This is a genomic window from Bifidobacterium sp. 2450 (genome assembly GCF_041900695.1).
GTDB lineage: Bacteria > Actinomycetota > Actinomycetes > Actinomycetales > Bifidobacteriaceae > Bifidobacterium > Bifidobacterium longum.
On the sequence record NZ_JBHEEA010000005.1, the window covers coordinates 1 to 57,671 of the forward strand.

General features: G+C 60.4%; 45 protein-coding genes, 3 tRNA genes, 1 pseudogene and 1 riboswitch (1 of these 50 running past the window's edge). Of the genes and pseudogenes, 16 read left to right on the top strand and 33 right to left on the bottom strand.

The genetic code is table 11. The features are described from left to right. Positions 1–114 precede the first annotated feature (114 nt). Positions 115–1,299: an IS256 family transposase gene (locus ACEUKI_RS03320; RefSeq protein WP_131218582.1), complete on the top strand. Its 1,185-nt coding sequence runs from the start codon at positions 115–117 to the stop codon at positions 1,297–1,299. 54 nt (positions 1,300–1,353) lie between these two features. Beyond that, positions 1,354–1,593, top strand: coding sequence for a hypothetical protein (locus tag ACEUKI_RS03325; protein WP_374156488.1), 240 nt, complete (start codon positions 1,354–1,356; stop codon positions 1,591–1,593). Positions 1,594–1,622: 29 nt separating this feature from the next. Here the strand turns inward: ACEUKI_RS03325 and ACEUKI_RS03330 are convergent, their stop codons facing one another. Beyond that, the gene (locus tag ACEUKI_RS03330) at positions 1,623–2,228 is read right to left on the bottom strand and encodes a low molecular weight phosphatase family protein (RefSeq protein ID WP_374156489.1); all 606 of its coding nucleotides are present in this window, start codon (positions 2,226–2,228) and stop codon (positions 1,623–1,625) included. A gap of 327 nt (positions 2,229–2,555) precedes the next feature. Here ACEUKI_RS03330 and ACEUKI_RS03335 point away from each other — a divergent pair, with 327 nt between their 5' ends. Continuing rightward, positions 2,556–4,232, top strand: coding sequence for a sugar transferase (locus tag ACEUKI_RS03335; protein WP_374156490.1), 1,677 nt, complete (start codon positions 2,556–2,558; stop codon positions 4,230–4,232). A 140-nt stretch (positions 4,233–4,372) separates the two neighbouring features. On the opposite strand, the gene ACEUKI_RS03340 is transcribed toward ACEUKI_RS03335, so the two are convergent. Beyond that, positions 4,373–4,531 carry an LPXTG cell wall anchor domain-containing protein gene (locus ACEUKI_RS03340; RefSeq protein WP_374156491.1) on the bottom strand — a complete coding sequence of 53 codons (159 nt, stop codon included), beginning with the start codon at positions 4,529–4,531 and terminating at the stop codon, positions 4,373–4,375. A gap of 21 nt (positions 4,532–4,552) precedes the next feature. Then, on the bottom strand, positions 4,553–4,789 hold the full coding sequence (locus tag ACEUKI_RS03345) for a transposase (RefSeq protein WP_374156492.1): 237 nt from the start codon (positions 4,787–4,789) through the stop codon (positions 4,553–4,555). A gap of 188 nt (positions 4,790–4,977) precedes the next feature. Here ACEUKI_RS03345 and ACEUKI_RS03350 point away from each other — a divergent pair, with 188 nt between their 5' ends. Then, the gene (locus tag ACEUKI_RS03350; protein WP_374156493.1) at positions 4,978–5,493 is read left to right on the top strand and encodes a transposase; all 516 of its coding nucleotides are present in this window, start codon (positions 4,978–4,980) and stop codon (positions 5,491–5,493) included. Positions 5,494–5,559: 66 nt separating this feature from the next. Further along, positions 5,560–5,721: a transposase gene (locus ACEUKI_RS03355; RefSeq protein WP_374156530.1), complete on the top strand. Its 162-nt coding sequence runs from the start codon at positions 5,560–5,562 to the stop codon at positions 5,719–5,721. Between the two features lie 194 nt (positions 5,722–5,915). Here ACEUKI_RS03355 and ACEUKI_RS03360 read toward each other — a convergent pair whose 3' ends face one another. After that, positions 5,916–6,044: a hypothetical protein gene (locus tag ACEUKI_RS03360; protein WP_374156494.1), complete on the bottom strand. Its 129-nt coding sequence runs from the start codon at positions 6,042–6,044 to the stop codon at positions 5,916–5,918. Positions 6,045–6,292: 248 nt separating this feature from the next. On the opposite strand from ACEUKI_RS03360, the gene ACEUKI_RS03365 reads away from it, so the two are divergent. After that, the gene (locus tag ACEUKI_RS03365; protein ID WP_374156495.1) at positions 6,293–8,050 is read left to right on the top strand and encodes a DUF4012 domain-containing protein; all 1,758 of its coding nucleotides are present in this window, start codon (positions 6,293–6,295) and stop codon (positions 8,048–8,050) included. Between the two features lie 170 nt (positions 8,051–8,220). Here the strand turns inward: ACEUKI_RS03365 and ACEUKI_RS03370 are convergent, their stop codons facing one another. Then, positions 8,221–8,394 (bottom strand): transposase, encoded by a 174-nt coding sequence (locus ACEUKI_RS03370; protein ID WP_374156531.1) that lies wholly within the window; start codon positions 8,392–8,394, stop codon positions 8,221–8,223. A gap of 337 nt (positions 8,395–8,731) precedes the next feature. On the opposite strand from ACEUKI_RS03370, the gene ACEUKI_RS03375 reads away from it, so the two are divergent. Beyond that, a complete protein-coding gene (locus ACEUKI_RS03375; RefSeq protein WP_179133490.1) occupies positions 8,732–10,321 on the top strand; it encodes an MDR family MFS transporter in 1,590 nt (529 codons plus the stop codon). Positions 10,322–10,416: 95 nt separating this feature from the next. Here the strand turns inward: ACEUKI_RS03375 and ACEUKI_RS03380 are convergent, their stop codons facing one another. The 8 genes from ACEUKI_RS03380 to ACEUKI_RS03415 all read right to left on the bottom strand — a co-directional run bounded on the left by ACEUKI_RS03380 (position 10,417) and on the right by ACEUKI_RS03415 (position 20,725). Then, positions 10,417–11,787, bottom strand: a complete 1,371-nt coding sequence (locus ACEUKI_RS03380; RefSeq protein ID WP_080785356.1) for an Nramp family divalent metal transporter — start codon at positions 11,785–11,787, stop codon at positions 10,417–10,419. A 294-nt stretch (positions 11,788–12,081) separates the two neighbouring features. After that, on the bottom strand, positions 12,082–12,825 hold the full coding sequence (locus ACEUKI_RS03385) for an HNH endonuclease family protein (RefSeq protein ID WP_179133488.1): 744 nt from the start codon (positions 12,823–12,825) through the stop codon (positions 12,082–12,084). A 3-nt stretch (positions 12,826–12,828) separates the two neighbouring features. Continuing rightward, the gene (locus ACEUKI_RS03390) at positions 12,829–13,698 is read right to left on the bottom strand and encodes an aldo/keto reductase (RefSeq protein WP_080785357.1); all 870 of its coding nucleotides are present in this window, start codon (positions 13,696–13,698) and stop codon (positions 12,829–12,831) included. Positions 13,699–13,757: 59 nt separating this feature from the next. Beyond that, entirely contained in the window at positions 13,758–14,813 is a 1,056-nt protein-coding gene (locus tag ACEUKI_RS03395) for a LacI family DNA-binding transcriptional regulator (protein ID WP_080785358.1), read from the bottom strand. 43 nt (positions 14,814–14,856) lie between these two features. Next, positions 14,857–16,989 (bottom strand): beta-galactosidase, encoded by a 2,133-nt coding sequence (locus ACEUKI_RS03400; RefSeq protein WP_080785359.1) that lies wholly within the window; start codon positions 16,987–16,989, stop codon positions 14,857–14,859. A 194-nt stretch (positions 16,990–17,183) separates the two neighbouring features. Further along, entirely contained in the window at positions 17,184–18,191 is a 1,008-nt protein-coding gene (locus ACEUKI_RS03405) for a carbohydrate ABC transporter permease (RefSeq protein ID WP_080785360.1), read from the bottom strand. Between the two features lie 2 nt (positions 18,192–18,193). Further along, positions 18,194–19,141: a carbohydrate ABC transporter permease gene (locus ACEUKI_RS03410; RefSeq protein WP_179133491.1), complete on the bottom strand. Its 948-nt coding sequence runs from the start codon at positions 19,139–19,141 to the stop codon at positions 18,194–18,196. 234 nt (positions 19,142–19,375) lie between these two features. Next, the gene (locus ACEUKI_RS03415; RefSeq protein ID WP_115770736.1) at positions 19,376–20,725 is read right to left on the bottom strand and encodes an ABC transporter substrate-binding protein; all 1,350 of its coding nucleotides are present in this window, start codon (positions 20,723–20,725) and stop codon (positions 19,376–19,378) included. Positions 20,726–21,430: 705 nt separating this feature from the next. Here ACEUKI_RS03415 and ACEUKI_RS03420 point away from each other — a divergent pair. Continuing rightward, positions 21,431–21,829, top strand: a complete 399-nt coding sequence (locus ACEUKI_RS03420; protein ID WP_115770737.1) for an MFS transporter — start codon at positions 21,431–21,433, stop codon at positions 21,827–21,829. A 233-nt stretch (positions 21,830–22,062) separates the two neighbouring features. Here the strand turns inward: ACEUKI_RS03420 and ACEUKI_RS03425 are convergent, their stop codons facing one another. Together ACEUKI_RS03425 and ACEUKI_RS03430 are read right to left on the bottom strand one after the other, a co-directional pair. After that, positions 22,063–26,124, bottom strand: coding sequence for an ATP-binding cassette domain-containing protein (locus ACEUKI_RS03425; protein WP_374156496.1), 4,062 nt, complete (start codon positions 26,122–26,124; stop codon positions 22,063–22,065). 489 nt (positions 26,125–26,613) lie between these two features. Then, entirely contained in the window at positions 26,614–26,886 is a 273-nt protein-coding gene (locus ACEUKI_RS03430) for an MFS transporter (RefSeq protein ID WP_272897649.1), read from the bottom strand. Positions 26,887–27,068: 182 nt separating this feature from the next. Between ACEUKI_RS03430 and ACEUKI_RS03435 the strand changes: the two genes are divergently transcribed. After that, positions 27,069–28,892 (top strand): long-chain fatty acid--CoA ligase, encoded by a 1,824-nt coding sequence (locus ACEUKI_RS03435; protein ID WP_374156497.1) that lies wholly within the window; start codon positions 27,069–27,071, stop codon positions 28,890–28,892. Between the two features lie 318 nt (positions 28,893–29,210). Here the strand turns inward: ACEUKI_RS03435 and ACEUKI_RS03440 are convergent, their stop codons facing one another. The 4 genes and pseudogenes from ACEUKI_RS03440 to ACEUKI_RS03455 all read right to left on the bottom strand — a co-directional run bounded on the left by ACEUKI_RS03440 (position 29,211) and on the right by ACEUKI_RS03455 (position 34,175). Next, the gene (locus ACEUKI_RS03440; RefSeq protein WP_013140272.1) at positions 29,211–29,846 is read right to left on the bottom strand and encodes an ABC transporter ATP-binding protein; all 636 of its coding nucleotides are present in this window, start codon (positions 29,844–29,846) and stop codon (positions 29,211–29,213) included. Between the two features lie 12 nt (positions 29,847–29,858). Then, positions 29,859–31,082 (bottom strand): ABC transporter permease, encoded by a 1,224-nt coding sequence (locus ACEUKI_RS03445; protein ID WP_374156498.1) that lies wholly within the window; start codon positions 31,080–31,082, stop codon positions 29,859–29,861. Next, on the bottom strand, positions 31,079–32,446 hold the full coding sequence (locus tag ACEUKI_RS03450; protein ID WP_374156499.1) for an ABC transporter permease: 1,368 nt from the start codon (positions 32,444–32,446) through the stop codon (positions 31,079–31,081). Before ACEUKI_RS03450 ends, ACEUKI_RS03445 begins: the two co-directional genes overlap by 4 nt. Before the next feature lie 149 nt (positions 32,447–32,595). Then, positions 32,596–34,175 (bottom strand): annotated as a pseudogene (locus ACEUKI_RS03455) (hypothetical protein). A 272-nt stretch (positions 34,176–34,447) separates the two neighbouring features. Here ACEUKI_RS03455 and ACEUKI_RS03460 point away from each other — a divergent pair. Continuing rightward, on the top strand, positions 34,448–35,164 hold the full coding sequence (locus ACEUKI_RS03460; protein ID WP_115770131.1) for a gamma-glutamyl-gamma-aminobutyrate hydrolase family protein: 717 nt from the start codon (positions 34,448–34,450) through the stop codon (positions 35,162–35,164). Positions 35,165–35,348: 184 nt separating this feature from the next. On the opposite strand, the gene araA is transcribed toward ACEUKI_RS03460, so the two are convergent. The 7 genes from araA to rplS form a co-directional block, all read right to left on the bottom strand. After that, positions 35,349–36,866: an L-arabinose isomerase gene (gene araA / locus ACEUKI_RS03465; protein ID WP_207122107.1), complete on the bottom strand. Its 1,518-nt coding sequence runs from the start codon at positions 36,864–36,866 to the stop codon at positions 35,349–35,351. Positions 36,867–37,098: 232 nt separating this feature from the next. Then, a complete protein-coding gene (locus ACEUKI_RS03470) occupies positions 37,099–37,791 on the bottom strand; it encodes an L-ribulose-5-phosphate 4-epimerase (RefSeq protein WP_080785379.1) in 693 nt (230 codons plus the stop codon). Positions 37,792–37,876: 85 nt separating this feature from the next. After that, positions 37,877–39,523, bottom strand: a complete 1,647-nt coding sequence (locus ACEUKI_RS03475; protein WP_374156500.1) for a xylulokinase — start codon at positions 39,521–39,523, stop codon at positions 37,877–37,879. Between the two features lie 154 nt (positions 39,524–39,677). Then, positions 39,678–40,793 (bottom strand): LacI family DNA-binding transcriptional regulator, encoded by a 1,116-nt coding sequence (locus ACEUKI_RS03480; RefSeq protein ID WP_374156501.1) that lies wholly within the window; start codon positions 40,791–40,793, stop codon positions 39,678–39,680. A 126-nt stretch (positions 40,794–40,919) separates the two neighbouring features. Continuing rightward, a complete protein-coding gene (locus ACEUKI_RS03485) occupies positions 40,920–41,759 on the bottom strand; it encodes a ribonuclease HII (protein ID WP_374156502.1) in 840 nt (279 codons plus the stop codon). Between the two features lie 116 nt (positions 41,760–41,875). Further along, on the bottom strand, positions 41,876–42,733 hold the full coding sequence (lepB, locus tag ACEUKI_RS03490; protein ID WP_080785383.1) for a signal peptidase I: 858 nt from the start codon (positions 42,731–42,733) through the stop codon (positions 41,876–41,878). Positions 42,734–42,899: 166 nt separating this feature from the next. Next, positions 42,900–43,265 carry a 50S ribosomal protein L19 gene (gene rplS / locus ACEUKI_RS03495; protein ID WP_007051394.1) on the bottom strand — a complete coding sequence of 122 codons (366 nt, stop codon included), beginning with the start codon at positions 43,263–43,265 and terminating at the stop codon, positions 42,900–42,902. Positions 43,266–43,573: 308 nt separating this feature from the next. After that, a riboswitch (M-box (ykoK) riboswitch) is annotated at positions 43,574–43,730 on the top strand. A 278-nt stretch (positions 43,731–44,008) separates the two neighbouring features. Here rplS and ACEUKI_RS03500 point away from each other — a divergent pair. Together ACEUKI_RS03500 and ACEUKI_RS03505 are read left to right on the top strand one after the other, a co-directional pair. Beyond that, positions 44,009–45,799, top strand: a complete 1,791-nt coding sequence (locus ACEUKI_RS03500; protein WP_080785384.1) for an ABC transporter permease subunit — start codon at positions 44,009–44,011, stop codon at positions 45,797–45,799. Positions 45,800–45,817: 18 nt separating this feature from the next. Beyond that, complete coding sequence (locus tag ACEUKI_RS03505) at positions 45,818–47,227, top strand: nitrate/sulfonate/bicarbonate ABC transporter ATP-binding protein (RefSeq protein WP_080785385.1); 1,410 nt, start codon at positions 45,818–45,820, stop codon at positions 47,225–47,227. 399 nt (positions 47,228–47,626) lie between these two features. On the opposite strand, the gene pgi is transcribed toward ACEUKI_RS03505, so the two are convergent. Beyond that, positions 47,627–49,327, bottom strand: a complete 1,701-nt coding sequence (gene pgi / locus ACEUKI_RS03510) for a glucose-6-phosphate isomerase (protein ID WP_374156503.1) — start codon at positions 49,325–49,327, stop codon at positions 47,627–47,629. A gap of 290 nt (positions 49,328–49,617) precedes the next feature. Between pgi and ACEUKI_RS03515 the strand changes: the two genes are divergently transcribed. The 3 genes from ACEUKI_RS03515 to ACEUKI_RS03525 all read left to right on the top strand — a co-directional run bounded on the left by ACEUKI_RS03515 (position 49,618) and on the right by ACEUKI_RS03525 (position 51,052). Next, a tRNA-Thr gene (locus ACEUKI_RS03515) sits at positions 49,618–49,690 on the top strand. A gap of 87 nt (positions 49,691–49,777) precedes the next feature. Continuing rightward, a tRNA-Leu gene (locus tag ACEUKI_RS03520) sits at positions 49,778–49,858 on the top strand. 192 nt (positions 49,859–50,050) lie between these two features. Then, positions 50,051–51,052 carry an AEC family transporter gene (locus tag ACEUKI_RS03525; protein WP_374156504.1) on the top strand — a complete coding sequence of 334 codons (1,002 nt, stop codon included), beginning with the start codon at positions 50,051–50,053 and terminating at the stop codon, positions 51,050–51,052. An 82-nt stretch (positions 51,053–51,134) separates the two neighbouring features. On the opposite strand, the gene ACEUKI_RS03530 is transcribed toward ACEUKI_RS03525, so the two are convergent. The 3 genes from ACEUKI_RS03530 to ACEUKI_RS03540 form a co-directional block, all read right to left on the bottom strand. Further along, positions 51,135–52,415 (bottom strand): aminoacyltransferase, encoded by a 1,281-nt coding sequence (locus tag ACEUKI_RS03530; protein WP_374156505.1) that lies wholly within the window; start codon positions 52,413–52,415, stop codon positions 51,135–51,137. A 49-nt stretch (positions 52,416–52,464) separates the two neighbouring features. Then, positions 52,465–53,775: an aminoacyltransferase gene (locus ACEUKI_RS03535; protein WP_374156506.1), complete on the bottom strand. Its 1,311-nt coding sequence runs from the start codon at positions 53,773–53,775 to the stop codon at positions 52,465–52,467. A 73-nt stretch (positions 53,776–53,848) separates the two neighbouring features. Further along, positions 53,849–55,117: an aminoacyltransferase gene (locus ACEUKI_RS03540; protein WP_080785392.1), complete on the bottom strand. Its 1,269-nt coding sequence runs from the start codon at positions 55,115–55,117 to the stop codon at positions 53,849–53,851. Positions 55,118–55,323: 206 nt separating this feature from the next. On the opposite strand from ACEUKI_RS03540, the gene ACEUKI_RS03545 reads away from it, so the two are divergent. After that, a tRNA-Thr gene (locus ACEUKI_RS03545) sits at positions 55,324–55,396 on the top strand. Positions 55,397–55,562: 166 nt separating this feature from the next. Here the strand turns inward: ACEUKI_RS03545 and ACEUKI_RS03550 are convergent. The 3 genes from ACEUKI_RS03550 to ACEUKI_RS03560 all read right to left on the bottom strand — a co-directional run. Continuing rightward, positions 55,563–56,321 carry a non-canonical purine NTP pyrophosphatase gene (locus tag ACEUKI_RS03550; protein WP_374156507.1) on the bottom strand — a complete coding sequence of 253 codons (759 nt, stop codon included), beginning with the start codon at positions 56,319–56,321 and terminating at the stop codon, positions 55,563–55,565. A 43-nt stretch (positions 56,322–56,364) separates the two neighbouring features. Continuing rightward, entirely contained in the window at positions 56,365–57,129 is a 765-nt protein-coding gene (rph, locus tag ACEUKI_RS03555) for a ribonuclease PH (RefSeq protein ID WP_374156508.1), read from the bottom strand. Between the two features lie 265 nt (positions 57,130–57,394). Further along, positions 57,395–57,671, bottom strand: the end of a protein-coding gene (locus tag ACEUKI_RS03560) for a nicotinate phosphoribosyltransferase (RefSeq protein ID WP_186289856.1). It continues 1,046 nt past the right edge of the window; only the last 277 of its 1,323 coding nucleotides appear in the window; the start codon falls outside the window, past its right edge — the gene reads right to left on this strand; the stop codon is at positions 57,395–57,397.

Genomic DNA, 57,671 nt, shown 5'->3' on the forward strand with positions numbered 1-57,671 from the left:
GAGATTTTGCGCACTTTGGTTTGGGCTTGAGATAGGGGCATGGCCCGTGTCCTGTGTACGATTTTCAGTCGCCAGACATTAGAAAACCGCGATTGGAAACGAGGGCACGAAGCCATGTCACAGCAGATTCTACAGGTCGACCAGGCCATGTTGGAAACCACCCTGGACCGGATGGTCCGCAAAAGCGTCGAGGAGACCCTGAACGCGATGCTCGACGCCGAGGCCGACGAGATCACCGGCGCCGCGCGCTACGAGCGCAGCGGGGACCGCAAGGCGTACCGGGCCGGCCACTACGAGCGCGACCTGACCGTCAAGGCCGGCAAAATGAGCCTGAAAGTGCCGAAACTCAAGGGCGCGGTGTTCGAGTCGGCCGTGATCGAACGATACCGTCGGCGTGAGGAGAGCGTCGAGGAGGCCTTGATCGACATGTACCTGGCCGGCGTCTCCACCCGCCAGGTCGATGATGTCAGCCGGCTCCTGTGGGGCGACCGCATGCCCTCGCAGACCCTGAGCGACAAGCTCAAGCGCGTCTATGCGGATATCGACGCATGGCGGGGCAGGCCCCTCGAACAGGATTACCCGTACCTGTTCATGGACGGCGTGTGGCACAAAAGGTGCTGGGGCGGGTCCGTGGAGAACGTGAGCATCCTGGTGGCCATCGGCGTCGGCATGGACGGGCGGCGCGAGGTGCTTTCGGTGGCCGAGGGCATGAAGGAGGACGCGGAAAGCTGGCGCGAATTCATCAAAGGCATGCTCGCACGAGGCCTCAAGGGCGTGAGACTGGTGACGGGAGATCGGTGCGCGGGGCTGGTCGCCGCCGCGGGCGAGCTGCTGCCCGATGCCCGCTACCAGCGGTGCATGGTGCATTTCGAGCGCAACATACTCGCCAGGGTCAACCCCGGGAACCGCGACTGGGCGGCCGACGCACTGAAGGCCGTGTTCTCCATGGAATCACGCGACAAGGCGTTGGAGAAGGCCGAATCCGTCGCCCGGGACATGGAATCCAGGAAACTCAAGGAGGCCGCCAAATGCCTGCGCGAGGGCATCGGCGAGACCACGACCTACCTGCTCGACGACTACCCGCGCGAGCATAGGCGTCGGATCCGCACCAACAACATGATCGAACGGCTCAACCGCGAGATCAGGCGCAGGACCCGCGTGGTCGGCTCGTTCCCCGACGGACGCAGCGCGTTGATGCTCGTCTGCGCGAGGGTCCGCTACGTGACATCCGACGAGTGGTCGACGCGCCGCTACCTCGACATGTCAAGGCTCGGTGAGACCGTACCAGCAGCGAACTGATCACCGCCACAGGGACGGGCGAAGACCAAAGTGCGCAAGAGTTCGGGCACTACCGTGAGCCGCAATCAATGTATTGCTCTTGTTGTTGTTCGCAATGATGCTGTCCCACGAAGCGAAGCAGAAGCAGATTCCTTGCAATCCACCGCAAACCCTGTATTTCCGCAGCTCATGAGAACTGCCGACGAATTCAATATACGAAGCGCTGCCGGATTGGCAGAAAAACTATACCTTGCTGTCAAGGTCGTCATTGTCGATATATTTGAACGAGACTATCTTCCGCATCTGGAAGCATGAAGTATAGATACCCGTATCACAATAAACACTCAGACCGTGTAAGCATACTGCCGCGTGATTTGAGGGCGCACCGGAGCTTCCTCCACGCAGTAGTGCTTGCGCATGCTGGTCAGGATGGTGCGCAGCGCCTTGTTTGTCTGCTCGGCGGCCGTACGGAACTTTGCGTATTCCTTGCCGTGCGGGTCCTCAATATCCTCGGGTTCGGGAAGCATGGGCCGAATAATGGAAGCAGAGTCAATCACTGACTGCAAGCGTTCCTGAATGGTCAAGCCCTTGACCAGTCCGTTGCGCGCGCAGTACTCGCACATGTTGGCGAAGTCACCCAACAGGAACGTATACTTTACAGCAGTAGGTGCCAGCGTGACGATGTCTTTGCGCTGATCCTTCTCAAAGCACAGGATCAGATCAGCTGACTTGGCCATCGACTGTGTCAGGCGTCGAGAGCGGAACCCACTCGGTTCGATGCCTACGCTTTCCATGAGCAGGGCGCTGTTGGGATCAATCTGGTGCATGGGCAAACCATGCGTGCCCGCGCTGGAAACCTGCACTGTGGTACCGGAAAGGTAGCGGGTGAGTAGCAGCTCGCCCATGGGAGAACGACAAATATTGCCGGTGCAGACGAACATAATGTGCATGGGCTCAGTCCTTCTTCACACTTACAACGCTACCTTGCGGGCCTGCGTACAAACCACTGGCGCACCATTCTAGTCCGATACGTCGGACTGTGACCAATCCGCGTCCACCCACCATCACTTCATCTTCACAGAATGCTAATGGGAAATTCGTTTTTTTAAGCGATTTTGCTATAGGGGGGGGGGGCGGACTCATGGTAGGGTGTTCAATAGAGATGAAATTAACATGATTTCCTTGCAGTTGCAGGAAATACCTTAGGGGGGGGGGGGGAAGGAAGTTCACGTACCGTGTCGAGAGTCAGCACCACGGCATCAGCAACGGCTCAACATATGAACAACGCTACAGCAGAGACTGAGACACCGCACCGAGTGCAAATCAGCCGTGCTCAGGCAGCACATACGGATTCTCACATTGCGGACGCAACTCCTAATACGTCTGCACCAACGTTTTTTGATGGCACTTACTTCTCATCTTCTCCGGATGGCACCGTTACTCATAACGATGCTGGCGATAGGCCTCATCTCACCGAATATTCGGTGCCCAAATGGCGTTATCTGTACAATACGACAATGGTGATTCTGGATCTGCTGATGACCATCATCGCCACCTGCATCGTATTCGCGTGCAATCCAGGAGCATATGCCAATGTACAGAACATGGGACCGGCCGATTATGGTGTACTCAGTTTCCTGAGCTTAGCCTGCATCTCCTGGCTCATCAGTCTCTATGCAGCTCGAAGCTACGAACGCCACACTATGGGCGAGGGATACGGACTATATGCCAAGCTGCTTAATGCGGCCTTTATCGACTTCATTATGCTCTGCACATTGGGCTACTTGTTCCATCTGAATGTGCCGCGTTCCCTGAATGTATTTATTCCTATCCTTTCCCTCATCCTCGTTATCGTTGAACGCTGGCTGATGCGTCGTGCGCTTCACCGTAATCGAGCAAAAGGCGAGTTCAACTACCCCACTATTATCATTGGCTCTCCGGAGGGCATCCGTAAAACGCTAAAGCAGCTCAAAGCATGCCTCAGCCTGGGGTATGCACCCATCGCGGTCTGCCCTGTTGCCTCTGTGTGTGATTCGGATGACCCGAATGCTGCTCAGCATCTTGTATCGGTTCCGTTCATTCCTGCCAATGATGAAGAAGCGCGGCTCAAGGTGTTGGCGTTGAACTCCCATTTGCCTCAGACCGCCAAGCGGATGAAGGTTCGCACTATCCTGATCGCTGATGTGCTGACGCATGATTCCGAGACCATGCGTACACTTTCGCTCGCCGTTGAATCTATGGGCATTGAGCTGGCTCTCACTGCTTCTGTTGCGGATCTGAGCGGTGCAAATCTGCAGCTGCATAATGACCCCTCTATGCCGATTTTGACAGCTCGGCTTGCGCAGTATTCTCTGCCGACTCGCATCTTTAAGCGTGTGTGCGATATCGTTCTCTCCCTGGTGGCAATCATTCTGAGTTCGCCCATCATGCTATGGGCTGCATATAAGGTTAAGCGAGAAGACGGTGGCCCCGTGTTCTACTCACAGACTCGTATCGGCATCTACGGCAAGCCTTTCACTATGTACAAATTCCGTTCCATGCGAATGAACGCCGATAAGATGGATGCCGAAGTGGCTGCCGCAGCTGGCGTGGAACTGGGAACAACATTCAAGGTCAAGGACGATCCTCGTATTACTAAAATTGGCAAGTTTATCCGTAAGATTTCCATTGACGAGGTTCCCCAGTTCTTCAATGTGCTGAAGGGCGATATGTCTATGGTGGGTCCGCGCCCGCAGCGTCAATATGAGGTTGACCAGTATTCGCCGCTGTATTCCACCCGTTTGCTGGTCAAGCCGGGTATCACCGGCCCCTGGCAGATTTCCGGACGTAATGATTTGTCTCAGGAACAGTCTGAGTATGCGGATGTGTCGTATGTTCAGAATTGGTCTATTACGGGGGATATCGCGATTCTGCTGAAGACAGTGGGCGCAGTATTTAATGGGACTGGCATGTAGTTCTGCAATGTAGAGAGGGCGTCAGCTTTTTGCTGACGCCCTCTTGTTTTTGGTCTCTCTCCTCAGGCAGCCGCCTTGTGGCTGACAGCTCCCATGGTCCGGCAGAGGCTCTTTGGTTATGCGTTGTCAGTAATCAGCAATCAGCGGTTGGTCTTGCGACGAACCAGCAGAAGGGTGATTCCGGCAAACGCCATAAACAGCAGCGCGGCCGCAATCGGCTCCGCTGTGGCACCGGTTTGCGAAAGCTCGACCTTGCACTGGTTGGCCGGGGTCTGCGGCTTGTTGCCGGCTCTTCGCATTTTGGCGTGTATGGCGTGTGGTTAGAGGTGGGTTTGGATGGCTTGTCTGAAGCCTCCGGTGTGGAGCAGGCTTCTGGTGATGTAGTTGTCGAGGTTGCGGAAGCCGAAGGCGATGCCCCTGAGGGTCTCGAGCCTGCCGTTGATGGCCTCGGTGGGGCCGTTCGCGCCGTTGGGGTGGTCGAAAAAACGCGAGCACGTCGCCCATACGGCGTTTGAGGGTGCGTCCGAGCGTGGCGAGTCCGGGACATCCGGGCGCACCGCCTTTGACGGCGAGGGATTCGATGAGCTCGGCCATCATGCCCCGTCCCTTGCGCCGGTCCTCGTGTGCGTGGCAGGAGATGATCTTCCGGTACGCGCCGTGCGCGAGGGTGAGCGGCTTGTTCGCGGGGTCGGCGAGCAGATCGTCGGCGCGCACCTCCTGCCTGTCGGTGCGCAGGGACGCGGTCTTGAGCAGGATCGACCGTGGTCGTCGACCTTCGCGGCATCGGGTCATCCGGGCGCACGACGGGGTCGGCGGGGACGTGTTCGACCTGTTCTTCCGACAGCTCGCCGACGAGCGGAAGGCGTCCGTCACAGTGGCGACCGGCGACGGGGCCGGATGGATCGACTCGCGCGTCGCCGAGCACTGCCCGAACGCCGAACGCGTGCCGGATGGCTTCCGCATCGTCTCCTGGATGACCGGCGCCTTGGACAAGGTCGGGAAACGCCTGTGGAACCAGGCGCGCCACGGGCACGACGAGGAGGCGGCCGGGCGCATGCGCGGCGCCAGATACACCGTCCCGAAGAACCCCGACAAGCTGACCGCCGGGCGGTCGGAGGCATTCGGAAGCCCGCGACGCACGGACCCCAAGGGCCAGCCCTACCGTTCATGGCGGCTCGAGGAACCGCCGCGCACCCTGCTCGGGCTCCCCCGACCAGGCCAGGGGAGAGCTGAACCACTGGGTGTTCCGGGCCTCGCATAGCCGCATCCCCGAGATCGTCGAGCTTTCCAAAAAAACAGGAGACGCCGCCCCGACATCCCACGCACCATCGAACCGGGCTGCTCCAACGCCAGGCTCGAGGCGTTCAGCAACAGGATCAAGGTCACCATCCGCATGGCCTACGGCTTCCACCGCGTCACCAACCTCATCGCCCTGATCATACTCCGATGCAGCGGACTCGACATCCGACTACCACAACCCACAATCTAACCCACAAAAACAGCAGAAGCCTCAAAGATCGGTATTCTTGCAGGGCTTTTTGGGTTATCCCGCGGGCATGGGTAGACTGGCATGCGGTAGGAGAAATACTCGCTGAAAGGTGCATGCCAGCTCATGGGAACGGGTGGCCATCCGGAAAAGAATACGACGCCAACGGCTCCGGCGTCGCATAACAGTGTCGCGGATCAGCCCACGATGGTGCAGTCTCCGGTGTCCGGGCCTGCCCAACCGGGCGATGTGCAGCCCACGGAGGCGATGAGCGGCGTTCCGGTGCCCCCGTCCGAACCGGCGGGCACGGCGATTCCCGTTGCCAATCACGACATCGTCGATACGTTCTGGGACATTCCTCCGATCACGTTCCCCACGGACCTATACGACGCCGGCGGGGCCGGTGCTCCATCCGGTCCGCGGCCACCCCAGTCAGCCGCGCTGACCCCCGGCATCATACGCGATGTGCACGTCGTGCACTGCTACGTGCCGTCCGCCGAGCTACCCGTCCAGCGAAAGCGTAACCGGGCAGCCAGCCAGTATCGATACATGTCATAACGTAAGGAAGTAGCCCATGCCATCACACGCACGCACGGTCACCAGGAAAACCCATCGCGTTCGCAACGCGCTGCTCGTCGTGCTGCTGTTGCTGGTCGTGTGCGCCGCGGCGGCCGGCTTCAGCGGATTCAAACTGTACAAGTCGGCGATGAGCGCCAAAGCGCACCTCAACAATGTCGTCAACGCGGCCAAGGTCATCAAGGACGGTTCCACCGACGACATGGTCAAGGCGCTGTCCGACGTGAGCCACATCCAGAAGGAGGCGGCCGCCGCCAAGCAGGATGTCAGCGGCGGTCTGTGGACGCTGGCGGAGAAGATGCCCGTGGTCGGTGGTGACGTGAAGACGGCGCGCACCGCCATCGGTACCATCGATGACTTCGCGCAGACCACGCTGCCCCAGCTGGGCAAGGTCGTCACCACACTGACCGGTGCCAGCCTCTCCAGTGGCGATGGGCAGCTCAACATGGAGCCGATCATCGCCGCGGCGCAGCAGCTTGCTGCGGTCGACCAGTCCGTGCAATCGCAGGCCAGGACGATCCAGGATCTTCCCGACGCCAAACTCGGCGTGGTGAACAACGCGCTGCAGAACGGCAAGACGCAGATGGCCGCCTTGGCGCAGGTGACCGAAAACCTGAGCGGCATGCTCAACATGCTGCCGAACTTCCTCGGTGCGAACGGCGCCCGCAACTACGTGCTGCTGGCCCAGACGAATTCCGAGATCCGCGGCACCGGCGGCCTGATCGGTTCGGCCGGTTCCTTCAGCGCGGACAACGGCAAGATCGCGGTGGGGGAGTTCCACGCGGATGCCGAGTTCCCCTCCAACGCCGCGTTGGATGACGTCAACCAGGACGGTGACGGCACGCTGTACAGCGGACTGTACTTCGGTCAAGTCATCCATAATCTTTCGTCCACGCTGGACTTCCCGCGCGTCGCGTCCATGGCCCAGAAGTTCTGGCAGGCGGCTCCGTTCGGCGGATCGTCCGACGGCGTGATGTCGCTCGACCCCGTCGCGCTGCAGGCGATGATCGGCGCCACCGGCGACGTGACCCTGTCCGACGGGCGCGTGCTCAACGGGTCGAACACCGCCGAATTCCTGCTCAACGGCGCCTACAAGGAACTGACGCCCTCCGCTCAGGACCAGTACTTCAGCGAGACCGCCGCCCAGGCGGTCGCCCACCTGTTCGGCGACATGAACACGCAGAAGCTCATGACCGTCGCCAAGACGATGCTCCGGATGGCCGAGCAGCGGCACCTGTACTTCTGGTCGTTCCACGAGGAGGATCAGGCGGTGCTGCGCAGCGCCGGCGTCACCGGCGAGATCACCAACGACGTGAAGAACCCGGTGACCAGCGTCTACCTCAACGAGATGCAGGCCTCGAAGATGGACTGGTACATCCAGCGCAAGTCGACGGTGAAGAGGACCAGCGACAACACCTACCACGTTACGTATTCGTTCACCAACACCCTGCAGCTGGGCGAGGCCGGATCCCTGCCGGAATACATCACGGCGAACGCCAAGGGAGGCGTGGCGGTGAACCGCGTGGTCATCTACACGCCTGCCGGAGGCGAGGTCAGCAACGTGTCGGCGTCGAACGGCAGTTCCTTCGCGCAGGTGCAGGCCAAGGACCATATGACCTACATGGACGACATCTCTCTGGCACCTCAGGACACGGTGACCATCGAATACGACGTGACCACCGCGGCCGGCTCGGCCAACCTCAAACTGGATCAGACGCCGACCATCGGCGACCCCGCGATCACGTACGAGTACTGATCGGTATTGATCTGTGGGTGTGATCTTGGGATTGTGTGCCCTTATGAAAGCGTGCCGCCGACTCCTCTCGGAACCGGTGACGCGCTTTCTGTAATGCCTGATTAGAACCTTGTGGGGGGGGGTGCGGACAAAAAGTTGGATACTTGAGAGGCTTCTGCTGTTTTTGTGGGTTAGATTGTGGGTTGTGGTAGTCGGATGTCGAGTCCGCTGCATCGGAGTATGATCAGGGCGATGAGGTTGGTGACGCGGTGGAAGCCGTAGGCCATGCGGATGGTGACCTTGATCCTGTTGCTGAACGCCTCGAGCCTGGCGTTGGAGCAGCCCGGTTCGATGGTGCGTGGGATGTCGGGGCGGCGTCTCCTGTTTTTTTGGAAAGCTCGACGATCTCGGGGATGCGGCTATGCGAGGCCCGGAACACCCAGTGATTCACACCCCTAACCGCTAGGGGGGGGGCAGAAAACCACATAGCGAACGTGATCGGATAGTAACTACGTTCATTTTGACGTCTCGAATAACGGGACTAATTTGCTCTGCAACCGGGCGGCCAGCCATCTCGGCATTGCATCTCGACGGACTACCCCACGGACTACCCCTGGGTGTAGCGTATCGGGGTTGCTTTGAGAGACCGCCTGATGCGTTGTTGCGGTCGATCAGCGAGAGTGGAGTATGCACGTGGGTGGAATGAACGGAGCTCAGGGAATCAAGAATCGTCGCGGCGAACTGCAGCGGGTGCTGAGCCGCGAGGAATCATATGTAGACGGCAAACTCAGCCGGGCGGCGTTCATCTCCATCGCGATATTGACCTTTATTACCTTCGTGGGCAACTTCACGCAGTTGCAGCTGAGTTCCGCGCTGCCGATTATCGTTTCCGAATTCCACATCTCCGTAACCACCGGGCAGTGGCTCACCTCCGTGTTCCAGCTGGTCATGGGCGTGATGGTGCCGCTGACCGCGTTTCTGACCCGGCGCTTCTCCACCCGCCAGATCGTCATCTGCTCGATGGCGGTGTTCACAATCGGCTCCGTGCTGGCATGGTTGGGGCCAAACTTCGTATGGGTGCTGGTCGGGCGCGTGCTCGGAGCTGCCGGCACAGGCGTGATGTGGCCGGTGCTGCAAATCACCGTGTTCTCCATTTACCCGCTGTCTCGCCGCGGTTTCGCGATGGGCACCGTGGGCATGGCCATGAGCGTGGCTCCGGCAATCGGCCCCACCTTGGGCGGCTGGCAGACCGACGCCAATGGCTGGCGTTCAATCTTCCTGACCATGACCGTGATTGGCGTGGTCTCGCTGCTGGCGGCCATGTTCGGACTGCATAATTTCGGTTCACACGACCCTTCGGCCCGCGCGGACTTCTTCTCGGTGTGCCTGTCGGTGATCGGCTTTGGCGGGCTGATGTTCGGCTTCACCAATTCAGAGACCTATGGATTCGCGGCACCGGTCACGTGGGGGCCCATGGTTGTGGGACTGGTCGGCATCGTGTGGTTTGTGATGCGCAACCTGCGCGCTGGCAAGCGGTATCGCGAGGCCGTAGCCAAGGACAAGTCGGCACTCCCCCAGCCGCCGCTGCTGGACTTGGAAGTGCTGAAGAACCGTTCGTTCACCGTCGGCACCATTACCGCGTCGCTGGCATTTTTCGCCTTCAGTTCGATTTTGGTCATCATGCCGCTCTACATCCAGACTGACCGCGGCTATTCGGCCACGATGAGCGGTCTGATCATGCTGCCGGGCGCCATCGGCCAGTGCGTCTCCCAGTTCTTCGGCGGCCGTGCGATGGATCGATTCGGCGCACGACCCGTGGCTTTGTTCGGTTCGATTGTGTTGACCCTTGGCACCTTGGGCATGTCGCTGGTGGCGATGGATACGTGGATCTGGTGGGTATCGATCTGCCAGTTCATCCGTCAGATCGGCATGGGTTTCCTGCTGATGCCGATTACCACGTGGTCCCTGAATTGCCTGAACGGGCCGAGCGAAGTGTCCGCCGGATCATCGGTGACGAATACCGCGCGTCAGATTGCGGGCGCTGTGGGCGCACCCGTGTTGGTGATTCTGATGGAAACGTTTGCTGCTTTGCATAAGCAGGGCGGCGCCTCCGCCGTCGCCGCTTCGATTTTCGGCATTCAATGGGCGCTGCGCATTTCCGCAATGATCTGCCTGGCAATGGTGTTGATGGTGTTCTTCGGCGTCAAGGGCGACGGCGCCGGTCGTACGCGAGACATTATTTCCTTGCGCGCGCTGCGCGAACGGCGTGCGCGGCGTATGGCTGCGAACTGACGGCAGATTCAACCATTCTCAACATAATAAGAAACCCCGGTGTTGGAACCGGGGTTTCTTATTATGTTGTGCTATCGCAGGATTTCAGCTGGAGTCTATTGCGCCCTGCCCATCAGCGTCAGGACAATCAGCAGCACGTTGAGCGCCACAATCAGTGCCACCACAATCATAAAAATCACGTGCTTGACGGTTCCATCAGCCCACTTGCCCATGAGTTCCTTGTTATGCGTGTATCGCATCAGCGGAATCACGGCGAACGGGATGCCGATGGAAAGCACCACCTGGCCGATGACCAGCGCCTGAGTCGGGTCCTTGGCGAACCACAGCACAATCAGTGCCGGCACCAGCGTGACCACACGGCAGGCCCACATCGGGGCGTTAACGTGCAGCAGACCGTGCATGATTTCCGAGCCGGCATACGTGCCGACCGATGTGGAGCTCAGCGACGAAGCCAGCAGGCCGATGGAGAAGATCGTGCCGATCACCGGGCCGAGCACCTGCGTGATCGCCCGCTGTGCGCCGTCGATGGAATCCGTGCCAGACATGCCATGCAGCGAGTTGGCGGCGAGCACCAGCATCGCCAGATTCACGGTGCCGGCCAGCAACAGCGCCCAGGCCACATCGATTTTCGAGCCTTTCAGCTGCGTTTTGATCGACGGCTTTTCGCCGCCTGCGTAATGGTCGTTGACCAGCGTGGAGTGCAGGTAGATGGCGTGCGGCATCACGGTGGCGCCCAGAATCGAGGCGGCCATCAACACCGAGTCGGCGCCTTGGAAGCGTGGAATCATGCCTTTGACCACTTCGCCGGGGTTCGGCGGGGCTACGAACAGGCCTGCGATGAAGCCGAATGTGATAATCAGCAGCATCACGATGATGATGCGCTCGAACGTGGTTTGCGTCTTGCCGCCTTGGAACCACAGCATCACCGTGGAGATTGCGCCGATCACCAGACCGCCGGTGAACAGCGGCAATCCGAACAGCAGGTTCAGGGCGATGGCGCCGCCGATCACCTCGGCCAGATCGGTGGCGATGGCGATGACCTCGGCCTGCATGAAGAACATGAACCGGCCGGCATCGCTCATACGCTCGCCCAGCAGTTCCGGCAGGGATTTGTTGGTCACGATGCCGAGTTTGGCGGACTGATACTGGATGAGCACGCTCATGGCGTTGGCGAGCACCAGCACCCACACCAACAGGTAGCCGTATCGTGCGCCGGAGGTGATGTTGGCCGCCACATTGCCTGGATCGACATAGGCCACGGCCGCCACGAACGCGGGGCCAAGGATGCTGGCCAGCGCATGGTCATGCGGCTTTTTCTTGTTGTTCGTCCCTGCTCCGGCCCCGGTTCCGACTCCGGCAAGCTGGCGTTCCTTCTCGATTTCCGGTGTTTCCTGTTCGATGTCTGCCACGGCGTTCGTCATAGTGGTTGCCGCAGTGGCATCTGCTGCGGTGTGTGTTACTGCCATATCGTTTGTACCTGTTCCCTTCATACCGCGCACAGTTATAGCGCAGGCATGTTTCCCGCGTCAACAGACGGACAATCTGCGGACGATTGATGGATGACTGGCGGACTGGCAGCTGGCATTTCCCGCCATCTCGCTCATGAAATGTGACAAACCGCCAAAAACTCGCTCATGAAATGTGCCAGACGGCGGAAAACTCGCTCATGAAAGTGCAGCTGACAGTGCTATCTGCTTTGAAAGCAGATAGCACTCTGCGAATGGCCTAATGTACCTCTCTCAAGCGAGATACTCTTCCTCTTACTGGTCTGCGGGCACAGCCTGGCCCGGGCAGGTGTGGAGAACGGCGAGCATGGCGTCCTTTTCTTGGGAGGTGACGGTGAGCTGGTACTTGTCTTTGACGCCAATCTGGCGGGCCACGTAGTCGCAACGGTAGTCGGCGTTGGTGGGTAGCCAGTAGGCGGCGGAAGCCGAACCCTTCTCCTGATTGGTCGGGCCGTCGACGGCCAGCAGGTTGTAGGGGTCATTGCCGAATTCATGGCGTTTGGCAGTGGACCAGTCGCGCGCACCGGATTGCCAAGCGTTTTCAAGGGCCACCACATGGTCGATCTGCACTTTGGCGCTGGTGGCGCGGCCACGTACAAAATGGATGGTCTGAGCGGTGTACGGATCGGCCAGTGTGCCGGACTCGACCACACAGGAACCGGCGTATTTGTAGGTGATGTCCGTGAGATCGCGGGCGAGCACGTCGTCGCGTACGTCGCAGCCATTGCCGTCGACGTCGGTGGTGCGGAAACCGAAGGAATCGCGGTCGTAGCCGGAGGAGCTTTGGTTGTCGTCTACGGCGAGCGCGTTCAAAGTGTCGGCGGCTGAACCGGTGGCAGTGTAGCCACCGGTGATTTTGGCCGCGTCGGAGCTGACCTGCGGCAGTAGCAGGCCGATGGTCACGCCGATTGCTACGGCGAGAACGACGAGAATCAGCACGCGCTCCAGCGGTCCAGAGGCGTTGAAACGACGGCGGAAGTGGGCGTTACGACGTGCCATCAATCACGCATAGGTGAAGGTGAGGGGGTCGTGGCCGGCGCGGGTGGGGCCGTCGAGGGCGTCGATGGCAGCGTGTTCGTCGGCGGTCAGGGCGAAGCCGAACAGGTTGAGATTCTCCTTCTGGCGGTCGGCATGCACGGACTTGGGGATGATGATTGTGCCGTTTTCGATGTGCCAGCGCAGAATCACCTGGGCCGGGCTGACCTCATGGGCGGCGGCGATCTTCTCGATGGTGCCGTCGCCGGCGTTGAGGTCGGCGCCACGCGCCATCGGCGAGTAGGCCTCCACGGCGATGCCGTGCTCCTTGCAGAACGCCACCACTTCGCGCTGCTGCCACGTGGGGTGCAGCTCAATCTGATTGACGGCCGGCCATGCGCCGGTCTCCTCGTGCAGACGCTTCAGATCGGCGGGCATGAAGTTGCATACGCCGAGCGTGCGGGCCATGCCTTCGTCGCGCAGCTTGACGAACGCCTTCCAGGTGTCGGTGCTGCGCCAGTCGAACGGCGTGGGCCAATGGATCATGTACATGTCCACGTAATCGAGCTGGAGGAGTTCCAGCGAGTTGTCGAAAGCTTTGAGCGCGGAATCGTAGCCCTGCTGGGAGTCGCGCAGCTTGGTGGTGACCCACAGGGTCTCACGCTTGGCGCCCTTGTTGTATCCGGAAGCGGCGAGCGCACGACCCACGCCGGCCTCGTTGTTGTAGCCGGCCGCACCATCGATATGGCGGTAGCCGGCTTCCAACGCGGATTCGACGACGGGGACCACACCCTCGTCATCGATGCGTAGCACGCCGAGACCGACTTGCGGAATGGAATGGCCGTCTTTCAAGGCGATGTCCGGCACGTTGGCGGGGTTGATGTGTCCGTTGGTCATGGCTTTTGATGCTCCTTTATTGCTGCGACTACACGCCACTGTACACGGAGAGGCACATGTCAGCGTGTGGAGGCGCGGGCGATGACCTGGGATTCGGTGGTGAGCAGTTCGGGCTTGGTGATGCTGCCGTCGATGCGTCCGAGGACACGATTCACTGCCGTGGGAGCTGTCCAGTCAAGGCGGGAATCCATGGTGGTCAGCGGAATCTGCAGGTAGGAGGCTTCCTCGTTGTTGTCGAAGCCGATGACCTGCACCTGCGCGGGCACCTCATAACCAGCGGCGCGCAGAGCGGTCAATGCGCCGATGGCCAACTGATCGTTCAGGGCGATCACACCGTCGAATGGCACGCCGGAATCAATGAGCCGCTGGGTCACACGGGCACCGGCTCCGATGGTCCAATCCTGATCGGTGTTGCCAATCAGCTGCGGATCCAAGGAGGGCCCACGCCTACGGGTCTCTTCGATGATGCCGCGCAGACGCAGCTGCGCGTTGCCTTCTACGGCATTCAGCAATGCATCTTCGTCGTAAACGTCACGGGCACCGATCACTGCAAGTCTGGTGGAACCGCGGTCATACAGGTAGCCTGCGGCCATGGCGGCTGCGGATACATCGTCTGGGGTCACGTGATCCACAATGTCCCACGTGGTACGCGCGCCAACGATGACCAGCGGAAAATCAACCTTCAGATCATCGGGCGAAATGTTTTCCACCTCGCTCATGGAAAGGATCATGCCATCGGACACCGTGGAGTTGAACTTCTTCAGCAGATCGCGCGCGCCTTTCGCGGAGCCTTCCGCATACGTGGTGACGTATACGGAATAGTCGCGCTGACGGGCGGCCTCGATGGTGCGGTTGGCGAGCTCGGCCAGATATGGCGGAATCAGCGAAGGCACGGCGAGGGTGATGAAGCCGGTGTGATCGCGGTTGAGGTTGCGGGCGGCCACGTTGACTCGGTAGTCGAGGTCCTTAATGACCGACTCGACCTTGGCACGGGTCTCATCGGTCATACGCCCGGAGCCATTGATTACGTTCGACGCAGTTTTGAGCGATACACCGGCGGCCTGAGCGACATCGCGTAGCGTCACTCGACGCTTGGCTGTTTTCTCGTCGCTCATGCCGCACTCCTCTATCTGGACAACATTGCCATTCTAGCGCGGTCTAGCAGGACGCTTTAGCGATAAGAATGGCATTGCGATTCAGCGTATAGCCGGTGGTGTCGGCCTCGCAACGGTAGGCGATGATGAGCTCTCCTTCCACACCGTTGATGGCGACGGGCTGGTTTGAGCGGTTGAGGTAGAAATCGAAGCGGGTGGAGCCGTCTGCGGATCGGCGGATGGTGCGCAGGATGCGGGGATCTGTGGTGGGATAGGTTGGAGTTTGACCACCCTCAGTCGGCTGCGCCGACAGCTCCCGCCAGCGGGAGCCAAGTGCTTTGAGCAGCTGGGCAATGTCGTGACGGTTGAGGTCGCAGCCCACGTAGATGGCGGTGCCTTGGCCGTGGGGGTGACTGGTGATGGCGGGGACGCCGTCGAGCTCCCAATCAGCAGCGGCTGTACCCATGTACGTGGCAAGCACGCGAGTGTCTGGAGCGACCGAGGTCACGTCATTCTGCCACAGACGGGTCGTGAGTCCATTCGACAAACCGATTTCGACCGGTTCGTCTTCGGCTTCTTCTCCGAGGATGTTGAATTCTTCGGAGCGGATGCCGAGCATGTCGCGCAGGAGCCCGTTGCCGGCGCCGGGGTAGCCGCCGAGGCCGATGTGGAAGTGTTCGTCGATCAGGCCGGTGGCGTAGCCGACGATGACCGTACCGCCGTTTTCGGCGAAGTCTGTGATGCGACGGGTATCCTCGTCGGACAGGGCGATCACGGTGGGCAGCACGATAGTCTGGTACCCGCTCCAATCGTAGGCGAGCGGTACCACGTCCGCGCGCGCTCCGGTATCAAGATAGCCACGGTACCAGTCGCGCACGTCATGCCAGTGATTGAGTTTCATGCTGGGCAGGGTCTCGGAGCGAGTGGCCCATTCGGATTCCGCACTGAACAGAATCGCCGTGTCCGCGCGCTTCAGTTCCGTGTCTTGCACACCCGCGTCGGACAGCGTCTTCAGCGCGGCGCCGAGTTCGCACACACCTCGAAACAGTTTCGTATCGGAGCCCGCGTGGGGCACCATCGCGGAGTGGAATGCCTCGGCACCCGATGCGGATTGCCTCCATTGGAAGAAGTTGATGGCGTCGGCACCCATGGCCACGTGGGCCAAGGAGTCGCGCATGAGCTCGCCGGCGCGCTTGCGCATGTTCAGCGGCTTCCACTGCACGGCTGAGGTGGAGTGCTCCATCACGTACCACGGCTTGCCCAGCGCAAGCGAGTCCATGAGCGCGTCCGAGCAGGCGAGCTCGTCCAGATGGGATTCGCCCTCATGGAAGTAGTGATCGTTGGACACGAAGTCCACTTCGTTTGCCCATTGCGCGTAGTCCATGGTGCATTGGTCGGTGGAGACCATAAAGTTCGTGGTGAACGGCTTGCCGGGGCAGATCTGCTCGATGGCGTCGCGTTCGGCTTTGTAGAAGTCGAGCAGCATGTCGTTGCCGAACCGCTCGTAATCCAACTGCTGGGGCGGGTTGACCATGCTGTCGCCGCCCATGTGGCGAGGCAGAAGCACCTCGGCAAAGCTGTTGACGTGCTGGGACCAGAACGCCGTACCCCACGCTTCGTTCAACGCGTCGATGGTACCGTACTTGGCCTCGCACCACGTGCGGAACGCGGCCAGGGCGTTGTCGGAGTAGTCGTAGCGGTTGTTCCAGCCGTATTCGTTGCCCATGTGCCAGGTCGTCACGTATGGATTGTCCTTGTAGTGTTCGGCAAGTTTGCGGCACAGGCGCAGCGCGTATTCCTTGAACACCGGGCTTGTAGGCTGCCACGACTGGCGTGAGCCCGCGTTGACCACATGGCCGTATCGGTCGATTGGCAGCACCTCAGGATGACGCTCGTACAGCCACAACGGGGCCGTGGCAGTGGCCGAGGCCAGGTCCACGGCGATGCCCGCCGCGCCGAGCTTGTCGATCACGTGGTCAAGCCACTCGAACGTGAACTCGCCCTCGCGCGGTTCGATCCTGTCCCAGCTGAAGATGGCAAGGGCCACAGTGTTGACGCCAGCCTGGGTCATCAGGTGGATGTCCTCGTCCAGCGTCTCCTCCGGCCACTGATCCGGATTGTAGTCGCCGCCGAACGCGATGCCACGACCATTCGGCGTCAACAAAGACGGCCAACGGAATGCTCTGCGAGTAGTCATATCAATCAAGTCCTTCATTGTATCGGCTTATGGCCGGTGCTGTGTTTGCCGGTTTTGGGCTTTGGCTCCCCCTCAGTCTCACTGCGTTCGACAGCTCTCCTCAGAGAAGGGAGACAAGACCCCATTTCTCCAGCTCCCCTCTCTGAGGGGAGCTGTCCGCGAAGCGGACTGAGGAGAACCAGAAGGAGTAGCAACTACTCCTTGACGGCGCCTGCGGCGAGGCCGGACTGCCAGTACTTCTGCAGGCACAGGAACGCAATCACCAGAGGGATGATCGTGATCAGCGAACCGGTAATCACGAGGTTTTGGATAGCTTGACCGCCTGCGGTTGAAGCCTGGTCCTTCCACTGGTTCAGACCGATCGTCAACGGGTACCAGTTGGAATCCTTCAACATGATCAACGGCAGGAAGTAGTTGTTCCACGTCGCCACAATGGCGAACAATGCAGTGGTCACGATGCCGGGTGCCAGCAGCGGCAGGGAAATCTGGAAGAAGGTGCGGAACTCGCCGGCACCATCCACGCGCGCGGCCTCAAGCAGCTCATCCGGCACGGCCTGATCGGAGAAGATCCACATCAGATACAGACCGAACGTGGATACCAAACTCGGGATAATCATCGACCACGGGGTGTTCATGAGGCCCATCTTGGCGAACAGCAGGAACTGCGGCACGGCCAGCGCGATGCCCGGCACCGAAATGGCGCCGATGATGATCACGAAGCACAGCTTGCGGCCGGGGAAGCGGAACTTGGCCAGCGCATAGCCGCCCATGATGGCCAGCAAGGTGGCACCGCCGGCGCCGACCACCACATACAGAATCGTGTTGACGAACCAGCGGCCGAAGATACCGTCCTGATAGGTGAACACCGTGGCGATGTTGTCGAACAGGGCGAACGTTTTGCCGAAACCGAGGCCGAACGTCGCAGTGAAGTCGGACTGGGTCTTGGTGGCGTTAATCATCAGGTAGACAAACGGGAAGAGGCAGTAGACCGCGAAAATCGCGCACACGATGGTCAAGGCCATCGAGCGGGTCGGGTTCGCCGGGTTGGAGAAACCGGTCTTGGCGGCGCGCTTGCGCTCGGCCTTCTCGTCGGCGTCGATGCGCTTCTGACGCTCCTTCTCGACCTTCTTGGCGGCCTTTTCCTGAGCCTTGAGATCGGCCGGGGTCATGGTTGTTGTTGAAGTCATGGTTGCAGTGCTCATAATTACTTCATCTGCTCCTTCATACTCTTAAGCTGGACGACATACGCAATGGCCATGGTGATGATGGCCATCACGATGGCCAGAGCTGCGGCATAGTTGCTCTGATTGCCGGTGAAGCTCAGGTTGTAGGCGTACATGTTCGGCGTGTAGTACGTGGTGATCGCGTTGCCCGGAACCATGTTCTGCAAAATGCTCGGCTCGTTGAACAGCTGGAAGCTGCCGATGATCGAGAAGATCACCGTGATGGCCAGCGAGCCCTTCAGCTCCGGCAGCTTGATCTTCTTAACAATCTGCCACTCCGAAGCGCCGTCGATGGAGGCGGCCTCATACAAGCTGTGCGGAATGGTGCTTAGGGAGCTGTAAAAAATCAGCATGTTGTAGCCGGCATATTCCCACGTGTTGATGTTCGCGATGGATGCAAGCAGCACGTCGGGGTTGAGCACATCGATGTTGGTGCCGAGGAAGTCGTTGAGGGAGCCGACCAGACCGTATTTGGCGCCATACACGAAGCCCCAAATCATGGTGGAGACCACTGCGGGCACCGCATAGGGCAGGAATGTGGAGATGCGGAAGAACTTGGTGCCATGCAGCTTCATCGAATCCAAAGCGAGGGCCATGGCTGCGGCCAGAAACAGCATGATCGGCACCTGGAATACGGTGAAGATAGTGACGCGGCCCACCGAGCTCCAGAACTGCGGATCCTGAATCAGTCGGGCGTAGTTCTCGAAGCCGACGAACTTGGTGCCGCCGACCATCTGCTTTTTGAAGAAGGAGATGTAAATGGCGTACACAATCGGGATGATGAACACGAAGACGAACACCACGGCGAACAGCCACATGAACTTCCAGCCGCGCCAGTCGGCCTTGTGCTTGTTGACGCGGGCCTCGGCCGTGTGCAGATCCGCCTCCTCAGGCAGGATTCCCACCGTTGGCTGCGGGGCTGCGGCCATTGTTTGATCGGACATAATCGATTGCTTTCTTGGAATACGGATTGCTGTGCTGCGCCCGCTACCAGGGGGTCGCTCGATTGGAGCGGTCACGTCAGGCGAGGGCATGGGAAAGCGGGGACACTGGGGAGCATCCCCGCTTTGGGAGATCGGGCGGCTAGGCGGAAGGAGAGTGGCCTAGCCGCAGGTTTTGATTGTTGGTCAGTGCCGGATGTACCGGTAATAGATCGGATTGCGTCACTTGACGGTGACGTTGTAGCCCTGCTGCTTGCCTTGCTCGGCGAGCTTGTTGGCATAGTTTTCAAGCGCCTTCTCCAGGGTGATGTCGCCGGAGTAGGCCTTGGAGACTTCGTCGCCGTAAGCGGTCTGGGCGTACGGGTTGTACGGCAGGTACTGGAACTTCTCGGTCGGGCGCTGAGCCGCGGCGGAAAGGACTTCGTTGACGTTCTGACCGCCGAAGTAGTCGTTGGTCTTCTTGTTGGACTCGGTGGTCGGGTCGGTGAAGGAGTCGGACCGGAGGATCTTCTTCAGGGACGGGAAGGTACCGGTGTCGGCCATGGTCTGGGCGCCCTCGCCATGAGTCATGTACTCAACGAGCTTGTAGGCAGCGGCCTGGTTCTTGGACTGCGAGGTGACGGCAAGTGCGGAGCCACCGTCTTCGGCGGAGACTTCCTTGCCTTCCTCCCACTGCGGCAGCTGGGCGACGCGCCAGTTGCCGGCCTGATCGGGGGCGCCGGTCATGAGGTTGATCGGCATCCAAGCGCCGATGGTCAGGGAGGCGAGGGTGCCATCGTTGAGCTCGCGGTTCCAATCGTCGGACCAGTTCGGGGTCTTGGTGTCCACGAGGTCTTCGTCGATGAGCTTCTGGACGAATTGGATATAGCGCTGCATGCCCTCGTCCTTGGTCATGTTGATGGTGATGTTCTCGCCATCGACCTTCCACGGCTGGGCACCGGCCTGCCAGATCTGGGCGGTGAACGGCTGATAGTCGTTGGAGGTACCGGCCAGATTGGTGATGTAGGAGCCGGTGGCACGGATCTTCTTGGCGGCCTCGTAGTAGTCGTTCCAGGTCTTGATGGACTCGCCGTCCACGCCGGCCTTGTCGAACACTGCCTTGTTGTAGAAGAACATTTCGGGGCCGGAATCAATCGGCAGAGCGTACGGCTTGTTGTTGTACTGGAGCTTGTTCCACGGGCCGGCGGCGAAGTCGTCGGCGAGTTTGTCGGCGCCGAATTCGCTCAGGTCCACGAGGCCATCGGTGACGGCGAACTGGGTGACGGTCGGATCTTCGAGCATCACGACGTCAGGGGCGCCGTTGCCTGCGGCGATGGCGTTGGAGAGCGCGGTGGAGGTCTTCTCGGCGGTGCCGGTGTTGTTGAACTTGACGGTGATGCCGGGGTTGGCTTTCTCGAAGTCAGCGAGGATTTCCTTCATCGAGTTGCCGGAATCCCAGCCCCAGAACACGAGTTCGGCCTTGTCGGCGTCACCCTTGTTGGCGCTGTTGTCGTTGCTGCTGCCGCAGGCGGCGAGACCGACGAGCGTGGCCACGGCTGCCGTTGCCGCGATGACCTTCTTGGTGTTGCGCATGTTATCTCCTCCTGGACCATTGGAGTTGGCTTGCGGGTGGTTGGCTTTCTTCCGACTGGCTTCCGGTTTTCGTCCGGTTACTTCTCGGTTATCTTCCGGCTGTCTTTGGCTGCCTTCCGATTGTTGACGACTGCCTTCCGATTGCCAAAAACGAATCGACTGCTGCGTTGGATTTCAATTCGTTTGGCCGCTTGCGAAGTCTCCTCTGGCCACCTTTCCTTGGGGTGTTTTCTTTGGTACACCCGTGTACCAATACCTAAGATGATACACCTGTGTACCAATTTGTCAAATCACCCGACACGCCTGATTTTTTCGCCTTTTCCATGCTTTCCACGTGAGCAAATCTCCAGTCGAACAGCGACTTGTCTCAGAGGCTCTTCATCCCCTCCCCCAACGTGAGTAGGTCACGACTCTCAGCACACCACCAAATAACGCGCAGCATGCTCGTGAGTCCCCAACACCACACACCACGGCGCGATTCCACCACTCAGTCGCCTCACTAGTGCCCACATTTGTAGATATTCAACGCCATATGACAAGAATCTGACTAGCATGAACAGGCACCCCCATAGCTGCATTGAGAGGAAGAGCACATGGCGGGCCTGTTTCAAGCTGCTTCCAAGCAGCGCAATCCCTTGGGAACAACCATACGTACTCACGGATCGGGCAAATATACGTTCGGTCTGGCCTTAAGCGCCGGCCAATATCCGCGGTCTGCTTGCCTTTTCCTATCAGCTCCTCGCGGTATGCGGCATCTTCCTGACCAATGTCATCAACTACATCATCGCCTCCTACGGTTCCAGAAGCTGGGATGTCAACACCGGTTGGCGTTGGATGCTGGGGCTGGGTGCGATTCCGGCCGCCGCGTTCCTGCTCTCCATGGTGCGAGCACCGGAAAGCCCACGATTCCTCATTCAAGCCGGCAGGACCGAAGAGGGATTCGCGGTGCTCGAGCACATCATCGGCACCGAACAGGCACGCCTTCGCACTGACGACATCCATGCATCGGTCAAACTCGAAACCGAAATGTCGCATGAATTTCACGACCTGTTCCGCCCGGGGCTGCGGAAGGCGCTCATCATCGGCACTTTGATCAAGGCGTGAATGCTCCGTTGCGTTACTGCATTGCCATGTTGCCGCGTTATTGCATCGCTACGTTGCCACGTTGCCACATCACATTGCATTGCCGCATTGCTGCGTTGCCACATCACATATCGCAACACAAACGCAGCAACGCAATGACGACCGGAGATGGCATCGCCGCCACCCGCGAGGAACCGCAGTGCAACGCAGTAACGTAACGCAATGCGATGTGATTCCCGCGTAGTTACAGGCAGCTACAGATTGAGTACCGCATCAGCAATGCGCATGGCGGATTCGCGGTGGGAGACCAGCACCACAGCCGCGCCGCGCTCCTTGTCTGCATGCTGCTCACCCACGGCCATAGCGTGAATGGAACGTAGAATAATAGCCTCGTTCAAAGCATCCAAACGGCTGGTCGGCTCGTCGAAAAGCACCAGATCAGCATTGCGCAGGAACACACGAGTCAAACCGATACGCTGGCGTTCACCTTCGGATAGACGGTCGCCCAGCTCGCCTACCTGAGTATCAGGGCCATCGGGCAAGGAATCAATGAAATCAAGCACGGAGGCCTTGGCGAGAGCCTGACGCAAACGAGCGTCGAGACCGTCAGCTGCTGCCACCTGAACGGCATCGCCCTCTGCCGATTGCGCCGCCAACTGCTGCCGTCGGGAATCAACGGTCTTGGCACCCACTTCCCCATTGCCTGCAACATTTGCAGCTTCAACCTCGGACTCAGGCAAAGCAATCAGCAGATTGTCTCGGATAGAGCCATCAAACAGGTGGGTTTCCTGACTCATCATGGCCTGAATACGTCGGCGGGCATGCACATCGACCTCGGGTAACGGCGTGCCGGACAACGTCGCCTGACCGCGCTGCGGATCCCAGTAGCGCAGCAACAGCTTGAGCATGGTGGACTTGCCCCGGCCGGACGGCCCCTGGATACCCAGCACGCCATGCTGCGGCACGTCAAGCGAGAAGTCGGACAGGACTTCGTGCTCCCCCGCATATGCAAAGGTGACGTCATCAAGACGCATGCCCATATACTCCTGCGGCACAACAGTGCCGTTCTCGGTCACAGCGGGCACCTCGTCCATCAGTCCGAACAGCCGGCTAGCGGACGCGAAGGTCTGAGTCAGGTTAGCGGGCAAGGCGGCGAGCGCCAAAGTCGGTCCGAACGAGCTGGCGAACAGCACGAAGGCGTCAATCAGAGCCGGAATGCTCTGCGGGTTCGCGCCGGCACAGGCAATAGCCACGGCGATCGAAGCCGCTGTGAGCACAGCCACCAAGAGTCCGCTGATTCCGGTGAAACGGCCGTCGACCTTGCTGAGTTTGGCGTGATCCTTCCACAACGCATGGGTACGGTCCTCGATGGCCTGCGCACGTTCCTCGCCGCGGCCAAATCGGATGATTTCGTCCAGGCCGCGCATGTCATCGAGCATCACATTGTCGAGTTCTCCGGCAGCGCCACGGATGGCAGGGCCAAGGTTACGTACGCCGGTGGCAAAGAATCGCGGCACAAGGATGCCGATAACCAGGTGGGCGGCAATCAACGCCAGCGCCATCCATGGGCTTAGGGTGGCGGCCACAATCGTGTAGATGATGGTGGAGGTTACCGCGATGGCCACCGGACTGATGGTGTGGGCAAAGAAGATCTCAAGCAGTTCCGCATCGGTGGTCAGCATGGCGATAAGGTTGCCCTTACCTTTGCCCGCGAGCTTGGCCGGCGCCAGTCTGCGCAACGCGGCGAACGCCTTGGAACGGAAGAGTGCGAGCAGATGGAATGCCACATTGTGGTTCAGATATTGTTCAATGTATCGGGTGATGCCACGCAGAAGAGCACAGATAATCATCATGATGACGGCGGGCGCAACACCCATGCCCCACACCGGATTACCGGTAAGTGCAAATGCCGCGATAATGCCGAACACGGGCAGGAAGGTGGCCGAAAGATGGCCGATGGTGCCGGCGGTGGAGGCCGCTGCCATCAGTCCTGCCAGCGGTCGGGCTTCCTTAAGCAGTCGTCTGATCACTTGGAATGTGCTCATTTTGGAAGACGAATCGCTATTTGCAACACCAGCCGGAGTCTCAGCCGAGGCCTGCTCACTCCCGCCAGCGGAAGCCGTCGGCAAAGCTGACTGCAGGCAGTCAACCGTCATACCCGCCTCTGCGCTTACGCGCGCTGCGCCACCCCCAGTCCGACTGTCGTCGGACAGCTCCTGCTTGCGGGGACCAACCTGCAGCACACGCCGAGCATGGCCTTCTCCGAAGTTCTCAATATTTGCCTGCGTGGTAAACAGCTTGGCGTAGACGCCGTCCGCCGTCATCAGCTCGGTATGGGCGCCCCTCTCAACCGACTTGCCGTGTTCGAGCACCACCACTTGATCAGCGTGTTCGGCGTTGGCCATGCGATGGGTGATCATAATAACCGTCTTGCCGCGGGATTGTGCCAATTCGCGAATTGTATCCAGGATCAGCTCTTCGGATTCCATGTCAACGCTGCTGGTCGCCTCATCGAACACAAATACCGGCGAATCATGCAGGAGCGCGCGGGCGATGGCGATGCGCTGGCGCTGGCCGCCGGACAGGTTGGCGGCATCGGACTCAATCGGCATGCCCAGTCCGTCCGGCTGTGCGTGCACGAAGTCGGCAATGCGCGCCTGCTCGAGTGCGGACCACAGACGGGAGTCCGCGGAATCCGGCGAATCAGGAATCTCGTCATCGGGCAAGGCCATCAGAAGATTCTCGCGCAATGCGCCCGCAAACAGATGGCTGCTGGTACCAATCACAGTGACGGCTCCGGCCAGTGTTTCGCCTGACAAATCGGATACCTCGACGCCGTTCAGCGTGAGCGAACCTCGGTAACCGGCCAGTGTACCGGCGAGCAGCGAGGCGGCCGTGGACTTGCCGGAACCGGAGATGCCAACAATGGCGATGAACTGACCGGGCTGTGCGGCGAAGGTGATGTTGGTGAGCGCAGGAGCGACGGCGGAATTGGGGCTGGTTTCATCTTGCTTATCGGCCTTTGCGGATGCGGACTTGGAGTCGCCGTGCCCGGCATCATCATAGGAATAGCCGACGTGGTCGAAGCGGACCGTCAGACCGTCGTCAGCGGAATCGGAATCGTTGGCCGGCAGGGTCGCCGTGCCATGCTCGGGCTCCGGGGTGTCCAGCAGAGCGAAGATGCGCTTGGTGGAGGTCATGCCGTTCATCGCCACGTGGAAGAACGAGCCAAGCTGACGCATGGGAATAAAGAATTCGGCGGACAGCAGCACAATGAACAGCAGACCGGTAAGAGACAGCGGGTAGCCCACCCCGAACGGGATGAGATAGTGCAGGCCGTATGCCGCGTAGGCAAGCACACCAGGCAGATGTGAGGCCAGTGCGATTGGCGACCAGCCGGACGCACCATTGGCAAAAGCATCGCCAATATGCGCGTATTGCCATAACGCCACACCGATGCCGGCCGCAGCACCGCCGTAGGCCACTATGTCCATGGCGGTCAGCGAGCGCAGCTGAATCTGCAACACCCGCATGGTCATCACGCGGAAGCCTTCGGCTTTCTTGTCCATCTCGATGGCGGCGCGCTCGTCGGCGTCGAAGTTTTTCAGGGTCTCAAGGCCTTGGAGATTGTCGAGGAACGCGGCGCCCATATCGGTGTAGCGCACCCAGTACTTCTTGAAGGCGCGGGCGGCGGTCATGGAGACGATGCCGGTCACGATGATGATGAGCGGCGCGCAGACCAGCATGACGGCAGCAGCGGGCACGTTAATCGGCGCAATGGCCACGAACAAGGTGATTGGCGCAAGAATCGCATAGAAGAGCTGCGGCAGGAACAGTTCAAAGAAGCTTTGAATCTGTTCAACACCTTCGCCGGCGGATTGCACCACATCCGAGGTCTTGATGCGGGTTTTGTAGGACGGGCCGAGTGCCACCATTTTGCGGTACAGCTTGGATCGCAAAGCCAGTTTGACTCGTTCGGCGGCTTCGGTGCCGAGACGGGTGGCGTGCGTGGTGGCCGTGTAACGGACCGCTATACAGACCAGCGCAAGCAGCACGTAAATCATGACGTCGCCAGCCATGGGCAGCACACCCGCGCCGTGCCGATCAGACAACGGCACGGGGCAGGCCGCGCCTTGCGAAGTGCCGCCGCATTGGAGCAGCGGCGGTGCCACAGCGGTCAGCAAGCTGTTCAGCAGCATTACCAGCGACAGCATAAAACCAATGTTGGCAAGCAGACCTACCCACATCAGGGCCACTTTGCCGGCTATGAGTTTTTTCAAGCCAGGCGCCAATTGGAACAGTCGTTTGTCGAACATGGTTCGCTTCCCCTTGCCGTGTTGTTGCGGTGTGCCCTCGTCATGTGTACCTGCGCTCCACATTCCGCGCAATCCCATTCACCTTAAGCGAACGCCCTCGCACACGCCAGACTTTTAAAGTGAGAGAGGCCACAGAATTTTCGATTGCGGAGTGCGCATGCTAGACGCGCCAACCAGAAAAAATATGCTTCGATATCAGGGGCTGAAGCATCCACTACACCCAATACGTGCATTTATCCGTTTCGAGGAGGCTAGTTTTTGCGTTTGCCGGAGGTCTACTTCCGTTTCAAGGGGCTGATTTCGCATTTGCCAGAAGTCTATCTCCGCTTCGAGGGGCTCCTCATCCATGTAATCGGAAGTATAAACGCTACACGTCAACGTCATTCCGCCGTTTTAGGGTCGCGTCTACTTGGGCATCAGCCCCTCGAAGTGGAAGTAGACTTCCGGATAAAGGCAAAATCAGCCCCTCGAAGCCGAGAAAGCACGTTTCTACGGTGTCAGAAGCCGACGGAACGCAAAAGGGTCGTCTGCACGCAGACGACCCATATGATCAATTCGCCAATAGACGCAGCAAGCGCGGCCTAGTGCTGCTTTTGCGCGGCGACCAGTGCTTCGGCGGCGGCCATACTTATCGGACAGGAAGCCGGAGAAGCCGGCGCCGATCACGCCGCCGATGATGATGGAGCTGATGGCCAGACCCTGCAGGGCCGGGCTCAGCGCGTACTTGTCCTGCAGGAAGTCGATGGCTCCCGAAATGGACACGGTGTCATAACCGTAGAGCAAACCGGTTAGACACGGCGTTGTATACAATCCACAAAACCAGACAGACAACTTCTCCATTGCCCACAACGCGCGCAACCTTACGCCAGCGTAACCTAACTTGTCAGAATGGCTCGATTTTGTCAACAGCCATCACGCAACGCACGTAAGGACACGGCCCGCTTATGCTTGACCACTACACCACGCCTGGCGAATCCATCGAAATCCGCGACAACCAGACCATCTACTCCCTACTTACCGATCGCCTTGCCCGCACCGGCGCGGACACGGTAATCGCCGCCAAGAAAATCGGCCCCGGCCGCTGGCAGAACGTCACCACCGGCGAATTCCACGAGCGCGTGGTCTCGGCCGCCAAGGGCCTGATCGCGCTCGGCATCGCCAAGGGCGACGCGGTGACCATCTTTTCCTCCACCCGTCTAGAATGGGGCATTCTCGATTTCGCACTGACCGCGGTGGGCGCGGTAAGCGTGCCGATCTATGACACCGACTCTGCCCCGCAGGCCCAGCGCATCATGAACGATTCGGCGGTCAAGCTGGCCTTTGCCGACAATCGCGATCGCTTCGACCGGCTCGACTCGGTCAAGGACCACTGCCCCGCCTTGAAGCAGATTCTCATGATCGAGGGCAACGCGCTGGACGCTTTGGAAGGCCTAGGCGTGGCCGTTTCGGACGAGGAACTGAACGAGCGCGTGGCCACCGTGCGCACGGACGACCTGGCCACCATCGTGTACACCTCGGGCTCCACCGGTAACCCGAAGGGTGCCGAACTGACCCACAAGAACTTCGTGTCCATCACCATCTCCGCCTCGCAGGCGTTGCATGAAGTGGTGCTTGACGACCATCCGCGCCTGCTGCTCTTCCTGCCGCTGGCCCACTGCTTCGCACGATTCATCCAGTACGCCTCCATCGCCTCCGATGACGGCGTGGTCGGTTATCTGCCGGACACCAAAACCCTGCTGCCGGACCTGCGTTCGTTTGAACCGACCTACCTGCTGGGCGTGCCGCGCGTGTTCGAGAAGGTGTACAACGCCGCCTCGCATAAGGCCGGTGCCGGCTGGAAGGGCCGCCTGTTTGTCAAAGCCGCCGAGGCCGCGCGCGTCTGGAGCCGCAAGGAGCAGGCCGGCGAGCAGCACACATTTGCCGAAATCGCCGAGCGCGCCAAGTACGAAACGCTCGTCTACCGCACGGTGCGCGGTGCTCTGGGCCCGAAGATCAAGTACGTGGCCTGCGGCGGCGCACCGCTGTCGCTCGATCTGGCGCATTTCTACAACGGCATCGGTCTGCCGATGATTCAGGGTTACGGCATGACCGAAACCGCCGCCCCGTTCGCCGCCACGCGCGTGACCGACAATGTGATCGGCACCGTAGGCCAGCCCGCGCCCGGCTCCTCGATTCGCATTTCCGACGAAGGCGAACTGCAGGTCAAGGGCCCGAACGTGTTCCGCGGCTACCACAATCTGCCGGAGAAGACGGCCGAGGCATTCACCGCCGACGGCTGGCTCAGGACCGGCGACTTGGCCGAGATCGATGACGCCGGCCACATCATCATCACCGGCCGTATCAAGGACATTATTATTACCGCCGGCGGCAAGAACGTCTCCCCCATCCCACTGGAGGAGGAGATCGCCAAGTGCCCGATCGTGGAGCACTGCGTGGTGGTGGGCGACCAGCGCCCGTTCATCGGCGCGCTGGTGACGCTTGACCCGGAGTCGCTGGCCATTTGGCTGCCCGCGCACGGCCTGTCCACGGAGACGCCGGTCGACCGGCTCGCCACGAACGCCGCGGCGCGCGAGGAGATCCAGCAGTACGTGGACAAGGCGAACGCGACGGTCTCGCGTGCCGAATCCGTGCGCAAGTTCGCCGTGCTGGACACGCAATTCACGCAGGAGAACAAGTGCCTGACGCCGTCGCTGAAGGTAGTGCGCCCGGCCGTCAACCGCGTGTTCGCCGATGTGATCGACAACGAGATCTACAACGGCAAGCGGTGAGACGCACGGTTCGTAATCCGACACAAAGAAAGGGCCTTTTGAACCGCACCTCCGATCATCGAATCTGGATTACTCCAGTCCAACAATCGGGGTGCGGTTCAACCTCGCCGGGCACTTCATCATTCATCACTGGCATGGTTCCATTATCACGCACATTATGGCGCAGAACGAATACGGCACCCCGGCAACGCGAGTGGGTCGCCGGGGTGCCGGAGCGCGGGGGTGCCAGAATGCCGAAGGGCCGGGATACCGGAGTGCCCGGTCGCCGGGGTGCCGAAATGCCGAAGCGGTGTATGGGTGCCGCCCGGCCCAGGTGGGTCACGCCCGGGTCAGTTTCTTGCTCCTGAGACGCAGCACGACATCGGCGGAATCGGCGACGCGCTTGGAATGCGTCACCACGATCACGCATTTGCCGAGCTGATGGGCGGCGTGCTGCAGCAGATGAATCACCTCGTCGGTCATCTCCGGGTCGAGGCTGCCCGTCGGCTCGTCCGCGAGGATCGCGCGGCCCGGGGCGACCAGCGCGCGGCCGACCGCCACCCGTTGACGCTGGCCGCCCGACAGGTGCATGATGTTGCGCTTGGATTCCTCACGGCTCAAACCCAGTTCCTCGAGGATCTTCATATCGGCCTTGGTGCTGACCAGCCGCAGGTTCTCTTCGGGGGTGAGGTAGTCAATCAGGTTATGGTCCTGGAACACCAGGGACACGTGCTCCCGACGGTGCTTCGCATAGCCCGATGCGGCGATGTCCTCCCCTTCGAAGCGGACCACTCCCCGGGAGGGGGCGTCCAGACCGGCCAGCAGCGACAGCAGCGTGCTCTTGCCGGCGCCGGACGGGCCGGTGATCGCATACATCTTCCCGGATTCGAAATCCGCGCTGACATCCGAGAGAACAAGGATCTTCGCCGCGCCGTAGGCGTAATCGACATGGTCCAGTTGCAGACAGTTAGACATAATTAGTGACTCCTAACGCATAGAGGAAAGAATGGATTTCGGGGATTTGAACAGCACGGCGGCGCATGACACGGCAAGGGCCACGGCGATGACCGCGCATCCGAGCAGCAGGATGAGCATCGTCTGCTCAGGCGGCAAGGCCTCCACGTGCAACGATTCCAACGGCGCGACGCCTGAATCGCGCAACAGTCGGGAAGACACGTATCCCGACAGCATGGCGCCGGTGCCCAGCGAACACAGGGCGGCGACTGCCGCCATGAGTCCGGTTTCGATGGCGAGTTGTGCAACGATCCGCATCTTGTCGATGCCGAGGGCCAGAAGCGTGCCTATCTCATGGATGCGTGAGCGAATCCAGAAGACCAGCGCCATCGCCAGCACCAGTACGTCCGCGAGGCAGACGGACAGCAGCACCATGCGCACCAGATCACGCACCGTCTGCACGGATTGCAGGACGCCGGAGAGCCGGGCCGAATCGTCGGTGACGTCGCACTTGCCGCCGGCCATGGTCTTGGCCCGTCCAACAGCCGCGGACAGGTCCTGCGGATTATCCGACAGGCATCGGATCATGTCGATCCGGTCGTTTCCGGTCAGAGCGGAAGCCACTCGCCTACCCGAATAGATGAGGTTCTCGGAAGTGTCCGAGGGCAGGGGGCTTTGGGCCTGCACGTTGCCGGAGAAGATCCCGCCCACACGCACCGTGGCGTTGCGTCCCTCCTGCCGGAGACGGAATGTCGAGCCGACCGATAGGCCGTTCTGCAGCGCGAAGTCGCGGTGGACCAGCACATTGTCACCGTCGCCCGAGATATGGCGGCCCTGCTCCAGGCGGTACAGGCCGCTCTGGAATTCCTCGGACAATGAGGAATCGGTGGTGCCCAGCACGCTGACCTGCATGGCCAGATCGGAGTCCAATCGGGGGCCCTGCCGAGGCATGACCGGGCGCGCGCCATCCACCTGCGCCAAGGTCTTCGTCGCATAGGCGGTCTTCGTCACACCGGGGATACGCGAGAACCGGCTCGCCTCCTCGGCGCTGATGGGATTCTCGCCGGCGCTGACGGTAAACCCTATGCCCATGCCCGCGCCGATGCCGTCGGACATGGTACGCAGGGCCGTCGAGACTCCGACCTGCGCCACCAGGCTCGTGAAGACCATCAGCATCAGCAGACCGATGATGCCGCTGCGTACCGGCTTGCGTACAATCGCCAACGTGGCACGCTTCCACACATTCATGTTCATCATCGAATCTCCGACAGGTCTCGCGGCGATTTGCGCAGCATCGGCATGCACGCCACCGCGACGCACACCAGCATCACCGCCAACAATCCGAGCGCCACGTACAGCATGGCGGTCCCGCCGACCGACACCGTGAGCGAATCCAGGGTGCGCACCGACATGCTGGATTCAAGATCGCCGCCGACCTGCCCCATGCTGCTCAGCTCCTTCGCCGCGGAGGCGTTCACGGAATGGAGCGCCGTGGCGCCGAGCCATTGGGCCATTCCCTGCGCGCACAGCCAGCCGAGGGCAAGGGACGGCAGACCGATCAGCATCATCTCGGCGAGGTATTGGGCGACCAAGGAGGGCTTGCCGACGCCAAGGGACACCAGTATGCCCATCTCCTGACGGCGGTCGTTCATCCACAGCAGCAGCATGAGACTGAGCACGAGCACGGCCGAGACGGTCACGCCGATCAGGGCGCCGCGCATCATGGAGCGCACGCCGCGGGCGGCATGCAGCATGCTCGATGAATACTGGTCGTTGCGTGTGATCTGATAGTTGTCCCAATCCACCGGGAGTTTCCTCGCGGCATCCATGGTCTTCTCCACGTCAACGCCCTTGGACAGCACGAAGGTGGCGTCCTGGTATATTTCCTTGCCGTCCTTGTACTGGTACAGGTCGCGTGTGGTATCCAGATCGGTGTAGATGGTGTTGGCGGTGAGTTCCGCTCGGCTGGATACCTTTCTAGCGCTGTCGCCCTTGAATATGCCCACGATGGTGGTCTTGACGGTCGCCGTCGAATGTGATTCGTTGTCGGCGTCATAGGCGTTGGCCTTGAGCGTGAGCGTGTCTCCGACTTTGAGCCCGTTGGCTTTGGCGAGATCCTCATGGATCATCGACGTGTACTTGTCGGAGGCCTTCAGATGTCGTCCTTCGGCCATGCCGAGCGTGCGCGACGTGAACACGTTGAGTTTCGACGAATCATTCGTGCCTATGACGTTGGCGGCGTTGCCAAACTGCTGCTCCTTGGTCGCATCGTAATCATCGCCGCCGGGGACCTTCGCCACATTCGCCCCCACGAGATCGGCGGTGGCGTTCTGACGGACCATATACGAATCGACCCCGGGCAGTTGGACGATCCTGCGCACGTCGGCGGGACGTACCATGCCGCCTCCGCGAGGCGTGAGCATGCTGCCCTGCAGGTTGCTGGACAGCACGAATCCACCGACCGCTTCCTTCTCGATTCGTCCGGCGGCCTGTTGAGCTGCCCGAGAAACCGCGATCGTGGATAGCATGCTCGCCGTTATGATGGTCAGTATTATGAGGAGCGCTATAGTTCGCACTCGTTTTCTGAGCACATAGCGCACCGACCGTGCAACGAACGTCATCAATACCTCCTGTGGGCCTTGGGCTTTTCACCCAAAATGCGAAACACGCCGCGTTTCGCCGGTTAGTTAGCCGCGACAATACATGATGCACCTCAAGATACGGGGAGAGATACGCCTTGGGCGAAAAACGGAACAGCGGCGAATGTCGGTTATTCTGGATTTTGGTCCATCTCGGGCCGCGTCGATGCGTCGGCCCGCGAGGAATCAGCGCTCGCGCCTCACCTTCGAGGCGGCGAACACGAGGAGCGGCAGAGCGGCGAACGCATAGTTCTCGCATTGGATGTACAGGTATGCGACCAGGACGAGCCAGCAGATGACGGTCTTGTGCCAAACGCCGGATTCGCCCGAACCCGCGCCGGCAACGCCATCACCACTATTACCCCCCCCCGGCAACATCAGCAACGTCGGCAACGTCGGTGACACAAACACCGTGCGCCAGCCCGTCGGACGATGCGCCATCCGCACCGCCACGGCATACCGTCCTCCCGCGCGTCATGCAGACCATCGAGGCTCCGACCAGCATGGCCAGCCCGATCAGCCCGTATTCGGCGATGACGCTGGTATACGCGCACATCGTCCACACCGTGTCCGCGTTCACGCCGGCCGCGAATCCCGTAGCCGCGCCGCCGTTCATGCCAAGATCGTCCAGCAGCCGTCCGGCTTTGGCCGCGCCGGCCCACACCGCATTGATGATGTTGCCCGCGCCATAACCGGTGAGCAGCGTCCGCGGATGGGTGAGCAATCCGCATATCGGATCGAGGCTTTGGTAGATCCGCGCGAAGAACGAGCCGTCTCCCTCGGCCCCGTTCTCCGCGATGGCGGAGAGTCTGGAATCCGCCAGCACACCCAGCAGGCCCAGTGCGCATGCGCCGAGAATCTGCAGCATGCCCCGGACGCGGCGTGCGCCGTCATGCCAATCGGTGCGCGCCACAAGGGCGATCAGCAACGCCACGACGGAATCGATGACGATTCTGGTGCCGGCTTGCATGAGCACCGCGCCGACGGCATACGTGACGATGAGGTCACGCAGCCGTTTGGCGTAGATGCGGTCGCGCCCGCGCATGAGCCACATGAGCGGAAGCAGTATGCCGAACAGGTGCATGCCGATATAGCTGGGCTCGGCGAACAGGAACTGCGGACGGCCGCCGCCCCACACCGAGTTGTCGCTGATGTATTGCCGGTACATGAGGTGCGCGAAATAGTCGGTCAACGGTTTGGCGTGCAGACGGATGGCCAGCCATTGCACGACGCCCACTCCGAAGGAAACCCAGTATGATGCGATGAGAATCCGCAATGGCGTACGCCACGGAATGCGTTTGATGTCGAACGCAAGGGCGATCGCACCCAAAGTGGCGAGCACGCCCAGCAATCCGGTGATGCTCATGAACGCGGCGTTGAGGTGGATGCCGAACTTCAGCCATCCCGGGATGGACAGGATTATGCAGGCCACCGGTAGGAGGAACATTGGCAGGTACCGGTTGGCTGCGATGCGCAGTTGCCGCCAATTGCATAGGCAGTACACGGCGAACAACGCCGGACTGATTGGCGACCAGAACGGCGCGTACAGGCCGAGCGTGGTGCCGTCCACCGGAAGAAAAGCGATGGCCAGCAACAGCCAAATGACGTTGCTTTCCTGCGATGTCAGAAATCGCAGGAACGACCGGTATTGCGCCCGGCTTTGATGGTTGCCCGCGTCGATGGTGTCGTTGCGTACGCATGCCTGGTTCATGTGATTCTCTCTCCCCGTCAACCTTACTCGTTCATCATGATGCGCGGTCGGGGCATGCTTTCCCGCTAAAAGTGCAATGGTCCGAACATTGACAAGGTCGCACCGAATGCCCCCATCATTGGCACATTGTGCGATCTCGTCGCGGCTGGCTGACGAAATAATGTTGGCCGACCGGTTACATTGGTTCGGTACAGTGGCGGCATTATTGGCCACTGAATCAAGCGATTTGCGGCAGAACGACGAAAACAACACTTGGGCGAAAAGAGGCAGGCATGACTACGAATCGACCGCTCATTGCGGTGACTCCGCTGATGGATTACGGGCGCGATAGTCTGTGGATGCTGCCCGGATATATGGAGGCGATAATGCGGGCCGGCGGTACGCCCGTCATGTTGCCGCTGACCGATGACGCCGACATTCTTGCGCAATGCGCCGAACGGTTTGACGCGTTTCTGTTTACGGGCGGGCCGGATGTGGGACCGATGGTTGGTGCAGCGGCCTCCGCCACCGGCCGTAGCGAGGTGCTCTCTCCTGAGCGCGACCGAATGGAATCGATTCTGCTGCCAGCTGTAATGGCTTGGGACAAGCCGATTCTGGGCATCTGCCGTGGCATTCAGTTCATCAATGCAGCGCTGCGCGGCACGTTGTGGCAGGATCTGCCAAGCCAGCATCCGAGCGATATCGAACACCATATGAATCCGCCGTACGATGCGTTCGGACATAACGTTTCCTTGGTGCCCGGCACTCCCCTGGCTTCATTGTTCGCGGGGCAGACTGAGATTGCGGTGAATAGCTATCACCATCAGGCGGTTCGTGAGCCTGCTGCTGGACTCGAGGTCATGGCCGTCGCGCCCGACGGCGTGATCGAGGCCCTGTGGCGGCCGGCAAGCCACTTCCTATGGGCCGTGCAGTGGCATCCCGAGTTTCTCTACAAGGTAGATCCACGCTCGCAGGCGATTTTTGATGCGTTTGTGGGGAGTTGCCGATAACAGCAAAAGGGGCTGCTCCGGTTTCCCGGAACAGCCCCTTTTTCAGCGGTAGCAGTCAGCAGACTGATTTAGTCATCGGTGCTGGCTTGCCAGCGCTGATTGGCGCGTGCGGAGACCGCCGTCCGAAGGCGAAGGCGTACGAAGGTACGTCGAACCTAAGGAAAGGCGGTATACGCTCCGCCAATCAGTGCTGGTTGTTGAGACGGTGGTACATCTCGGACAGCTCCAGTTCCTTCTCGAACTGGCGAGCGGTGGTGTTCTCGTCGATGACGGCGAGCTCAACACCGGCGATGCGTGCGAAGTCTTCCCAAGCCTCACGACCAACGGAGGTGGTCATGCAGGTGTGGTGAGAACCACCGGCGGTGATCCAGCACTCAACAGCGGTCTTCAGGCTCGGCTTCGGCTCCCAGACGGCGCGGGCGCACGGAAGCTCCTTGAGGGAGCCCTGCGGCTCAACGACGTCGACGACGTCCATGAGCAGGCGGAAGCGTTCGCGAACGTCGGACATGGAGACCACGACGGCGTCCTTGGCGGGCTTGCCGGAGAAGACCAGACGGACCGGGTCGGCCTTGCCGCCGATGCCCAGCGGGTGGATCTCCAGCTTCGGCTTGGCGATGGTGCCGATGGACGGGGAAACCTCGAGCATGTGGGAGCCCATGTCGAGCTCGTCGCCCTCGGTGAAGTTGTAGGAGTAGTCCTCCATGAGGGAGGCGCCACCCTCAAGGCCGTAGCCCATGACGGCGCCGATGCGCACGAGGACGGCGGTCTTCCAGTCGCCTTCAGCGGAGAAGCCCCAGCCGTACTCGGACGGGAAGCGCTGCGGGCCAACGCCCGGCAGCTGCGGCAGAGCGCCGAGGTCCTCGAAGTTGTCGACGCCGGCGGTGCAGCCGTTGGCGCGCATCATGTTGACCATCGCGGCCTCTTCCTTGGCGGCGATGAACAGGGAGTCGTACTTGGCGTCCAGCAGAGCCGGGTCGACGTCGTACTTGGCCTTGTAGTCCTCGATGATCTCCTTGACCTGGTCGTCCTTGACGGCGTCGTACGCAGCGACGAGCTCGTTGACGGCCCAAGTGTTGATGGAGGCGCCGAACACGCGCTCGGCCTCGGTCTTATCGCCCTCGGTGACGGCGACGTTACGCATGTTGTCGCCCCAGCGCATGACCTTCATGTTGTTGGAGGCATCCCAGCCGGCGCAGGCGCGGGCCCAGGTGCCGACCTTCTCGGCGACCTCAGGATCGGTGTAGTGGCCGACGACAACCTTGCGCTTGATGCCGAGGCGGGAGACGATGTAACCGAACTCACGGTCGCCGTGGGCGGCCTGGTTCAGGTTCATGAAGTCCATGTCGATGGTCTCCCACGGGATTTCCTTGTGGTGCTGGGTGGCCAGCTGCAGCAGCGGCTTGGTCAGCACTTCGAGGCCGCGAATCCACATCTTGGCCGGGGAGAAGGTGTGGCACCAGGTGATGACGCCGATGACGTTCGGGTTGGCGGAAGCCTCGACCATGAACTCCTTGACACCGTCGGAAGACTTCAGGGTGGGCTTGAGGACGATCTTGGCCGGAATCTTGCCGGTGTTGTTCAGGTAGTCGACCATTTCAGCGGAGTGAATGGCGACCTGACGCAGGGCTTCTTCGCCGTACAGGTCCTGCGAACCAACGCCGAACCAGATTTCCTTGCCCTCGAAGGGGTTTTCCATAACCATAGGGTTACTTCCTTTACTTCTTTGTTTATGAGGTTTGTATTTAAGTTTCATTCGTCGACTGAGGCTCCCCTCAGTCAGCTATCGCTGACAGCTCCCCTCAGAGAGGGGAGCCAAGACACCACCGTGCTGGCGGAGTCAGCGCTGATTTGATGTGTGTGTCCGCAAGGCGCGGAAGGCGAAGGCGTACGAAGGTACGTCGAGCCTTCCGTAACGCGGCGGACACTCCATCAAATCAGTGCTGACCGTAGACGTTCTGGTAGCGGTCGTTGAGCTTATCGATGTCGGCCTGGTCGATCTCGATGATGTCACCGAGCTGACGGGCGGCCCACATGGTGTGAGCGACTTCCTCGGTCATGGCAGCGGCCTTGACGGCGCCTTCAGCATCCTTGCCGATGGTGAAGGGGCCGTGGTTCTGCATGAGGACGGCCGGGGACTTCGGGTACTTCTTGAGGGTCTCGACGACACCCTCGCCGATCGCCTCGGAGCCGATCAGACGGAACGGGCCGACCGGCACCGGGCCGCCGAACTCGTCGCCCATCATCGTCAGGCCGCACGGGATGTTCTGACCAGTGGCAGCCCAAGCGGTGGCGTAGGTGGAGTGGGTGTGCACGACACCGTAGACGTCGGGCATGTTGCGGTAGATGTAGGCGTGGGAAGCGGTGTCCGAGGACGGGGCTTCGGCACCGTCGACCACGTTGCCGTCGAGGTCGCACACGACCATGGAGGACGGGGTCAGGTACTCGTAGCGCAGGCCGGAGGGCTTGATGACGAACAGGTCGGCGGTGTGCAGACGCTGGGAAACGTTGCCCGCGGTCCACACGACCAGGTTCCACTTGATCAGCTGCTGGTGCAGGTCGGAGACGACCTCACGAACCTGCTTGACCTCGGCGCGAACCTCGGGGCCGTAATCAGCCAAAGTTGCCATTATTGGTTTCCCTTTCTACTGTGACGGATGGACGTTTTTTTCAAAATCTCAAGGACCTCCCTCAATAGAGGGAGGTCAGAAAGGCTTACTTATCTTCGAGGTTGATGGTTTCGATGGCGGCGTGCTCGATGGGCAGGCCCTTGGTGAAGCGGGCAAAGAAGTCCTCGAAACCAACCACATCGGAAGCCACCGGCTTCTCAGTGGTGGACTGGGCGTCCTTGAACACGCAACCGTCAAGGAAGTCAGCGAGGTTGCTGTGATCCTCGTTGGTGTTCCACAGGTAGTTGGCGAGCACGGCCATACCCCAGGCGCCACCTTCGGCGGCGGTGGACATGACCTTGATCGGGGTGTTGAAGGCAGCGGCGAGAATCTTCTGAGCCACCTTCGGAGTGGTGAAGATGCCGCCGTGGCCCACGAGAGAGTCGACCTGCACGCGCTCCTGCTTGGTCATCACGTCCATGCCGATCTTGACCGGGGAGAACGCGGAGAACAGCTGGGCGCGCATGAAGTTGCCGAGGGTCATGTTGGCTTCGGGGCTGCGGGCGAACAGCGGGCGACCTTCAGGCAGACCGGCCAGGAATTCGCCGGAACGGAACGGGTAGTTCAGCAGGCCGCCACAGTTGGCGTCCACGTCGTCGGCGATGGCCGCGCGGAACAGGGTGCCGTACAGCATACCGGCGTCAACCGGCTGGCCGATGGCCTTGGCGAACTGGCCGAACAGGCCGACCCAAGCGTTGAGGTCGGAGGTGAAGTTGTTGGCGTGGCTCATACCGGCCAGATCGCCGGCCGGGGTGGTGACCAAGTCAACCTCAGGGTGGAGGGCCTTGAGCTTGTGCTCCAGAACCACCATGGCGAAGATGGAGGTGCCGGCGGAGACGTTACCAGTGCGTACGCGCACGGAGTTGGTGGCTACCATGCCAGTACCGGCGTCGCCCTCAGGCGGGGCGAGCACGATGCCGGGCTTCAGGGTACCGGACGGATCGAGCAGCTTGGCGCCTTCCTCGGTCAGCTCGCCAGCCGGAGTGCCGGCCACGAGCGGCTCAGGAAGCAGATTCTCCAGCTTCCACGGCTGGGCTGCGACCTCAGGCAGAGCGTCGAACTTCTCGATGAATGCGGTTTCGTAAGTGTGAGTGGTCGGGTCAATCGGGAACATGCCGGAGGCATCGCCCACGCCGAGGACCTTCTTACCGGTGAGCTTCCAGTGCACGTAACCGGCGAGTGTGGTGAAGTAAGCCACCTTGGAGACGTGCTCTTCCTTGTTGAGCACGGCCTGGTACAGGTGAGCGATGGACCAACGCTCGGGGATGTTGTACTGGAACAGCTCGGAGAGCTTCTTGTGAGCCTCGGAGGTGTTGGTGTTCTGCCAGGTGCGGAACGGCACCAGCAGTTCGCCGGCCTCGTCGAATGCGAGGTAACCGTGCATCATGGCGGAGAAGCCGATGTGGCCGATGTGCGTGAGCTTCTCGCCATAGGCGGTTTCGACGTCGTTGGCCATGGAGGCGTAAGCGGACTGCAAACCGCCCCAAATCTCCTCGGTGGTGTAGCTCCACAGACCATCCTCCAAGTGGGAGGCCCAGCTGTAGTCGCCGGAGGCGATGGTCTGGAAGTTGTCGTCGATGAGGACGGCCTTGATGCGGGTGGAGCCGAATTCGATGCCCAGCGTGGTCTTGCCAGCGCGAATCTTCTCGGCGCTGTGGGCGACCTGCTCGGCCGCGTTGTCGGTTGCTGCCATATCTTTCCTTTGCCTTGGAGCGCCGGCGTTGTTATCCCCTTCCTTGGAGAGGATGTTAGCGCTCACAATTTCCAAAAAACATTGTACCGATAACCTGCATTCGACACAACTTATACCGTGTCACGCATCATAATGGTTTGATAACAGCGCCAATTTACCGCCGAGGAGCCGGCCCCAAGGACCGCCGAACACGCACCTCGGCGGGAATCAGCCCCATGCCGTGCTGGGTGGTCAGGAAGGTCGGCTCGCCGCCCTCCCCCAGCAAGCGCAGCGTCTCGCGCATGGCGGCCACGCCGAGCCCCTCGAAATCGGGATGCACGGTGGTCAGCGGTGGGTACATGTTATCCACGCCAGACATGTCGTCGAATCCGACCACGCTGATGTCTTGCGGAATCCGAAGCCCATGCTCATGCAACGCGCGCATGATGCCAACGGCCTGATTGTCGTTCGCGGCGACGACCGCGGTGGGCAACGCCGCGCCTCGACGCCCATACTCATCAATGAGATGATTCATGTGCGCATATGCCTCAGAGGCATCCCACGTATGGCAGCGCACGATCTGCGAATCGATGGATCGGGAGGCGGCGAGCTTGCGCCACGCATCCAGTCGGGTGTGGGCGTCGCGCCATTCGTTGGGACCGGCAAAATACAGAGCCGATTTGTGCCCGTATTCGCCCAGCAAGGCCACCACTTTGGCCATTGCACCCCACTGGTCGATACCGACCAGTGCAGTGCGACGCTTGTTTTCGGTGGAGATAAGGCCCAATCCCTCACGCACGGTCATTTGGCCGTGGGTGGCGGTGACGATGACGCGCGGCTGAGTGACTCGCGTACGGCAGGCGGCGGCGAACATCACGTCGGTCGGGGTCAGGAAGATGAAGGCGTCGACGTTCTGCTCGTTGAAGGTGTCGCACAGGTTGTCGAAGTCGGCCTGCGTGCACAAGGCCTCGTGGACCATCATCACGCTCATGAACAGACCGTGTTCGCGGGCCATGGATTCGATGGAGGAGATGGAGGAAATCGGGCCGAAGAATTTGAGGCCTCCGGCGATCAGCCCTATGGTGCGCGAACGGCGGGAAGCCAGTGCGCGCGCGGAGTTGGAGGGGCGGTAGCCGAGTTGGTCAATGGCGGCCTGGACTCGCGCACGGGTGGCGTCGGAAACGTCCGGCGAGTCATTGATCACACGGGAGACGGTTTGGTGGCTGACTCCGGCGAGCTTGGCCACTTCGAACATGGACGGACGTTTGCTTGGCTTGCGGCTGGTCACCATATTGCCTAACCTCCCCGTTGGCGGCCGGCATCCATGCACGGCCAGTCTTGTACCTTAATCAATACTGACTTTAGCGCGTCCACAACAGTTTTGCGTTAGCGCTCACACCGTCGTGTCGCACGCGGCTCAGGTCAGGTGCCATGAGACACGATGAAGCGGAGTCGGCCCGTGCTCGGCGATGGCGGTACGGTGTGCGGCGGAACCATAGCCCTTGTTATGAGCCCATTCGTAGGCGGCGTAACGTGAGTTGCTTTGCGCGAGGTCGACCATCAGCCGGTCTCGGGTCACTTTGGCGATGACCGCCGCGGTGGCGACGGTGGCGCAATGCTGGTCGCCTTTGACTTTGGTCGTTATATCGGCTGGAATCGGCACGTCCGGCGCGTCGAACGTGTTGAGCGCCTTGGTGATGTAATCGCTCGGCCCGTCGAGAATTCCGGCGACTTTGGGCAGGGCGCGAACGCTTCCCCCACAATTTCCAATGGATTCCCCTACGGAGCCTCCCGGACGACCTTCCACAATCTCCCCCGCAGACTCCCTCGAAGCCTTTTTTATCGTCGATTCCCCTCCAAGCCGTAAGCCAAGTTCGCGTTCGACTTGGCTGAGCGCGCGCAGGGCGGCCACGCCAAGCGCGTAGGTGATGCCCCATTCGTCGATCTCGGTGTTGCTGGCCTGGCCTACGGCGTAGGCCGCGCACCAGTCGCGCAGTTCGTCGAAAATCGCCTCGCGCCTATGTTCGGTGAGCATTTTGGAGTCGGCCACGCCGTCCGGTACGCCGAGGTAGGTCCGCCCGGACAGTTCGGCGGAATCATCGCCGTCAAGCGGCGCCAGATCACGGGCCCAAATGGCGGCGCACCCGACCATCACCGGGCCGGCGAGCGCGCCGCGGCCGACTTCATCGAATCCAGTAATAAGGTCATAGCCCTGGGCCGCAAGGCTGCGTTCCAAGTCAAGTGTCGGGGTAATCATGCGCGGCTCCCATCGTCCACAATGGTTAGGATTCAGACGGTCCAGGTTCAAATGGCTCAGGATTCAGACGGTCCGGAACTCAACCAGTTCAAAGACTCACACGGTTCAAAAAAGACTCAGGAATTCGAGCCGGAAGCGTCAGGCACGTCCTTGAAGACTTCGTGGTGGTCATCAATCGCACCAAGCCGGTCAAGCGGCCAGTATTTCGCGATTCCGACTCCGACCACATCGGAGATGGGAACCAAGCCGCGATCGCCGTCATCCTGATGATAGCGGGAGTCGGCGGAATTGGCGCGATTGTCGCCCATGACGAACACGTGGCCCTCGGTCACGGTTACCGAGAACGGGAAGGCGCTCGGGTCCACGCCGGGGCGAATGTAGGAGGTCTCATTGATGGCCACGCCGTTGATGGTCACCGGCTGGCCCGCGCCCTTGCATTCGACCACGTCACCGGGCAGGCCGATCAGTCGCTTGATAAGGTAACCACCACCGGGAGCGCTGCTCTGCTCCTCGTTCAACCAGTTGTTGGGATCTTTGAATACCACGACGTCGCCGCGCTGCAGATCGAAGATCTTGGGAGTCAGCTTGCTGGTGACCACGCGATCGCCGGGCACCATGGTGTCCATCATCGAGCGCGAAGGAATCTCATAAAAGCCGACGGCGAAAATGCGAATCAGCAGCACGATAAGCACGGGGACGCCGCACCACAGGAAAAAGTCGCGTAGGGTGAAGTGGTCATCATCCATCGATGATGCTGCCGCGGCATTCGCACCAGCGGCCGCACCCGCGCCAGCGGAAGAAGCGGCGTGCGCCGGGCGCGCCGGTGCCGGGGGAACCGGGGACAGGGCGATGCCGTGGTCGGCGACTTGGAACGTACGGGAATCGCGGGCATCGGCCTCGTCATCATACGAGGTCTGATTGCTCTCCGGATTGTCGGAAATCGGGAATTCGGCGTTATCCTGATCGTCCTGCATACCATCTCCTCGCGATTCATGCTGCCGGATATGAGGGGTGCCGGCGCCCGTCCATCATACGTGGAAAACACGAAAACAGCCCGAAACCGAAACGGTTCCGGGCTGAATTTCACGGTTTATTCGCGCACCTGCATCATCAGGCTCACGATTGCACCCGCGAATCGACTCACTTAGCGGAGTTGTCGCGGCGCTCGGCAATACGAGCGGCCTTACCGCGCAGAGCGCGCAGGTAGTACAGCTTGGCGCGGCGCACACGGCCCTTACGCACGAGCTTGATGGAGTCGATGGACGGGGAGTGCACCGGGAAGCGACGCTCCACACCAGTGCCGAAGCTGATCTTGCGGACCACGAAGGTCTCACGCACGCCAGCGCCCTTACGAGCGATCACCACGCCGGTGAAGGTCTGGATACGGGAGTTGTTGCCTTCCTGGATCTTCACGTTCACGTCGACGGTGTCGCCGGGACGGAAGGCCGGGATTTCCTCGGCCGGCTTCATGTGCTTGGCGTCAAAAGCCTCAACAGCGTTAACCATTGTTTTCCTTCAGTGCTGCCGCATATCAGCCACAGATCTGGGGCCATCCACGCGATTGCGTATCACGTGCGTTGGCCTGTTCTCGTTATCCCTCGGGTTTGCCCTTGGGAAGCCTGCCGATCCGCCGAAAGTCAGGCCTTGCGGCCGTTCGGACTGGACCCACGGAAACGCGGGCTTATGCGGCGGCCCACTTCTCGACACAGCAATCGTCAATTGTACGGATTATTGCGGACAGAATGGCTGCCGGATGGCATTCCAACACCAAGGCACTGCGACGTAGTTGACAGACCTGCGGGCGGGCTTTATCTTGGGAGCGTCGGTATGCGAGGCTACCGCAGGGATATGGGTTGCTGCCGCTAACAGTGGAGACACTGCACGCAGGTCAGCAGTTCTTGTCGGATCAAGGCATGAACTAACGCAATTCCACCGCCCTGCGATGCTGAAGCTTGAACGATGGCTCGAATCGGCGGATTCGAATACCTTCCGCCCCTCCTGCTGGTCGCATGGATACCGACGATGGTATTGATTTAGCGTTTCAGCGCACGGCTTGAAGGAGGTGAGAGTCCGATGGACGGTGATTATTCCAGTAGTTCCGCCGCCGGCAACAGTCATAGTTGCGGTGGTGATGACCATGCTTTCTTATATTCCGTTATCCGGAAGTCGGGCTCTCGCCTGTAGTGTTCCTTGGCTCCCCGGATAACCCTTGCATAATTCGTCTTTCCTATGCATAGGGAGGTCTTTTCATGACCATGTTTTCATTCAATCGCGTCGACGCGCGTCCAAATGCGTCGACGCGCAACCCTTCCACCGCCGCGTCCGACCGCCAGCCATTCGCCGTGCGTCTGGCCTCCGACGTACTGGTCGTGGCCGGTATTCTGGCGCTGTTCGGTCTGATCGCTTGGATTCTGCCGGCGATCGGCGAACCGATCGGCCCGAAAGGCGTGCCATCACAAGTCAGTACGAATCTCGCCGACCTGCCGTATTACGCGCTGCGCTCGGTGTTCCGCATGTTCGTGGCACTGTTCTTCTCATTGGTGTTCACGTTCATCTACGGCACGGCGGCCGCGCGCTGCCGCCGCCTGAGCCGCGTGCTGATTCCTCTGTTGGATATTCTGCAGTCGGTACCGATTCTGGGCTTTCTTTCGGCCACCATCACCATCTGGATGGTGCTGTTCCCCGGCTCGATGCTGGGCGTGGAGGCCGCGTCGATTTTCGCAATCTTCACCAGTCAGGCCTGGAACATGGCGTTCTCGTTCACCCGGTCCCTGACCAGCGAACCAACTGAACTCGACGAGGCGGCCCGCTCACTACAGCTCACACGCTGGCAACGATTCTGGACACTGGACGTGCCGAACGCGATGATTCCGCTGCTGTGGAACTGCATGATGAGCGTGGGCGGCGGATGGTTCTTCCTGACCGCCTCCGAGATGATCTCGGTGAACAATCGCACCTATGCGTTGCCCGGCATCGGCAGCTTCGTGGCACAGGCGGCGGCCGAGGAGAATCTCGCGGCCATCTGCTGGGCCATCGTGACGATGGTGCTGGTGGTGCTGCTTATCGACGTACTGCTGTGGAAGCCGCTGACCGCGTGGGCGGAGAAGTTCCGCATTACGCAAAGCGAGTCGGCGGCGCGCAAGACCAGTGTGGTGCTGACCATCATTCGTCAGTCACATATCGATGAGATGGTGGCTTGGCTGTTCAGGCCTCTCGGCGACCTGTTCGACACGCTGACCCGCCCGTTGGGTCGGACCGGTGGACGTTGGGCGGCGGACGTGAAGTCCGCACGCAGCCGCGCGCTTGACGTGGTATTCACAGTACTGGTGTTGGCAGCGTGTGCGTTCGGACTGGTGCAGCTTATGCTGGTGATTCATCGCGATGCGGGATTCGGCGAGCTCGGGCAGGCGTTCGTGTTGGGCATGGTGACGTTCCTGCGCGTGGCGCTGCTCACGCTCGCCTGCTCGGTGATTTGGGTGCCGATTGGCGCGATGATCGGCATGAATCCGCGCGTTTCGCGGTTTATGCAGCCGATTGTGCAGGTGCTGGCCAGCTTCCCCTCGAACTTCACGTTCCCGTTCGTCACGCTCTGGTTCGTGGCATGCAGCGTGGATATCAACTGGGGCAGTATTCTGCTGATGGCGTTGGGCACACAGTGGTACATCCTGTTCAATGTGATCGCCGGGGCCAGCCAGATTCCCGACGATCTGCGTGAGATGACGCGCAGCTTCCAGCTGGGGCGCTGGCAGCGGTGGCGCGATTTGATTTTGCCGGCGGTATTCGGCTCGTGGGTCACGGGCGGCATTACGGCGGCCGGTGGGGCGTGGAATGCCTCAATTGTCTCGGAAATCGTAAGTTATGGGCGACATACGCTGACCGCCTCCGGCTTGGGCGCGTATATCGCCGAGGCCACCGAAAACGGCAACACCGTGAGGACCATCATCGGCGTGGCCGTGATGAGCGTGTTCGTGGTGGCCGTCAACCGCCTGTTCTGGAACCCGCTGCAGCGCATGGCCGAGCGCCGTTTCACACTGAACTAAAGACTTAAGGAGAATAATATGACTGTTGCAATGGAAACCATTCGTTCGCTGCGGGCGGTGACCCCGCAGAACACCATCATCGAAGCCCAGCACGTCGGCCAACGCTTCACGGCCGACAACGGCACCGAACTCACCGTGTTGGACAACATCTCGTTCAACCTGTACGAGGGCGAGATCGTGGCCATTCTGGGCCGTTCGGGTGCCGGCAAGTCCACATTCCTGCGTGCGCTGGCCGGACTGGTCAAGCCGACCAGCGGCACGGTCAAGTATCGCGGCGAGGCCCTGACCGGTCCGAATCCCGGCATCGCACTCGTGTTCCAGACCTTCGCGCTGATGCCGTGGCTCACCGTGCAAGACAATGTGGAACTCGGTCTGAAGGCGCGCGGCGTACCACGTGCGGAACGCACCAAACTGGCTCTGGATGCCATCGACATGATCGGCCTGGACGGCTTCGAATCGGCGTATCCGAAGGAACTGTCTGGCGGCATGAGGCAGCGCGTGGGCATTGCACGCGCCTTGGTGCTGCGGCCGGACGCGCTGTTCATGGATGAGCCGTTCTCCGCCCTAGACGTGCTGACCGCCGAAAACCTGCGTCAGGAAGTGCTCAAGCTGTGGTCGAGCGAACAGCGCAGCATCAAGTCGGTGCTTATGGTCACGCATAACATCGAGGAAGCCGTGGAGATGGCCGACCGAGTGGTGGTGTTGGGCTCGCACCCGGGGCATCTGATTGCCGATGTGCGGGTTGATCTGCAGCGCCCGCGCGACCGTCACAGTGTCGAATTCGAGGCGATGGTGGACCGACTGTACGCGATTTTGACCGGACAGGCCTCGCAGCCTACGCAACAAGCCGAGGCTCTATCGCCATCGGCATCGCTCACGAACGCACCTGTCACGGACGCATCAGACCTTCAGCCCGCCAAGACCATCGAGAGAATCAAGGAGCATCCGCTGCCCAACGCCACGCCGGGCGGGCTTGCCGGTCTGCTGGATGTGGTTGCCGAGCATCCTCACGGCATCGACTTGGCAGATTTGGCCTCGGCTCTTTCGTTCGAGGTGGACGACCTGTTCCCGCTGGTGGATGCCGGTACGATGCTGCGCGTCATCGTGGTACGCGACGGCCATGTGCAGATCACCGAGGCGGGCGACGCCTGGCATAAGGCGGACATTCTGCGCGCCAAGCAGGTGTTCGCCTCACTGGCGATGGAACACGCGCCGCTGGTGCGCAACATTGAGCATGCACTGCGGAAATCTGCGGAAGGCAAGCTCCGCGGCGAGCTCATGCTGGACCTGCTGCGCGCCCGTTACTCCAACGACGAGGCGCATCAGCAGTTCGCCATCGCCGTGGAGTGGGGCCGTTACGGCGAGTTGTTCGATTACGATGCCGATGACGATCTGCTGAGCCTGGATGAGGCGAATAAGGGCGAATAAGCGAATCAGCCACGTGAGTTGGCTAGATAGTGCCTTTATGTCTGCAAACAGATGCCGAAGCGGAATATGACCATGTTCGACTCATCTGACTGACAGCAATCCGTATATGCAAAGTGCCCGGCATCCGAAGATGTCGGGCACTAGTCGTGAGAGAGACTCCCTCAGTCAGCTACACTGACAGCTCCTCTCACCCGAGGGGAGCCAGAGGAACGAATCAGAACTCGCGCCGTGAATGGTCGCCAGACCATTCACCAGACAGCACAGCTGCGGTCGCGCGAATCACGAATTCTGACCGAGCAAAGCGAATCAGAATTCGCGACGTGGGCAGTCGCTAGACTGCCCACCAAACAGCACAGCTGCGGTCGCAAGAACCGTGAGTTCTGATGAAGCGCAGCGAAATCAGAACTCACGGTTCTTGCGGTAGAACTTGATCAGGCTCTGGGTGGAGGCGTCCTGGGCGGCGAGGGCGTCGTCGTCCTGGGAGATGGCCGGAGTGATCTGCTTGGCAAGCTGCTTGCCGAGCTCGACGCCCCACTGGTCGTAGGAGTCGAGGCCCCAGACGGTGCCTTCCACGAAGGTGATGTGCTCGTACAGGGCGATGAGCTCGCCGACTGCGAACGGGGTCAGAGCCACACCGAAGATGGAGGTGGTCGGACGGTTGCCGGAGAACACGCGGGCCGGAACGATCTCTTCCGGAGTACCCTCGGCGCGAACTTCGTCAGCGGTCTTGCCGAATGCCAGAGCCTTGGTCTGAGCGAAGTAGTTGCCCAGGAACAGCTCGTGCACGTCCTGGTCGCCGTCCTTGGTCGGGTTCGGGGTGTTGACGAACGCGATGAAGTCGGCCGGAATGAGCTGGGTGCCCTGGTGAATCAGCTGGTAGAAGGCGTGCTGGCCGTTGGTGCCGGGCTCGCCCCAGAAGATCTCGCCGGTCTCGGTGGTGACGGGGGTGCCGTCCCAACGCACGGACTTGCCGTTGGACTCCATGGTCAGCTGCTGCAGGTAGGCCGGGAAGCGGTGCAGGTACTGGTCGTACGGCAGCACGGCGTGGGAAGCAACCTTGAAGAAGTTGCGGTACCAGACGTTCAGCATACCGAGCAGCACCACGACGTTCTTCTCGAACGGGGTGTTGGCGAAGTACTCATCGATCTCGTGGAAACCGTGCAGGAACTCCTCGAAACGAGCCGGGCCGAAGACTACGGCCAGGGAGGTGCCGACGGCGGAGTCAACGGAGTAACGGCCGCCGACCCAGTTCCAGAAGCCGAACGCGTTGTTCGGGTCGATGCCGAACTCCTCGACCTTCTCCAGGTTGGTGGAGACGGCGACGAAGTGCTTCTTGATGGCCTCGGCCTTCTGAGCCTCGTCGCCCTCGGCGATGGCGCCGTTGGCGGTGAGCTCTTCGAGCAGCCAGGTGCGGGCTTCGCGAGCGTTGGTCAGGGTCTCCAGAGTGGTGAAGGTCTTGGAGACGATGATGAACAGGGTGGTCTCCGGGTCGAGGCCCTTGGTCTTCTCGGCCAGGTCGTTCGGGTCGATGTTGGAGATGTAGCGGGCGGAGATGCCGGCGTCAGCGTACGGCTTCAGGGCTTCGTACACCATGACGGGGCCCAGGTCGGAGCCACCGATGCCGATGTTGACCACGGTCTCGATCTTGCGGCCGGTCACACCGGTCCACTTGCCGGAACGCACGTCGTCAGCGAAAGCGTAGATCTTGTCGAGGGTTTCGCGCACGTCCTTGACGGTGTCCTGACCGTCAACGATGTACTTGCCCTCGTCTTCGACCGGGCGGCGCAGCGCGGTGTGCAGCACGGCGCGGTCTTCGGTGTTGTTGATGTGCACGCCGGTGTACATAGCCTTGGTGCGCTCATCGAGCTTGACGGCCTTGGCAAGGTTGGCGAACAGCTGGAGGGTTTCCGGCTTGATCAGGTTCTTGGACAGATCGAAGTGCAGGTCGCCGGCGTCGAAGGACAGCTTCTCGACGCGCTCGGCGTCCTCGGCGAACCACTTCTTGAGGCTCAAGCCTTCGGCCTGAAGCTCGTCATAGTGCTTCTGCAGGGCAGCCCACTCAGGGGTCTGGGTGGCGTCAACGGGCGGATTGATGGCCATAGGATTCCATTCCTTTCATCAGTGACTGGAGCGCCTTCGCTCACGGCTCGGATGCGCTCCGTATCACCAAACAGAATACTCACAAATTCGGACATGAACAGAACAAAAAATCAGTCAGCGATGTCGGACTGCCATCGTTTGCATTATCGAACAGTTCGTGGCGCGGTGCAACCGTCATCTTCAACCGAGCGGTCGCGACACAACCGCCAACCCACCGATTGGACTTTTCACGGGGATGTCTTATACTTGACTTCTTGTGCGCGGCTGGCGAAATGCCTTCCGCGAACCAAGCCACTTTAGCTCAGTCGGTAGAGCGGCTCACTCGTAATGAGCAGGTCGTCAGTTCGATTCTGACAAGTGGCTCGGATGCCCTAGGCTGGCTGGTCTGTAATGGCTATCCGGCCTAGGGTTTTGTATATCTTCCACACCTGTGGAAACGCGGATATGCACGCGCGAGTGGCGGAATTGGTAGACGCGCAGGATTTAGGTTCCTGTGTCTTTGACGTGTGGGTTCAAGTCCCATCTCGCGCACCGGCTTGAGCCTCCTGGAAACATTGGATCGCCAACGATTCCGGGAGGCTCTTCGTATATGCGCACGGCAGCTGTAAGCCCTTGCGGACGCCTCTACATATGGCAATGCCAAGGCGGCAAATATAATGGGCCACAGCATTGTGGGTCTGAGCCTGTGCGCCGTGAGCCTGTGTGAGTCAAGGAGAGAAGTGTATGTCCGCCATTCTTACGCCGGTCGGTCTGTTGCTGATCATTCTCGCCGGCTATCTGTTCAAGCGGTTCGGCCTGTTCGGGCAGAAGGATTATCGCGTGTTGCAAACCGCGGAATTCAACATCGTGCTACCCGGTGCCATCGTATACTCGTTCGCCACCAATCCGCATGACATCTCGCTGCTGCTTATTTCGGTATTCGTATTCCTGTTTGCTTTTATCCCGATCGTGTTCATCTTTCTGGCCACCCGCAAGCGCAATGTGACCGACCGCGCCTTCCTGATGCTCAATGGCGCCGGCTTCAATCTCGGCTGTTTTTCTTTCCCGGTCGTCCAGTCATTCTGGGGTGCGGGCGCGGTGGTGCCGGCTGCGATGTTCGATATCGGCAACTGCGTGATGGTGGCTGCCGGCACCAATGTGCTCACCCAGCAACTGCTGCATATTCAGCCCGGCAAAACACTTGCCGAACAACACGCCGGTTCGGTTCCCACCTTGCCGTACGAAAAGCCCAAAGATCGCGACGCCAAACGGCTTGCCCGCCGCGCATTGCTGCGCACCATCGGCAAGAGCTTCTTCGGCTCGGTGCCGTTCGACACGTATCTGCTCATGATCGCGTTGACCGTCGCCAACGTGAAGATTCCCGATTGGATCGCCTCTATAACCCAGCCGTTGAGCGGTGCCAACGCGCTGGTGTCGATGCTGATGGTGGGCATGCTCATGGATTTGCCCCAGTCCAAGCATGATGTGAAGGAAGTCATGGCCGTCATCGCTTGGCGTATACCGTTCAGTGTCGCCTTCGCGTTGATCTCGTGGTTCCTGCTGCCGTTCTCGGCTTCGATTCGCGCCGTGATGGTGATCTGCGCGTTGGCTCCAATCGCCATTTTCTCCACGCTGTTCACCGACAAAGTACTCGGCAACGCCAAACTGGCCGGCTTCTCGCTGGCAATCACCGCGATGATTTCACTGGTGATGATGGCTGTGGCTCACACGCTGATGGGCGTGTGAGCAAATGCGCGAGTAGGCACACGGCGGGCGCACGGTCAGGCGAGACGCAGCCCACATAGGTTCGTCCCCCGACCGCCAGTTGCTACCGGTGCAGCAGCTTGTGCGCCAGATTGCTCACGCCGAAGCGGAACTTGTCCACCGGCAACGTGAATTTGCCTACCATCTGCTCGACGTAGCCGTTGAAGCCCTGCTTGAATTCCAACACGCCGCGGCCCTCGTCGTTCGGATCGTCGAACACGCCGGAAATGCCGTAGAAGTTGTAGCGGGGCACGCCCTTCTCCACACACAGATGCAGCATCGCTTCGTACTGAATCAGCGCCGAGGCGTAGAACGGCTTGTACTCCTCCAACGAACCGGAATACTGATAGACCACCTCATTGGGGTGACTGACGAACATTGAAGCCGCTGCCGGCAGCACATCGCCCTTCTTGGCATATCCCTCCACCTCAGCCAGACGCTTGTCGGCGGCCGCGAGATTGCGCGATTCCTCCCCCAGCTGACGTTCGATGCGCGTGGTCGGACGTTCATCGTATTTCGCCTGCAGCTGTGCGACCTTAGCCTGCAACGCCTCGCGCTTGGCGGTCATATCCGCCACATATTCGGCGATGTGGATTTCCGCGAGCATGAAATGCGCATCCGCGCCATACGCCTGCTTGAACTGGCGGAAATAGTCCGCGCCGCGCGTCGCGAACCCGCGGCGTTCACCGGTCCGCCGTTCGATATCGGCGAACACGTCGAACTCGTCGGGGCCGATTTCGCGAACGTGCACGCCCATCGACTGCGCCCGCTTGACGCTCCATTGAGCGCGTTTGCCGAATGATGCCAGCAGTTCCTTGCCGTTGGTGATGCCGGTGAGATCCTTGACGTACATCCACTGGCAGACCACGTCATAACCGGTATGGAATCCGCCATGCGCCCAGCCGGCATCGGCGAATCCGGCCAGCAGTGCATCGTTCGGCTCGCCGTCGGGCTGCCCGTCCGAGGAATACAGACGGTAGGCGACGTTAGGCCAGCATGCCACGGAAACAGCATGGTGGCGACGGGCCGATTCACGAATCGCCTCGGTTATGGCCCGCAGCAGAGCCGGATCATCGCTAATGCCGATGGGGCCGAAATATACGGAGCCATCTGCACCGAAACGACCATTGAGGTACAGAATCACGCAGCCGGCTACCAGATTGCCGGATGCGTCGCACACGCCAACGCATTCGGCTTCATGCCCACGAATCTTGGCAAGACGGACCTGCCCGGACCATTGCTGAAAGCTGCCCTGGCTTGTGGCTTCGGAAAGCCGGTCGAGCTCTTCGGGCGTAATCACGCCAAACGTATACGTCGTATCTGTTCGATTCGCAGTCGCGCTCATCTCGTCGTCACCTGTGCCTTGTTTCTGTGTCCGTGCTCGCCACTGTTTGTCAGCGATGCAGCAGCTTGTGTGCGGCTTCGGATACACCGAAGCGCAGTCCGTCCACCGGCAGCGTGAACTTGCCCGGAAGCTCTTCCACGAATCCGCCGAAGCGAGTCTTGAACTGCCAGACGCCGTAGGAAGGATCGTTGGCGTCGAAAATGCCGGAAATGCCGTAGAAGTTGAAGCGCTCCACGCCACGGGCGATGCAGTCAAGCATCGCCTCGAAGTGGATTAGGGAAGACGGGTAGTAATCCATGAAACGATCGTCCTCGCCGCTGGACAGGCAGACGACCTCGTTCGGATGCCAGAAGTAGACACCGGCTTCCACCGGAATGACCGGGCCGTCCGAGGCGATGATGCCGTTGACTTCGCCGATGGTCTTTTCCAGCGCCGCAATCTTCTTGTCTGCGGTGGCGATGCGCTTTTCCAGCGTTGCCGGGTCGGAGGCACCCTTCTTGGCCGTGCCTTCCGGCTGCTGTTGCGCGCGCTGGAGCAGGCGTTCGAGGTTGCGCTTGTCTTTGGAGGCCGCATTCAGCTTGGATTGCAGGGTGTCCAGATATTCGTCGAAATGGGTTTCGACCACCTTGAACTCGATCAGGTCGCCGAAGGTATCGAACAGACGCTCATAGTAGGCCAGATTGCGGCTCTTGAAGCCTTGACGTGCGGCGCTCATATCGCACAGCTTGACGAAAGTGCTCAGTTCGCCGCGTTCCAGTCGGCGCACGCGCAGACCGGAATCCTGGGCGATGCGGATGTTCTTACGGCGGTACTTGGAGAACGAGGCCATCAGTTCCTTCTCGTTATGAATGCCGTCAAGCCCCTTGACGAAGTTCCAGCGGTTCACCACGGATTCGTAGCCCACGGTGAAGCCGCCATGTTTCCAACCGAAGCGGGCCATGTTGTCCATCATCGTGGTGTCCGGGTCGCTGGTCGGCTTGCCGTCCAGATCGTGCAGACGGTAGACTGCGGCCGGCCAGCAGGATACGCTGATGGCGTGATGGGCCTTGGCCGAACGACGCAGGGCTTCGGTCATCGCCTCAACCACCTGTGGATTGTCATAATCGCACAGCGGTCCGCACCAGACCGAGCCTTCCAAACCGAAACGGGACCGCGTGTACACCACGTAGCAGGCGGCAATCAGCTTGTCACCGCGTTTGACACCCACATAGTCCACCGGACCGTTGAACGCTCCCATGGCGGCCATCTGCGAGGTCTGCTGGAAACTACCTTGCACTTGAGCTGCGGAGAACGCATCCAGCTCGGCAGGAGTGATCTTGGTAGGGGTGAGTGAGGCGACGCCTGCATCGGATTGCGTCATAATCGAACCTTCTTACTTGTCGTTACTCTGATCGTTGCTCTGGGCTCTGGAATGGCCTGTATGCTGCGTCCGTTTACCGCGACAGCAGCTTGTGCGCAAATTGCTTCATGGCATAGGCGACCGGTTTGACCGGCAGCACGAACTCGCCCGGAAGTTCCTCGACGTATCCGTTGAAGCCCTGCTTGAACTCCAGTACACCACGCCCCTCGTCATCGGGATCATCAAAGACGCCGTCGATGCCGTAGAAGTTGTAGCGAGACAGCCCGTGTTCCGCGCAGAAATGCAGCATCGCGTCATGCTGAATCAGCGCGGAGGCGTAGAAGGGCTTGTACTGCTCGACGCTACCGGAGAACAGGTAGATGACCTCGCGCGGATGCTCCACGAATAGTGATGCCGCAGCCGGCAGTACATCCCCGTCTTTGGCGAACTCGGCCGCCTCGTTCAGGCGCTTTTCGGCTGCCGCCAGATTGCGGGTCTCCTCCCCCAGCTGACGCTCGGTTTTGGTGGTGGGGTGTTCGGCGTTTTTGGCGGTCAATGCCGCCACCTTGGCCGAAAGTGCTTCACGCTTGGCCGTCATGTCCGCTACGTATTCGTCGATGTGGATCTCGGCAACCATAAAATGCGCTTTGCTGCCGAACGCTTCCTTGAAACGGTGGAAATATGCTTCGCCACGGTATTCGAAGCTACGGCGTTCAGCGGTTTGCTGCTCGATTCGTGCGAATACCCTCAGCTCGTCGTCCGACAGCTCACGCACGTGCACACCCATTGATTGGGCACGCTTCACGCTCCACTGGGTGCGCTTGTCATAGGACTTCAGCAGACTTTTCTCATCGGTGATGCCGGTCAGATCCTTGAGGTAGCGCCAACGCGGAACCGCCGTGTAGCCCACGGTGAAACCGCCATGAGTGAAGCCGATCGCCTCGAGCTGTTCTATCAGCTTATTGTCGGGAGCGCCATTCTGGTCATCCGGCAAAGAAGCTCCATTGGTGTCGCGAAGCCGATATGGGGATTCAGGGGTGATTTCCAGCTGTGAAGCACCCTTTGCCTTGGCATGGCGTTTCAGCGCATCCATGAAGAAGGTCAATGCTTCGGTGTCGTGATAGTCGCACATCGGGCCATCATGGATGGCCGCAAATGTAGAGAATCGAGAGCGGTGAGTTTCGAACAGTGCCGCCGCGACGATCTTCTCGCCCTCCTTGAGGGCCAAATATTCGACGTCGATCCCCTGCGCGGCGCGAAGGCGTCCCATCGCCGAGGTTTGTTGGAAATTGCCTTGTGGATGCCTGGCGGAGAAATCATCGAACTCTTCGTCTGTCAACTTCACCAGCACAAAATCACGCATGCTTCCCTTTGCCTCCGAGTCAATCAGGCTCACCATGCTAGCATAACGCGCACACGACGAATGGCGTCCGAGCAGATGAGGTGTGCACATCGTTCGCACTATTGCCGCCACGATGGTCCAAAGAACAATGGCCAAAAGATGATGAATGTCCGGCTTGCAGTGAATCAAACGCAGTGCTATATTCTCTACTTGGCTCTTGAAGCCACGCCACCTTAGCTCAGTGGTAGAGCATCCCCCTCGTTCGCGGGAAGGTCGGTAGTTCGATTCTATCGGGTGGCTCTTGTTCATCAAGAAGGCCGACGCACTAAGCGCCGGCCTTCTTTCGTATCGCCCTTGCTAGGTCATAGGCGCTTGCTAGACACTTGCCCGATTCGGGGGCTGAGTGCTGAGCCGCGACTCAACTGTGGCTTAGTCGCGGCTCAGTGCAGCTAGACAGCCTGACGACTTAGTGCAGCAGGGCCTCGATGGCGGGGACCAAGGCTTTCAGCGCCTTGCCTCGGTGGGAAATCGCATTCTTCTCGGCCGGAGTCATTTCGGCGCTGGTCAGCGGCTCGCCTTCATGGTCAGGCTCAGTGCTGACGCGACCGGCAGGCTGATCGTCCGGGACGAACAGCGGATCGTAACCGAAACCGTGTTCGCCACGAGCCTCGCGGATGATGCGACCCGGCATGTCGCCGAGCTCCACAGTCTCCGACTTGATGGCGTATCGAGCATTCACCGGGGCAGGGCTCCCATCGGCAGCCGTGGTGTGAACGGTGATGCCGTCGGCAGCCACTCCACCGGTCACGTCGGCACCGGTCTCGGTGTCCGGGACCACCAGCGCGGCGGCGCAACGGAAGCGCGCGGTACGCTTGTCATCCGGAATATCTTCGATTTGGGCGAGCAGCAGCGCATTATTGGCCTTGTCGTGGCCGTGAGCACCCGCCCAGCGAGCAGACAGAATGCCCGGAGCGTTACCCATCACATCGACGATAAGACCTGAATCATCCGCGACAGCGGGCAGACCGGTACGGATGGCCACAGCGCGGGCCTTGAGTAGCGCGTTCTCCTGGAAGGTGACGCCGGTTTCCACCGGGTCCGGCAGGTGAAGGCTGCCAGCGGACACCAGTTCGATGTTTTCGGCATCCGCGCCAAGATCCTCTTCGAGAATGCGGCGGATTTCCACAAGCTTGCCTTCGTTATGGGTTGCGACGACGATTTGCATGAGGTTCTCCTTTAAGAAGGCTCCCCTTGTCAGGGGAGCTGGCTTAGTCTAGGGACAGAGCGGCACGCTGGGCGGCTTGCAGTTCCTTGTTGCCCTTTTCGGCCAAGTCAAGCAGGGTGCCGAGTTCGGCACGGTTGAACGGACGGTGTTCTGCGGTGCCCTGAATCTCGATGAAGGTGCCGGAACCGGTCATGGCCACGTTCATGTCGGTCATGGCCTGACTGTCTTCAATGTATGGCAGGTCAAGCATCGGAGTGCCGTTGATCACGCCCACCGATACGGCGGACACATAGTCCTTAAGCACGCGGCTGGCGGACTTGATATGGCGGTGCTTCTCCGCCCAATTAACTGCGTCGACCAAAGCCACGTACGCACCGGTTACGGAAGCCGTGCGAGTGCCGCCATCGGCCTGAAGCACATCGCAGTCAAGCTGAATCTGATTTTCGCCGAGCGCCTTCATATCGATGACGCCACGCAGGCAGCGGCCAATCAGTCGGCTGATTTCGTGAGTACGGCCACCGATTTTGCCACGTACGGATTCACGGTCGGTGCGTTCGGCGGTGGCACGCGGCAGCATCGAGTATTCGGCGGTGACCCAGCCGAGGCCGGAGTCCTTGCGCCAACGCGGCACACCGGGAGTAAAAGTGGCGGTGCACATCACGCGCGTGTTACCGCATTCGATGAGCACGGAACCTTCGGGGACGTCGGTGAAGTGGCGGGTGATGCGCACGGGGCGCAGTTCGTCGACCTTGCGGCCGTCGGCACGAATTATTTGGTGATTGCCAAGCATGTCTTTGATTTCAACCATGCGCCCCAGCATACGCCATCCGCTCTATGCCTGGATAGCAACTCGTCAACCATCATCGAACTACATCGCGCCGCTCTGATACGTCATCGTTGCCCGCCGCGTTATCACCATTGAGAGTTTCACTCATCGAAGCCACCTTGTCTCGGTCGATTTCCCGGTCATTTCATCAAACCGCGATCATCATATCCCACAATCCCAGTGGGCTGTCCGTAGGTGAGGGGAGCGGCTATGCTGCGACGGATTCCTATGGAGACGAAAGTTCTCGTCAGAGAACCTGAGTCTCCGTGGGAATCACTGGCTCACCCTTCATCAGGCTTTGTGCGGTGATGGGCAGTTCGGACAACGCCTTGGCGTGGTAGTCGTGGGCGGCCATGATGGCGTCATGGCCCTGCCACTGAGCGTCGATCTGCCCATGATCCACAAAGTCGACCAGCAAGTTCTTCCACGTCGGTTCAGGCGTGAATCCGGCCAGCTTCTCCTCCGAGCCGGAAATCACGTGTTCGGCTTCGGCTAACGCGTATTCATAGGAGCGGAATGCCAGT

Bases quoted from the DNA above. Each gene is read 5' to 3' on its own strand.
- ACEUKI_RS03320 (WP_131218582.1), top strand. From the start codon at position 115: ATGTCACAGCAGATTCTACAGGTCGACCAGGCCATGTTGGAAACCACC.
- ACEUKI_RS03330 (WP_374156489.1), bottom strand. From the start codon at position 2,228: ATGCACATTATGTTCGTCTGCACCGGCAATATTTGTCGTTCTCCCATG.
- ACEUKI_RS03335 (WP_374156490.1), top strand. From the start codon at position 2,556: ATGAACAACGCTACAGCAGAGACTGAGACACCGCACCGAGTGCAAATC.
- ACEUKI_RS03340 (WP_374156491.1), bottom strand. From the start codon at position 4,531: ATGCGAAGAGCCGGCAACAAGCCGCAGACCCCGGCCAACCAGTGCAAG.
- ACEUKI_RS03365 (WP_374156495.1), top strand. From the start codon at position 6,293: ATGCCATCACACGCACGCACGGTCACCAGGAAAACCCATCGCGTTCGC.
- ACEUKI_RS03375 (WP_179133490.1), top strand. From the start codon at position 8,732: ATGAACGGAGCTCAGGGAATCAAGAATCGTCGCGGCGAACTGCAGCGG.
- ACEUKI_RS03380 (WP_080785356.1), bottom strand. From the start codon at position 11,787: ATGGCAGTAACACACACCGCAGCAGATGCCACTGCGGCAACCACTATG.
- ACEUKI_RS03385 (WP_179133488.1), bottom strand. From the start codon at position 12,825: ATGGCACGTCGTAACGCCCACTTCCGCCGTCGTTTCAACGCCTCTGGA.
- ACEUKI_RS03390 (WP_080785357.1), bottom strand. From the start codon at position 13,698: ATGACCAACGGACACATCAACCCCGCCAACGTGCCGGACATCGCCTTG.
- ACEUKI_RS03395 (WP_080785358.1), bottom strand. From the start codon at position 14,813: ATGAGCGACGAGAAAACAGCCAAGCGTCGAGTGACGCTACGCGATGTC.
- ACEUKI_RS03400 (WP_080785359.1), bottom strand. From the start codon at position 16,989: ATGACTACTCGCAGAGCATTCCGTTGGCCGTCTTTGTTGACGCCGAAT.
- ACEUKI_RS03405 (WP_080785360.1), bottom strand. From the start codon at position 18,191: ATGAGCACTGCAACCATGACTTCAACAACAACCATGACCCCGGCCGAT.
- ACEUKI_RS03410 (WP_179133491.1), bottom strand. From the start codon at position 19,141: ATGGCCGCAGCCCCGCAGCCAACGGTGGGAATCCTGCCTGAGGAGGCG.
- ACEUKI_RS03415 (WP_115770736.1), bottom strand. From the start codon at position 20,725: ATGCGCAACACCAAGAAGGTCATCGCGGCAACGGCAGCCGTGGCCACG.
- ACEUKI_RS03425 (WP_374156496.1), bottom strand. From the start codon at position 26,124: ATGTTCGACAAACGACTGTTCCAATTGGCGCCTGGCTTGAAAAAACTC.
- ACEUKI_RS03435 (WP_374156497.1), top strand. From the start codon at position 27,069: ATGCTTGACCACTACACCACGCCTGGCGAATCCATCGAAATCCGCGAC.
- ACEUKI_RS03440 (WP_013140272.1), bottom strand. From the start codon at position 29,846: ATGTCTAACTGTCTGCAACTGGACCATGTCGATTACGCCTACGGCGCG.
- ACEUKI_RS03445 (WP_374156498.1), bottom strand. From the start codon at position 31,082: ATGATGAACATGAATGTGTGGAAGCGTGCCACGTTGGCGATTGTACGC.
- ACEUKI_RS03450 (WP_374156499.1), bottom strand. From the start codon at position 32,446: ATGACGTTCGTTGCACGGTCGGTGCGCTATGTGCTCAGAAAACGAGTG.
- ACEUKI_RS03460 (WP_115770131.1), top strand. From the start codon at position 34,448: ATGACTACGAATCGACCGCTCATTGCGGTGACTCCGCTGATGGATTAC.
- araA (WP_207122107.1), bottom strand. From the start codon at position 36,866: ATGGTTATGGAAAACCCCTTCGAGGGCAAGGAAATCTGGTTCGGCGTT.
- ACEUKI_RS03470 (WP_080785379.1), bottom strand. From the start codon at position 37,791: ATGGCAACTTTGGCTGATTACGGCCCCGAGGTTCGCGCCGAGGTCAAG.
- ACEUKI_RS03475 (WP_374156500.1), bottom strand. From the start codon at position 39,523: ATGGCAGCAACCGACAACGCGGCCGAGCAGGTCGCCCACAGCGCCGAG.
- ACEUKI_RS03480 (WP_374156501.1), bottom strand. From the start codon at position 40,793: ATGGTGACCAGCCGCAAGCCAAGCAAACGTCCGTCCATGTTCGAAGTG.
- ACEUKI_RS03485 (WP_374156502.1), bottom strand. From the start codon at position 41,759: ATGATTACCCCGACACTTGACTTGGAACGCAGCCTTGCGGCCCAGGGC.
- lepB (WP_080785383.1), bottom strand. From the start codon at position 42,733: ATGCAGGACGATCAGGATAACGCCGAATTCCCGATTTCCGACAATCCG.
- rplS (WP_007051394.1), bottom strand. From the start codon at position 43,265: ATGGTTAACGCTGTTGAGGCTTTTGACGCCAAGCACATGAAGCCGGCC.
- ACEUKI_RS03500 (WP_080785384.1), top strand. From the start codon at position 44,009: ATGACCATGTTTTCATTCAATCGCGTCGACGCGCGTCCAAATGCGTCG.
- ACEUKI_RS03505 (WP_080785385.1), top strand. From the start codon at position 45,818: ATGACTGTTGCAATGGAAACCATTCGTTCGCTGCGGGCGGTGACCCCG.
- pgi (WP_374156503.1), bottom strand. From the start codon at position 49,327: ATGGCCATCAATCCGCCCGTTGACGCCACCCAGACCCCTGAGTGGGCT.
- ACEUKI_RS03525 (WP_374156504.1), top strand. From the start codon at position 50,051: ATGTCCGCCATTCTTACGCCGGTCGGTCTGTTGCTGATCATTCTCGCC.
- ACEUKI_RS03530 (WP_374156505.1), bottom strand. From the start codon at position 52,415: ATGAGCGCGACTGCGAATCGAACAGATACGACGTATACGTTTGGCGTG.
- ACEUKI_RS03535 (WP_374156506.1), bottom strand. From the start codon at position 53,775: ATGACGCAATCCGATGCAGGCGTCGCCTCACTCACCCCTACCAAGATC.
- ACEUKI_RS03540 (WP_080785392.1), bottom strand. From the start codon at position 55,117: ATGCGTGATTTTGTGCTGGTGAAGTTGACAGACGAAGAGTTCGATGAT.
- ACEUKI_RS03550 (WP_374156507.1), bottom strand. From the start codon at position 56,321: ATGCAAATCGTCGTCGCAACCCATAACGAAGGCAAGCTTGTGGAAATC.
- rph (WP_374156508.1), bottom strand. From the start codon at position 57,129: ATGGTTGAAATCAAAGACATGCTTGGCAATCACCAAATAATTCGTGCC.